The sequence below is a fragment of the Pseudomonas sp. ES3-33 genome (assembly GCF_000952175.1).
In the GTDB taxonomy this organism is placed as follows: Bacteria; Pseudomonadota; Gammaproteobacteria; order Pseudomonadales; family Pseudomonadaceae; genus Aquipseudomonas; species Aquipseudomonas gregormendelii.
In genome coordinates this window covers 1-56138 of the sequence record NZ_JZRI01000040.1, presented here as the reverse complement: position 1 = coordinate 56138, position 56138 = coordinate 1, and the positions used below count along the sequence as shown (strand labels likewise).

Sequence of the window (56138 nt, the reverse complement as noted above, 5' to 3'; positions counted from 1 at the left end):
AAGGCCAGGTCGATGGAGAAAGCCAGTACACGCACCACCAACCCGGCCGGACGCAGTGGCAGGTCGATGCCCTCTGGCGTCTCGACCTGATGCCGCGTGTCCAGTGGCGGTGACAGCGTCGCTTTCCTTGGCAGTGCCGGGGTCTCGAGCATGGGCAACCTTGATGTAGCCTGTTCGGGATTCGATCGACTGGATGCTAACAGCCTCCCGGGGGGAAACGACATCACAATGTAATACCCCGTATGCAACTCGCGCTGCCCGAATCACATCAGCACTGGCCGCAGCCTTGCTTGAACGCCTAGACTTTGCCGATCTTCAGTTCAGGAACAGCCCGTGACTTCCATCTTCTGGTACGACTATGAAACCACCGGCATCAATCCGCGCTGCGATCGCCCGCTGCAAGTTGCCGGCATCCGCACCGACTTCGCGCTGAATGAAATTGACGAGCCGGTCAACCTGTACTGCCAGCCCAGCGAGGATATCCTGCCGCATCCTGCCGCCTGTGCGATCACCGGCATCACGCCCGGGTGCCTGGCCGAGCGAGGTCTGAGCGAAGCAGATTTCATGACCCGGGTGCACGCGCAACTCGCCGCACCGGGAACCTGCGGCGCCGGCTACAACACGTTGCGTTTCGACGATGAAATGACCCGTTACAGCCTGTACCGGAATTTCTTCGACCCTTATGCCCGCGAGTGGCAGGGCGGTAACAGCCGCTGGGACCTGATCGACGTGGTGCGCGCCGCCTACGCCCTGCGCCCCGATGGCCTGGCGTGGCCGACGGACGAACAGGGAAGGGTGACACTCAAGCTCGAACGCCTGACGGCAGCCAACGGCATCGACCACGGCAACGCCCACGAAGCGCTGTCGGACGTGCGCGCCACTATCGCCCTGGCGCGGCTGATCCGGCAAAAGCAGCCAAAACTTTACGACTGGCTCTTTCAGTTGCGCGGCAAGCAGAAGGTGCTGGATCAGATCCGTCTGCTGCAACCCATGGTGCACATCTCCGGGCGCTTCTCGGCGGCGCGCAACTATGTCGGGGTGGTCTTGCCACTGGCGTGGCACCCGAAAAACAAGAACGCCCTGATCGTCTGCGACTTGCACCTCGATCCCCAATGCTTGCTCGATCTGGATGCCGAAGCGCTTCGCGAGCGCCTGTATACCCGCAGCGATGATCTGGCCGAGGGCGAGTTGCCGGTGCCGTTGAAGCTTATTCACATCAACAAGTGCCCGGTCGTAGCGCCCTTGTCGGTACTGCGTGAGCAGGATCAGCACCGCCTTGGGCTGGACATGACGCTTTATCAGGCGCGTGCGCTGCGGCTAAGTGACGCACAGCAAGTTTGGAAAGATAAAGTTCAGGCGATCTATGCCCGCGAAGGTTTTCCTGCCAGTGATGACCCGGAACAACAGTTATACGATGGTTTTATCGGCGATCGGGATCGGCGTTTGTGTGAACAAGTCCGGGCGGCAGATCCCGCCCAACTGGCACAACAGAAGTGGCCGTTCGATGATGAGCGCCTGCCTGAATTATTGTTTCGATATCGCGCGCGCAACTTCCCTGACACCCTGAGTTTCGAAGAACAGGAACGCTGGCAGATATTCTGTCGGCAGCGTTTGTCCGCACCTGAGTGGGGCGCGCCCAATACCCTCAACTCTTTTGCAGAGGCCGCAGCTCAACTGATGCTTACTGCCACGCCGGAGCAATGTGCAGTGCTGGATGAGTGGCAAAAATATGTCCAGGTATTACGGGTTCGTTTGAACCTTTGAAAACGAACATGCCCGGTGTTGAATGCCGGGCATAAAAAAACGCCAGCATTTAGCTGGCGTTTTTTTTGGCGCGGATCAGTCTGCGCCACGCTCTGTGGCTTAGCCCAGCAGAGTCGCCCAGCCTTCAACCACGTCACCGCCCCACTTGGCTTTCCACTCTTTCAGAGTCTTGTGGTTGCCACCTTTGGTTTCGATGACTTCACCGTTGTGCGGGTTTTTGTATTGTTTAACTTTGCGAGCACGCTTGGTGCCAGTAGTTTTTACTGCGCCACCGCGTGGAGCCTTGGTTTTGGATTCCGGGTCCAACAGCGCAATGATGTCGCGCAGGGACTTGGAGTACTCGCCCATCAAGGTGCGCAGTTTGCCTTCGAATTCCAGCTCGGTTTGCAGTTTGTCGTCTTGGGACAGATTCTTCAAACGGGCTTGCAGCTCTTTGATAGCTTCTTCGGTGGCGCGATATTCGTTGATCAAGGACATGATGACTACCTTATGATGGACGCTGGATAGCAGGTGACAGTGCGCCAATAATAGTCAGGGTGTTTCATCAAGTAAACATTTAACCGAAGTTTATTTAATTCACTTACGATGAGTAGGCATTAAATTGTGCGGGCAATTAAATACTCTGAACCTGTCTTCGCCCATCTTCACAATTGCCGCTTGAATATCGCCTGTCAGACCACCATCGCGCGCAGCGGAACGGTTGCCGGAGCTGTTTCCCCGGGCCAGGCGCAACACCCGCCATCATCAGTACTGCAGTTTTGCTGCGTAATCGCTAGAATGGCGGCCTTTGCGAAGTTCTGGAGTTTCCCCCTCATGCGCACTTTTCGGCTGGTGATTGCTTGCCCGGACCGCGTCGGTATCGTTGCTAAAGTCAGTAACTTTCTGGCGTCACATAATGGCTGGATCACTGAAGCGAGCCATCACTCGGACAACCTCAGTGGCTGGTTCTTCATGCGTCACGAAATCCGTGCCGACTCGCTGCCTTTTGGTATTGAAGCTTTTCGCGAGGCCTTCGCGCCTATTGCCGAAGAGTTCTCGATGAATTGGCGCATTACCGATACCGCGCAGAAGAAGCGTGTTGTATTGATGGCCAGCCGTGAATCCCACTGCCTGGCTGACCTGCTGCACCGCTGGCACAGCGATGAGCTCGATTGCGAAATCTCCTGCGTGATTTCCAACCACGATGACTTGCGCAGCATGGTTGAATGGCATGGTATTCCTTACTACCACGTTCCGGTGAACCCGCAGGACAAGGAACCGGCATTCAAGGAAGTCTCGCGTCTGGTCAAACAGCACGATGCCGAGGTGGTGGTACTTGCCCGATACATGCAGATCCTGCCGCCGGAGTTGTGCAGCGAGTACGCGCACAAGGTGATCAACATTCACCACAGCTTCCTGCCTTCGTTCGTTGGCGCCAAGCCGTATCACCAGGCTTCGCTGCGTGGCGTGAAGTTGATCGGTGCCACTTGTCACTACGTGACCGAAGAGCTGGACGCCGGTCCGATCATCGAACAGGACGTGGTGCGTGTCAGCCATAGCGACAGCATTGAAGACATGGTGCGATTTGGCCGGGATGTCGAGAAGATGGTGTTGGCCCGTGGCCTGCGTTATCACCTCGAAGATCGGGTGTTGGTCCACGGCAACAAGACTGTGGTGTTCTGATAGCCGCACAACCTTGTTGAATTTCGAAGGGCCTGGGCGTTCAATCGCTGCAGGCCCTTTGTTGTTTTTGCAGTGAGGATTTGTTAATGGCTGATCCAATCGACAAGGCGACTTCCACGCCTCCCGCGACGTTGGGGGAGGGCTGTTTGAGTCGTTACGATCCCGATGACTTGAGTGCCGAGGATGGCACGGAGTTTCCAGGTGCGCGGGAGTTGTGGGAGACGTTGCATCCAGAGGACGAGGATTTGGGCCCCGTGGAAACTTCGGGGCAAACCACCCCTAAGCCTGCTTGAGCCTCATCAATTTCCTCAGCAGCGGTCGCCCCAGCAGCAAAAAGAACACCGGTCCTCCCACCACCAGGTAGAAGTAATAAGTCACGGCCCGCCAGATCAGGATGGCCGCGGCCGCCGTCGACTTGCCCACCATCGGCGCCAGCAACGCGGCCGAAGTCAGTTCTGTCGCTCCGGCGCCGCCGGGCAACAGGCTGAACTGCCCGGCGCTGAGAGACAGCATCTGGATCAGGAACGTCCAGGCCCACTGCAGGTCCGCCCCCAGGCCGCGCACGGCCAGGTACAACACGCTGTAACGCAAACCCCAATGCAGGCAGGTCAGTGCAAATACCTTGATCAGCGTCTGACGGGGAAGTTTCAGGGTGTCGGTGAATGCGGCGAGAAAGTGCAGGAGTTTGCGTGCCCAACGCAGGCGCGTTGAGGCTTTGACATTGAGACGCGCCAGCAGGCGGCCGCTCAGGCGGATCAGCAATCGGTGGTAGCGCGCCACCGCGATGCAACTGACCAGGCCGCCAAACATTGAAATGGCGCTGACCATCAATAGCCATTCCATTCGCTGGCTCAGGTGCTGGAACAGTGCGTAGACCAGGATCCCGCTCAGCGCGCACAGGAAGAACACCAGGTCACTGAGCTGATCCATCGCAAACACCGCGCTGCCCCTGGCCGGGCGAACGCCCTGGCGCGAGAGCAGGGCCATGATCGTCAGAGGTCCGCCGCTGCCTCCAGGCGTGGCGCAATAGGCAAACTCGGCGGCCATCACCACCCCAAGACTTTTCAGGCGGCCGACCTTGTGACACTGATCGCCCAATAACAGTCGCAGGCGCAGGGTGTTCAGGACCCAGCACAACAGAATCATGCCGAACATGATCAGCAGCCAGTGCAGGGGGAAATGCCGCAACCGATACCAGGTTTCATTCCCGCCCAGCAGGGACGGGATCAGCACCGCAACCAGCAGCGCGACGAGAAGAAGAATGACGCGGCTCATGCGCGGCGACCGACAGCAGCGTCTGGCAGTCGCAACCAGTCGGCCTTGGTCAGCGGCATACGCCCCTGATCCAGCAGACGCTTGACGGTTTGCAGCCAGTAATCCCGGGAGAACCGGTGGCGCATGTCCACCGGATGCAGGCCGAGGCGAATCACCGGCGCTTGCTGCCAGCGTTGCTCCCGGCGGTCGCTGAGCCACTTCGACAGGCCGCGACGCCAGGCACTGCGGGCGCTCCACACCAGTCCCGGCGCGTCCACAACGCTGAAGTCCGGCAGGCGGTAAAGGTGCTGTGGATCACTGGTGTAGCTCAGCGGCAACTGGCGCAGGGCTTGCCGTGTTCCGGCACTCATCAACCAGGCCGGCGCGACGAACCCTTCCAGGGGCCAGTCGTAGCGACGGAACATCTCGATGCCAGCCTGCAGGCGGGACAGCGCTTGCTGCTCGGTCAGGTGATAGAACTCACCTTCGTGGGTGTAGATACGGCGCATGAACCAGTCTCGTGGGGTGCTCGGCGGTGAACCTTCGTCGCAATGAAAATAGCCGTGCAGCGCCAGTTCGTCACCCCGGGCCAGACGATGGGACAGCAGTCGGCGAAAGTCCGGGTGCGCTTGCAGGTCATTGTGTTTGTGGAAGTCAGGTACCACCAGCCAGGTCATCGGCACCGCGCCCAGGGCATCGACAGCTTCGACGAAAGGCTGATAGTCGGGCCAGGTCTGCGGTGCGACATCGTGCAGCACCAGCAGCAGGCAGGGGGGATTCGCGGATTCAACCATTGGCGATCAGCGGCCATTGCGTGCCCAGCACAGCATGATAATGCCCCAGCAGGCTGTCGACCACCGTATCCCAGGCGTAATGCTGTTCCACATGACGGCGAGCCTGTTGACCCAGGGCCGTACTGCCCGAACTGAATAGCGCGTGGACGGCGCTGGCCATTGCCGCCGGACTGTTGGGTGCGCAGAGCAGGCCGCACTGGTCGGTGACCACTTCCTGAAAGGCCCCGGCCGCTACCGCGATTACCGGGATACCGCTGGCCATGGCTTCGAGGATCACCAGGCCGAAGGTTTCCTGATCGCCAGCATGCAGCAGTGCATCGGAGCTGGCCATCAGGCGAGCCACGTGCGGCGCCGGGCAGAACTCATCGATCACCGTGACGTTATCCGGCACGAGTGTTGGCATCGATGAACCCACCAGCAGCAGGTGAAAGCGCGGGCCCAGTCGCTTCATGCAATCGAGCAGCACGGGCAGGTTTTTTTCCTTGGAACCGCGACCGGCAAAGATCAGCAGGCGGCTGTCTTCGGCAATACCCAGTTCCGCCCGCAGCCCCGTGTCGCGAGCGCCAGGGTGGAAGGTTTGCAGGTCGACGCCCAAAGGCTGCACATAGACATTTTGTACCCCCAGGCCAATCAGCTTGTCGGCCATGACCTGGCTGGGCGCGAGTACCCGATCGAAGTTGCCATACAGCTTCCTGACATAGGCTTCGACATTGGGTGTTACCCAGTTGCCCATGCGATTGCTGCACAGCAGCGGCAAATCCGAGTGATAAAAGCCAATCACCGGAACATCCAGCTGACGTCGCGCGTCCAGGGCTGCCCAGGCCGTGAGGTAAGGGTCGCCGACTTCAATCAGATCGGGCTGCAGATCCTGCAGGACATTTCGCCAGGGGGCGAGGCGAACGGGAAAACGATAGCCTTTGCCGAAGGGCAGGGCGGGGGCGGGAACAGTGTATACGCCGTCCTGTTCGCCCAGGTGGGCGCCGGGAATCAGCAGGCTGTGGCGAATGCCGGGCTTGATGCCCAGGCGTCGGTGTTTGGCATCCAGATACGTGCGCACGCCACCGCTGGCAGGGGCGTAGAACATGGTTATGTCAGCGATATGCACGATGAGCATCCCTCCGGTCCGTTGTTCTCCCTCGGTTGACCTTTTTGAAGGATAGATGTTCGGTTGAGGTTTGCCGGGTGGCTGGGCAGTTGGCGTTGTGTTTGATTTGAGAGCGCCATCGCGAGCAGGCTCACTCCCACAAGTCTGGACGTTAACCTGTGGGAGCGAGCCTGCCCGCGATGGCGTCGGTTCTGATGTTAGATACGGAAACTACCCACCAGCTGCTTCAGCCGCGCCGCCTGCTGCTCCAGGTCTGAACACGCCCGCAACGTCGACTGCAGGTTCTCCACCCCTTCCTGGTTCAGCGTGTTGATCTCGGTAATGTCGACGTTGATCGATTCCACCACCGCCGTCTGCTCCTCGGTCGCCGTGGCTACCGATTGGTTCATCCCGTCGATCTCGCCGATGCGCAGGGTCACGCTGTTCAGGCGTTCGCCAGCGAGGTTGGCGATGTCCACGCTGTCCTGGCTGTGACGCTGGCTGTCGCTCATGTTGCTCACCGATTCCCGTGCACCGACCTGCAGTTCCTCGATCATGGTCTGCACCTGCTGTGCCGATTCCTGGGTGCGATGCGCCAGGTTGCGCACTTCATCGGCGACCACCGCAAAGCCACGACCCGCTTCGCCGGCGCGTGCCGCCTCGATCGCCGCGTTGAGTGCCAGCAAGTTGGTTTGCTGGGAAATGCTGGTGATGACTTCGAGGATCTGCCCGATATTCACGGTCTTGCTGTTAAGCGATTCGATATTGGTGCTCGAGGCGCTGAGCATGCTCGACAGTTGATTCATCGCGGCAATGCTGCGATCCACCACTTGCTGACCGTCTTCGGCCAGATTGCGCGCGTCGCTGGCCTGGCTTGATGCCTGGGCGGCGTTGCGGGCGATTTCCTGGGCTGCGGCGCCCAGTTGATTGATCGCGGCGGCCACGCTGCTAGTGCGCGAGGCTTGCTGATCGGAATTGAACATCGACGAATTGGACGCGGCGACGACGCGCAACGCCACTTCATTGACCTGGCCGGTGGCCGACGCCACTTCGCGGATCGAGCCGTGGATGCGCTCGACGAAGCGGTTGAACGCCGTGCCCAGGATGCCGAATTCATCGTTGTTCTGGATGGTCAGGCGCTTGGTCAGGTCTCCCTCACCGTCGGCGATGTCTTCCATGGCCCGGGTCATCACGTGCAATGGCTGGATAAGCAGGCGGATCAGCATGCCCAGCAGGGCGATGATGATTGCCACGGCGATCAGCGTCGCCACAACCGCCGATGCACGGAACTCGCTGAGCATCGAGAAGGCTTTGTCTTTGTCGACCGACAGGCCGATGTACCAGTTGACCGAAGGCAGGCCTTTGACCGGGGTGAAGTTAACGATGCGGGTCTTGCCATCGACTTCCACTTCGCTGAAGTCACTGCTCAAACGCGGCGCCCCCTGGGGAAAGGCCTCGCTCAGCGTCTTCATGACCAGCGTTTTGTCCGGGTGAACCAGGATCTTGCCATCGGCACTGACCAGGAACGCGTAACCCATGCCGTCAAAATCCCGGGCGCTGAGGGTATCGATCAGGGTTTGCAGGCTCAGGTCGCCGCCCACTACGCCGACGCTCTGGCCGGCTTTTTTCGAGGCAGTGGCAATGGAAATGATGGTCTGCCCGGTGGCCGCATCGATGTAAGGTTCGGTCAGGGTGGCGGTGCTGCTACTTTCGGCACCTTTATACCAGGGGCGCACTCGCGGATCGAAGCCGGCAGGCATTTTGGCGTCCGGGCGAATGGTGAAACTGCCGGTCGCGTCGCCCAGGTAGGAGGCCATGAAGGTCGACGTCAACGCTTTCTGCTCAAGCAGGCTGGCCACAGTGCCCGGCTCGGGGTTGATGGCGATGTTCTGGGCAAGGTTGTCGATCAGCAGGATGCGCCCGCTCAACCAGGTCTGGATATTGCTGGCGGTAACGTCGCCCATCTCGTTGAGGTAGTTGTCCAGGTCTTCGCGGATGGCGTTACGTTGCAGGTAGTCGTTGTACAGCGTAAACGAGGCGAAGGCGGCAATGACGATTAGCGCGGCGGCAAGCAGGATTTTATGGCTGAAACGCAGGTTTTTGTTCATGGCTTGAGGTTCCGCTAAGGTCTTAATGGCCAGGGCGTGCTTTTATAAGAGAACGCGAAAGTGGGTGGTGACGAGCACAAGCGCACAGCTCCGTTTTTTCTGTAGGAAATTACCGACGCTCTTCAATCCCCTGTATCGGCCATCAGGAATCAAAGATTAACCATGGGTGACGAAATGCCTGACTCCTCGCAACTTGTTATTGGTGCTGATCTCGCTGGTAGCCCTATCGCCCAGGCGATGCGCCTGGCCAATCGTCATGGCCTGGTCGCCGGGGCGACCGGGACCGGCAAGACGGTCACCTTGCAACGCCTGGCCGAAGCCTTCAGCGACGCCGGGGTGGCGGTGTTCGCCGCCGATATCAAGGGCGACCTGTGCGGGCTCGGGGCTGCCGGTAATCCCCAGGGCAAGATCGCCGAGCGCATCGCCGGCATGCCCTGGCTGAATCACCAGCCCCAGGCGTATCCGGTGACCTTGTGGGATATCCACGGCAAGTCCGGTCATCCTTTGCGCACCACCCTCAGTGAAATGGGCCCGTTGCTGCTGGGCAGCCTGCTGGAACTGACCGACAGCCAGCAGTCGGCGCTGTATGCCGCGTTCAAGGTCGCGGATCGGGAAGGCCTGCTACTGCTGGACCTCAAAGACCTGAAGGCGCTGCTCAATCACCTGCGCGATCATCCGCAGTTGCTGGGAGACGACGCCGCGCTGATGACCACCGGTTCCAGCCAGGCGTTGTTGCGCCGCCTGGCAACGCTTGAACAGCAGGGCGCCGAAGCGCTGTTCGGTGAGCCCGCGTTGCAGCTCGAAGACATCCTGCAACCGACCGCCGAGGGTCGCGGGCGCATTCACCTGCTCGACGCCAGCCGCCTGGTACATGAAGCGCCGAAGGTCTACGCCACGTTCCTGTTGTGGTTGCTGGCTGAACTGTTCGAGCAATTGCCCGAGCGCGGGGATGCAGACAAACCGCTGCTGGCGCTGTTTTTTGATGAGGCGCACCTGCTGTTCGCCGGTACTCCCCAGGCCCTGCGTGATCGCCTGGAGCAAGTGGTGCGGTTGATCCGCTCCAAAGGCGTGGGGGTGTATTTTGTGACCCAGTCGCCGGGTGACCTGCCGGATGACGTGCTGGCCCAGTTGGGCTTGCGTGTGCAACATGGGCTTCGCGCGTTCACCGCCAAGGAGCAGAAATCCCTGCGTGCGGTCGCCGAGGGCTTTCGTCCCAACCCGGCGTTTGATGCCTTGTCGGTGCTGACCGAATTGGGGATCGGCGAGGCGCTGGTGGGCACCTTGCAGGACAAAGGCACCCCCGCGATGGTGCAACGGGTGCTGGTAGCGCCGCCGCAGTCGCGGATCGGACCGCTGACCGAGACCGAGCGCACGATGCTGATCGCCGGCTCGCCGTTCAAAGGCCGTTACGACAAGCCGATCGATCGCGAGTCAGCCTACGAAGTGCTGATGGGACGCAAGGGCTTGGCGCCGGAGCCTGAAGCCACGCCGGGCAAGGCAGGCGCTGAAGAGCCAAGCTTCACCGACAAGGCCGGGGAATTCCTTGGCACGGCGGCGGGTCAGGCGCTCAAGTCGGCGATGCGTCAGGCGGCCAATCAACTGGGGCGGCAGTTGGTGCGGGGGTTGATGGGGTCGCTGCTGGGAGGCAACAAACGCCGCTAAAAGCAAAAGATCGCAGCCTTCGGCAGCTCCTACGTAGGAGCTGCCGAAGGCTGCGATCTTTTGATCTTGCCGTTAAACCTTTGGTTTGGCGTGAGCCGCCAGCCGTTCCAGCGCTGCCCGGAGATTCGGATCGCTGATTCCGTCGGCCGTGGCCTGAATGGTTGCGCCTGCATCGGTCGATAAACTGATGGTATGCCCCGCAGCACCTTGCTGAACGGTGGGCGGCTGTACCTTGAACAGAATCCGCGTCAGGCTGGCAAATTCGTCAAACATTTGTAACTGACGCTGCAAACGCTTCTGCTGATAGCGCAGCCGGGTCGCCCAATGCCCATCGGTCACGATCAGCAGCAGACTGCCTTCGCGCCAGGAGGCCACATGGCAGTGTTCCCGGGCGGCAGGCTGCAGCTGGCTTTCCAGCAGGCGCTGCAGATGACCCAGGCGTTGAGCGTGACCAAAGATGGCTTTAAGCGGTTTGGCTTCGCGAAGCAGAACGGCGGGTGCTCTGGCCGTGAGAGGGCGAAATGCCATGATCAGACACCTGAAGTAACAGAGCAGCCATCTTAGCAGAAAGGCCTGGCCGTACCTCATCCATCGTTCTGGCGACGCTTTATCCATTAAATCAATGATTAACTTCGTACTTATCCGGGTTGAAACTGGCAGAAAAGGCCTTATTGTAAGTGAGCCCCGTCACAGCGCTGTGCCAGCATCGTGGAATAACGCCACTTTCCTCTCCATCGTTTCCGGGTAGAATGCTCGTTCGCATGCGGCCATGAGGGCTGCTCGGGCGACTCACGGGGCCGCCCTCCATCCCTTTAGTGTGGAAGATCCTGCCGATATGTTTGCGCCTTTGTTAAAGAAACTTTTTGGAAGCAAGAACGAGCGTGAAGTCAAACGCATGCTCAAGACGGTGCAATTCGTCAATGCCTTCGAAGAGCAAATGGTGGCCCTTTCGGACGATCAATTGCGTGCCAAGACAGACGAGTTCAAGGCCCGCATCGCCAAAGGGGAAACCCTCGACAAGCTGCTGCCTGAAGCCTTTGCGGTCGCCCGCGAAGCCGGCAAGCGCGTCATGGGTATGCGCCACTTCGATGTCCAGCTGATCGGCGGCATGACCTTGCATGAAGGCATGATCGCGGAAATGCGTACCGGTGAAGGCAAGACCCTGGTGGCAACACTGGGCGTTTACCTGAACGCGCTGTCCGGCAAGGGCGTGCACGTTGTGACCGTGAACGACTACCTGGCCCGTCGTGATGCCAACTGGATGCGTCCGCTCTACGAATTCCTCGGCCTGACGGTCGGCGTTGTCACGCCGTTCCAGCCGCCGGAAGAGAAGCGCCTGGCTTACGCCGCCGACATCACCTACGGCACCAACAACGAATTCGGTTTCGACTACCTGCGCGACAACATGGCGTTCAGCATGGAAGAAAAATTCCAGCGCGAACTCAATTTTGCCGTGATCGACGAAGTCGACTCCATCCTCATCGACGAAGCCCGTACCCCGCTGATCATTTCCGGTCAGGCCGAGGACAGCTCCAAGATGTACGTCGAGATCAACCGACTGATCCCGCAACTGGAGTTGCACGTCGAGGAAGTAGAAGGCGAAGTCACCAAAGCTGGCCACTACACCGTCGACGAGAAGACGCGTCAGGTCGAGCTCAACGAAGCCGGTCACCAGTTCATTGAAGACATGCTCACCCGCGTCGGTCTGCTGGCCGAAGGCGAAAGCCTGTATTCGGCACATAACCTGGGCCTGCTGACCCACGTCTATGCCGGTCTGCGTGCGCACAAGCTGTTCCATCGCAACATCGAATACATCGTGCAGGACGGGCAGGTTGTGCTGGTCGACGAACACACCGGTCGTACCATGCCGGGTCGTCGTCTGTCCGAAGGCTTGCACCAGGCCATCGAAGCCAAGGAAGAGCTGAACATCCAGGCCGAAAGCCAGACCCTGGCATCGACCACCTTCCAGAACTACTTCCGCCTGTACAACAAGCTGTCCGGCATGACCGGTACGGCAGACACCGAAGCGTTCGAGTTCCACCAGATCTACGGCCTGTCGGTCATGGTGATTCCGCCAAACCGTCCGCTGGCACGTAAGGACTACAACGACCTGGTGTTCCTGACCGCCGACGAAAAATACGCGGCGATCATCAACGACATCAAGGAATGCATGACCCAGGGCCGTCCGGTGCTGGTGGGTACTGCAACCATCGAAACTTCCGAGCACATGTCCAATCTGCTCAACAAGGAAGGCATCGAGCATAAGGTCCTGAACGCCAAGTTCCACGAGAAGGAAGCCGAGATCATCGCCCAGGCCGGTCGCCCAGGCGCACTGACCATCGCCACCAACATGGCCGGTCGTGGTACCGACATCCTGTTGGGCGGCAACTGGGAAGTGGAAGTGGCTTCGCTGGAGAATCCGACCCCTGAGCAGATCGCCCAGATCAAGGCCGACTGGCAAAAACGCCACCAGCAAGTGCTGGAGTCCGGTGGCCTGCAGGTCATCGCTTCCGAGCGTCACGAATCGCGCCGTATCGACAACCAGTTGCGCGGTCGTGCCGGCCGTCAGGGTGATGCCGGTTCGAGCCGCTTCTACCTGTCGCTGGAAGACAGCCTGATGCGTATCTTCGCCTCTGATCGGGTGAAGAACTTCATGAAAGCCCTGGGCATGCAGCCTGGCGAAGCGATTGAGCACCGTATGGTGACCAACGCCATCGAAAAGGCCCAGCGCAAGGTAGAAGGCCGCAACTTCGATATTCGTAAGCAACTGCTCGAGTTCGACGACGTCAACAACGAACAGCGTAAAGTGATCTATCACATGCGTAACACGTTGCTGGCCGCTGACAACATCGGCGAGACCATCGCTGACTTCCGTCAGGACGTGCTCAACGCCACCGTCAGCGCGCACATTCCGCCACAGTCGCTGCCAGAGCAGTGGGACGTGGCCGGTCTTGAGGCTGCATTGCAAAGTGATTTCGGTGTTGCCTTGCCGATCCAGCAGTGGCTCGACGAAGACGATCACCTGTACGAAGAGACCCTGCGCGAGAAGCTGATGAACGAGCTGATCGCCGCGTACCACGAGAAAGAAGACCAGGCTGGCGCCGAAGCGCTGCGTACCTTCGAGAAGCAGATTGTGCTCCGCGTACTGGATGACCTGTGGAAAGACCACCTGTCGACCATGGATCACCTGCGTCATGGTATCCACCTGCGTGGCTACGCCCAGAAGAACCCGAAGCAAGAGTACAAGCGCGAGTCGTTCACGCTGTTCTCCGAGCTGCTGGATTCGATCAAGCGCGACTCGATTCGTGTGCTGTCTCACGTACAGGTTCGTCGCGAAGATCCGGTCGAAGAAGAGCAACGCCTGCGCCAGGAAGCCGAAGCTCTGGCCGCACGCATGCAATTCCAGCACGACGAGCCGCCAGGTCTGGAGCAGCCGGAACTGCTGGGTGAAGAGGTCGATGTTGCCCTCGCCACCGCGCCGGTGCGTAACGAACAGAAGCTGGGCCGTAACGAACTGTGCTACTGCGGTTCGGGCAAGAAATTCAAGCATTGCCACGGGCAGATCCAGTAAAACCCGTTCAGCACGCTGAAATACCCGCGCCGCGACCGGCATCAGCCGTCGCGGCGTTTTGCCATTTGATACCGCCGATCATCTGCGTCGGCGATGACTATTTTTAAGGAGCGCATTCATGGCTGTTGGTCTTGGTCCTTTGCCAACGTTGCACCCGGTTGCCGGTTTTGAACTCGGTATTGCTTCGGCCGGCATCAAGCGCCCGGGGCGCAAGGATGTCGTGGTCATGCGCTGTGCCGAAGGCTCGACGGTCGCTGGCGTGTTCACCCTGAACGCCTTTTGCGCCGCACCGGTGATTCTTGCCAAGCAGCGAGTGCAAGGCCCGGTGCGTTACCTGCTGACCAACACCGGCAACGCCAACGCCGGCACCGGCGAGCCTGGCCTGGCCGCCGCCGAGCGCACCTGCGCGAAGCTGGCAGAGCTGACCGGCGTCGATGCCCGCCTGGTGCTGCCGTACTCCACCGGGGTGATCGGCGAACCGCTGCCGGTCGAGAAGATCGAAGGCGCCTTGCAGGCTGCGCTCGACGACCTGTCGGTCAACAACTGGGAAGCTGCCGCCACCGGCATCATGACCACCGACACCTTGCCCAAGGGGGCGAGCCGCCAGTTCGACCATGACGGCGTGACCATCACCGTCACCGGCATCAGCAAAGGTGCTGGCATGATTCGGCCGAACATGGCGACCATGCTGGGCTACATCGCCACTGACGCCAAAGTGTCCCGTGAAGTGCTGCAAAACCTGCTGCTGGACGGCGCCAACAAGTCGTTCAACCGCATCACCATCGACGGCGACACCTCGACCAACGACTGCTGCATGCTGATCGCCACCGGACAGGCGGCGCTGCCGGAAATCACCCGCGCCGAAGGCGAGCTGTTTGCCAAGCTGAAACAGGCCGTGTTCGAAGTGTGCATGGACGTCGCCCAGGCGATCGTTCGTGATGGCGAGGGCGCGACCAAGTTCGTCACCGTCCAGGTTAATGGCGGCGGCAACCACCAGGAGTGCCTGGACGTCGGTTACACCGTGGCTCACTCGCCCCTGATCAAGACTGCACTGTTTGCTTCCGATCCGAACTGGGGCCGTATCCTGGCCGCCGTTGGCCGCGCGGGTGTGCCCGATCTGGATGTGAGCAAGATCGACGTGTTCCTCGGGGAAGTGTGCATCGCCAGCCACGGCGCCCGTGCGGCCAGTTACACCGAAGCCCAGGGTGCGGCGGTGATGCAGCAGGAAGAAATCACTATCCGGATCGAACTGGGTCGCGGCGCGTGCAGCGAGACGATCTGGACCACAGATCTGTCTCATGAGTATGTAAAGATCAACGCTGAGTACCGTACTTAAGCCAGACCGGGTCGGTCGAACGCGACCCCGGCCCATCGCGGGCAAGCCCCGCTCCCACAGGATTGCGCTGACCCTGTGGGAGCGGGCTTGCCCGCGATGACGGTCAACCAGAAGCTGAAAAATCTGGCCCATACCTCTTATCCAAGGGTCCCGAACATGAGCCTCCACCTGATCATCGGCGACAAATTGTATTCCTCCTGGTCCTTGCGCGGCGCGCTGGCGCTTGATCTGGCCAAAGCCCCCTACAGCGAAGAACTGATCAAGCTGAACCAGCCGGACACCCGTGAACGCCTGCTCAAACACTCGCCGACCGGCAAAGTCCCGCTGCTGAAAACCAGACATGGCACCATCGCCGATTCCATGGCGATTGCCGAGTACCTGGCCGAACAGTTCCCGGATGCTGGGCTCTGGCCCAGCGATGTAGCGGCCCGGGCCCAGGCCCGCTCGGCCTGCGCGCAAATGCACGCCGGGTTCTTCGCCCTGCGGGCCAACATGCCGTTTGACCTCAGCCGCGACGCGCCACTGGTGTCGGCTCCGACTGAAGTCCAGGAGGACATCGAACGAGTGCTGGCGTTATGGGCGCAGTGCCGGGCCGCTGCGTCCGACGCCGGTCCGTTCCTGTTTGGCAAGGTTAGCCTGGCCGATGCTTTCTTCGCCCCGATTGCTGTGCGCCTGCGCACCTATCAGGTGAAAGTACCGGCCGAGGATGAGGCCTACATCGATACGATCTACCAATGGCCAGCGTTCAAGGCCTGGCAGAAAGCAGGTCTGAAGGAGGTTGGGCAGTGAAACGCGTACATGTAGCGGCTGCGGTTATTCGTGACAGCAGTGGCAAGATCCTGATCGCCCGGCGCGCCGATACCCAGCACCAGGGCGGTCTTTGGGAGTTCCCGGGTGGCAAGGTCGAGGCTGACGAGTCCGTCGAAACCGCCTTGGCTCGCGAGCTTCATGAAGAGCTGGGAATTGTGGTCGGCGCAGCGCGCCCGCTGATCAAGGTCCGCCACGATTATCCTGACAAGCAAGTATTGCTGGATGTCTGGGAAGTCTCGGCGTTTACCGGTGAGCCGCATGGGGCCGAAGGCCAGCCGCTGGCCTGGGTGGCTCCGCGGGACCTGCTGGACTACGAATTTCCGGCGGCCAACCAGCCGATCGTCGCGGCTGCGCGTTTGCCGGCCGAATACCTGATCACCCCTGAAGATCTGGAGACCCCGGCACTATTGCGCGGTATCCAGAAAGCCATCGCAGGCGGCATCAAGCTTATCCAGCTGCGCGCACCAAACGGCTACGATCCCAAATACCGGGATCTGGCGGTGGATGCGGCGGGACTGTGTGCGGGCAAGGCGCAGTTGATGATCAAGGGGCCGTTCGAGTGGCTGGGTGATTTCCCCTCGGCCGGCTGGCATATCACGGCCGCCCAACTGCGCAAATACGCGGCAGCGGGTCGACCGCTGCCGGCGTCGCGCTGGCTGGCGGCGTCCTGTCATAACGCAGAGGAGCTGGCGTTGGCCGAGCAGATGGGCGTGGACTTTGTCACCCTGTCGCCGGTACAGCCGACCCAGACCCACCCGGATGCCCAGCCGCTGGGTTGGCAGCAGGCGGCGAGCTTGATCGAAGGGTTCAGCAAACCGGTGTTCCTGCTGGGTGGCGTGGGCCCGGCTGAGCGGCAGCAGGCTTGGGAAGCTGGGGCGCAGGGTGTGGCGGGGATCCGCGCGTTCTGGCCTGAGGCTTGATTGTGTATTGAGGCTGCTGGCCTCATCGCTCGCAAGCCAGCTCCCACAGGGTTTGGTGTCGTTCACACATGTTGTGCACACGACAAAACTTGTGGGAGCTGGCTTGCCAGCGATGGCGCCCGAACAGGCGCTACGCTTCTGTGGGCTTCACCGCCGGCTGCCACAAGATTTCCGCAACCCCCTGGCGCCTGGCAATGACCCTTGCCATCACAAACAGCAAATCCGACAACCGATTGATGTAAGCCAACCCGACCCCGGCCAGCGGCTCAGTCGCATTCAAATGCTGACAGCGCCGTTCCGCACTGCGCGCCAGGCTGCGGCACACGTGCGCCTGGGCAATCAGCGCCGAACCGCCGGGCAAAATAAAATTCTCCAACGGCCCCAGTTCTTCGTTCCATACATCGATCGCCGCCTCCAGGCGCTCGATCTCTGTCATGTTCAGAGCCTGATACTCAGGCATTGCCAGTTCGCCGCCGAGGTCGAACAAGCGGTGCTGGCAAGGCGCTAACACCTCGACCACTTCATTAAGCCCAGGATACGCAGCAGTTTCCTGCGCCAATCCCGCCAGCAGCACACCAACCTGACTGTTTAGCGTGTCAACCTCACCAATTGCTTCAATTCGTGGATGGTCCTTGGGCACTCGGCGACCATCGCCGAGGCCTGTTTCGCCTTTGTCGCCAGTGCGGGTGTAGATTTTCGACAAGCGAAAGCCCATGGGTTACCTCTATAGCTGATTGAGTTCCTGAGAGACGAGCGCAGTGCTCGCCAAGGGCAGGCGCAGGGTGAAGCAGGTGCCCTGGCCGAGGGTCGATTGCACTTCCATCTGGCCCTTGTGGTTGTTGGTGATGATGAAGTACGACACCGATAAACCGAGCCCGGTCCCCTGGCCGATTTCCTTGGTGGTGAAGAACGGTTCGAAAGTACGCTTGCGCACGCTCTCGCTCATGCCGATGCCGTTGTCCTCGACCTGGATCTCCGCCCAGGGCGGGTTCAGGCGGGTGCGCAAGATGATCCGCCCCGGTTCACGGTCGTCCTCGCGCTGATGAATGGCCTGGGCGGCATTTTTCAGCAGGTTGAGCAGCACCTGCTCCAGCTCGTTGGCGGTGCCGGGGACCGGGCCGAGCTGCGGGTCGAACTGACGAATGATCGCCTGCCCCTTGAAGTCGAAACCGATCGCCAGGTCGAAGTCGTTGCCAGCGATTTCCACTGCCTGATCAATCAGCGCCGGCAGGTCGCAGGGCGCCATTTGCCGGGTGCTGCGCCGGCTGAAACTGAGCATGTGCGTCACGATTTTCGCCGCGCGGGCGCCAGCCTGCTGGATACCGTCGAGCAGTTGCGGCACTTCACGAGCCACCAGATACTGGTTCACGGTTTCCAGTTCGATGCCGATGTGCTCGGCCTGTTCAAGGTTCTTCGGCAACTCCGGGGACAGGCGCCGGCGGATGTTTTGCACGTTGTGCAGGATGGCGCCCAAGGGGTTGTTGATCTCATGCGCCATACCCGCCGCCAGGCCGCCGACTGAGAGCATTTTCTCTGACTGCACCATCATTTCTTCCAGCGAGAGACGCTGGGTGATGTCGTCGATACGGATGACCACGCCACGACCCGCGCCGCCCATCAGTGGATAAAACGTCAGGGCGTAATGCCTGGCTTCATCATCCTTGACCCAGGTCACCCGCTCGATCTTGGCCACCGTGTGCTGTTCGACCGTTTGCTTGAGCTGCGGCAAATACGGCTTTAGCGGTTCGAAGGCGAGGAAGATCGGCTGGTTCAGGGCCTCGTCCAGGCGAGTCCCGGACAGCGCGCTGGCCTCCTGATTCCATTGGGTGACGTAAAGCTGTTCATCCAGGGCAATCAACGCCGAGGGCATCGAGTCGATGATGCTGTTGAGGTAATTCTGGAAACCCGTGAGCTTTTTCTCGATCTTGCTGCGAACCTGCACTTCCAGTTCCAGTTTGCGATTGGTATGGCGGGTTTCTTCCGCCAGCCCCTGAGCCTGGTCGTAGGCGGCCTGGGAGTCGTCACGGGCGCGTTTGAGCTGCTGCTCCCGCGCTTCGATCCGCGACAGCATGGTATTGAACGCCTCGGCAAGGCTGCCGATTTCGTCATGGTTGCCGCGAGAGGCGCGCAGGGCGTAGTTCTCTTCCCTTGTGACTTGCCGGGACAACTCTTCCAGCTGATGGATCGGCCGGGTAATCAGGCGCTTGATCTGCCGGGCGATCACCAGCCACAACAGGATGCTGAAGATCAGGATCCCCAGGCTTGCCGTCAGCGTACCGGTGTAGAACGCCATCGGCAGTTCGCTGCTGGCAACCAGCAGCAAGTGACCAGGCGCTGTGCCGGGGCGGGGCAGGGTGATCACCTGGTTGCTGCGAAATTCGGTGGCTTGCCAGGACTCGATGTGCCGGTAGTGCTCTGGCAACTTGAGCTTTTCCCCCTGTTGCAACTGCGCCAGGCGCTGGCCTTTGCCATCGTAGAGGGCGGCTGCCCGCAGAGGCGAATAGCTATTGAGCTCGTTGAGCAGGCGTTCGGCGCTTTGTGGTGACTGCAAGGCGTCGGAGATCAGGCTGGGGTTGGACACCAGGCGGCCGATGGTCTGCAAGGCCTGGGGCGCCATGCTTTCCTGGGAAATATAATAAGCGGCGCTGATAAAGGTCAGGTTGGCGACCAGCAGAACAGTGGTCAACAGCACCAACAGGGCGGCCAGCAATTTCTGACCGACCGGTAGGTTTTCAAGGCGCTGGCGCAATGGCATCAGGTTCGTCGCTGCAAAGGAACAAGTGGCCAGCGTAGCCGCTGCTTAGTCGCTGGGCAATCCAAGGCTTTGCAGATGGGCGATCAGGCGCGACTCGAGCTGCTCCAGGTGTGGCAGGTGCAGCGAGTGCCGGCGCGCGGCTTTACAGGCGTAACCCAGCAGGTAGCTGATCTCGGTGCGCCGCTGGCTGTCGACATCCTGGTACATGGACGAGTAATTCGCCGCAGTGGCGTGGATCACGCGCTCTACTTCCTGCTGCAAATCCTCGGCGGCAGCCGGCTGGCCGCAGCGTTGGAGCAGCTCGCTCAGTTCACCGCAGAGTGTGGCGACTTCGCAATGATGCGCTTCAAGCCCGCCATTGCGGCACTGGTGCAGGACGGTGAGCGGATTGATCGCACAGTTGAGCGCCAGTTTGCGCCACAGCCGGGTCAGGATGTCGGTGCTCCATTCATGGGGAATGCCGGCGGCTGTCAGATCATCCAGCCAGATCGGCGGCACCGGGTGGCTGGCGTCCCCCAGCCAGGTATAGCCGTGGCCGGCAAAGACCACTCGCCAGTCGCCGTCGCGAAACGCCCCTTCGGTGCTTGAAGCGTATAGGCAGCGAGCGTGGGGAACCCGGGCGGCAACGGCGTCCTGGCTGCCCAACCCATTTTGCAGCAGGATCAACTCGGCGTCGGGTGCCAGGCGCGGCGCCAGTTGGGCCACGGCGCTCTCGGCGTCATAGGCCTTGCAGGCGACCAGCAGGCGCCTGATTGGCTCGGCGCTGTCCGGTGTCTGCGCCGGGATCGGGTAGCTGCGCGCCTCGCCATGTTCGACCAGGGTCAGCGCGCCTTGCGCCTCGTAGGCCTGCAGTCGCGCCTGATCTCGCACAATCAGCGTGACCGGCACCCCGGCCCGAGCCAGACGAGTGGCCCATAGGGTGCCGAGGCTGCCCGCACCGAGGATGTGCCAGGTGGTCGACATCAGCTTTTTGCTCTGTTTATGACGCGCATCGGAGGCTCGCAGTGAATGATCGGAAAGACCCGTTATAATCAGCGCGGATTTTAACCGCAAGCCAGGCGTGCTCCATGGGCACCCCTTTTACTGGAGAGATTACATGCCGTCGTTCGACGTGGTATCCGAACTGGACAAACACGAAGTCACCAACGCGGTCGAAAACGCCGTCAAGGAACTCGATCGCCGCTATGACCTGAAAGGCAAGGGCACCTTCGAATTCAAGGAAAAAGACCTGACCGTCAACCTGACCGCAGAAGCCGATTTTCAGCTTGAAGCCATGATTGAGATCCTCAAGCTGGCACTGGTCAAGCGCAAAATCGATGTGCAGTGCCTTGAGGTCAAGGACGCCTATGCATCGGGCAAGCTGATGAAGCAGGAAGCCGTACTGAAGGAAGGCATCGACAAGGAGCTGGCGAAGAAGATCGTCGCCCACGTCAAGGATGCCAAGCTCAAGGTGCAGGCCGCCATTCAGGGCGAGCAAGTACGCATTACCGGGAAAAAGCGTGACGATCTGCAGGAGGCTATCGCCGCACTGCGCGCCAAAACCTTCGACATGCCGCTGCAGTTCAACAACTTCCGCGATTGATTTCGAAGGAGAGCAACAATGGATTTGAATGCTGAAGTGGACAACCTGGTCAAGGCGTCCCAAGCCTGGATTCCAATGATCATGGAATACGGCAGCCGCGTGCTGCTCGCCATCATTACCCTGGCCATCGGCTGGTGGCTGATCAACAAGGTCACGCAGAAACTCGGCGGCCTGCTGGCACTGCGTAACGCCGACCTGGCGTTGCAGGGCTTCATCAGCAGCCTGGCGAACATCATCCTGAAAGTGTTGCTGATCGTCAGCGTCGCGTCGATGATTGGCGTGGAAACCACCTCCTTTGTCGCGGCGATCGGTGCGGCAGGCCTGGCCATCGGCCTGGCATTGCAGGGCAGCCTGGCGAACTTTGCCGGCGGGGTGTTGATTTTGCTGTTCCGTCCGTTCCGGATCGGTGACTGGATTGAAGCGCAGGGTGTTTCGGGTACCGTGGACAGTATCCAGATTTTCCATACTGTGCTGCGTACCGGTGATAACAAGACCATCATCGTGCCCAATGGCAACTTGTCCAACGGCATCATTACCAACACCAACCGTCAGCCAACCCGCAAAGTCGTGTTCGATGTGGGCGTGGATTACGAAGCGGACTTGCAAAAGGCCCGTGAAGTGTTGCTCGACCTGGCGAAGGACGAACGCGTATTGGCTGAGCCGGCGCCACAAGCGGTCATCTCCACCCTGGGCGACAGTTCGATTACTGTTTCCCTGCGCGTTTGGGTCAAGACTGCTGATTACTGGGACGTGATGTTCATGTTCAACGAGCAATCCCGGGATCGTCTTAAAACCGCTGGTATCGATATTCCGTTTCCGCAACGGGTGATTCGAGTGGTTCAGGAAGGGGCCGTGCAGTAACAGGCATAAGCTGCAAACAATAAAAAAGGCCCATCCGAAGATGGGCCTTTTTTTATCTAGAGCTAACTAACAGCTTTCGATTACAAGATCGACAGCGGGTAGTCAACGATCAGGCGGAACTCGTCGATGCTGCCTTCGCCTTGGTCAGCGTTGGCGCGGTGCCATGCTTGACGAATGCGGAACGACAGGTCTTTAGCCGGGCCGTTTTGTACTACGTACTTGGCTTCAACGTTGGTTTCGTGGTGTTTGCCATCTTCGCCGTACAGGCCAGCGTAAGCGCCATTCACCGGAGCGTTGGAGCCGTCGATGTCCCAACCTTTCACGTAACGGGTCATGAAGCTCAGACCAGGAACGCCGTACTCGGCCATTTTCAGGTCGTAGCGTACTTGGGCCGACTTCTCGCCAGGACCGTTGAAGTCAGAGTACTGGATGGAGTTGGCGAGGAAGATCGAGTCGCCGCCACGGTTGTTTTTACCCACGCCGACGTAGTCGAACGGGGTGTCGCCGTTGATTTTCTGGAAGCCAACGGTCAGGGTGTGCGCTTTCAGGAACGAGAAAGCAGCTGCCAGGGAGAACGCGGTGTTGCTGATGTCGCCTGCTTCAGCACTACCGGAATCGTCTGTGCGGTAGATGTTACCGTCCAGGTTCACCGACTGATCGCCACCCATAGGGATGGTGTAGTTGGCGTTGGCGTAGTACTGGTTCCAGATGTCTTCGAGCTGAGCGCCGTACAGCGATACGCTGAAGTTTTCGTTGATGCCGTATTTGGCACCACCGTAGTTGATGGTGTCAGCTTCGACGCCAGCGTAGTTGGCCCACAGACCGCCGTCACGGCCGTTTTTGTCCTGGCTGGTCGCCGAGTAGAAGTGACCGGCTTCGAGGTCAAGATCTTTGATCTCGCTGCTTTGCAGTTGGAAACCGCTGGCAGTTTGCGGAAGGATACGGGAACCGCCAACAGCAAATACTGGTGCGGTGCTAGGCTGCATGTCGCCCGCTTTCAGTTCGGTCTTGGAGATGCGAACTTTAAGTGCAGCGCCTGCTTTACCCTGGCTGTCATTGTTTTCGCCAGCAGCGTTGGTGCTCAGGTTACCCGAACCCGAGTACTTGTCGGAACCGTCCAGTTTGATGGCGAGGTAACCGAAAGCGTCAATACCAACACCCACGGTGCCCTGGGTGTAGCCAGAGTTGAACACACCGTGGAAACCCTGGGTCCAGTCTTTGTCATCGACTGCGCCGTCTTTCTTGTTACGGTTGAAGTAGTAGTTGCGGAGCAGCACGTTGAAAGTGCTGTCTTCAACAAAACCTTTGGCTTCGGCCTGGTCGCCTACGAAAGGTGCGGCCGTAGCCATTTGAGTGCTGGCTGCTGCTGCAACTGCCAGTGCGATCATGCTCCACTTCATCACGCGCATCGTGATTTGCTCCTTTGGTTTTAGAAGAGTACTGCCGTCCCACCTGTTTTATTATCTGGGCGGCTCTTTCTTTTTGTGTCGGCGCAAACTTATATCACGCCGACCATGTTGGCGATACTTGCGCATCTAACCTTTCAGCATCTTTACGACCCTGTCGCAAACAGCTGGGTAGATGTCGCAAATTTACAGCCCCAATGCAAGAGGACTGACAACTTGTTTGTTGTTTTCCAGGGCCTGAGCATCGGTAAAAAGAGTCCCTGGTGAAACGAGTGAATCTCCATCGGGCTACCTTGCCACTGTTTTTATATGCCTGGCGGCTTCCACTTCCAGCGGAGGCGCAAAAGGCGATGTGGGTGTGAATGCAACAAGCGTGCTCAAATCGGAAATCTGTCTGTTTTTTTTCTGAAATATCGCCAAAAGCCGTAAAGGCCTCATAAAACCGGGGGGTTCGTGCCCCGAGGTTCGAGCTTGACGCCGGGATTGGCATCGTGTTTCACCGTTCTGGCTACCAGCGCGACAAGTCAAAATGTTACCGGTTCACCCCGCAAGTGAGTAAAAGGTGGATCCCCGACCCATCAGCGTAGACGCAATGTGCGGTTTTGGTGCAAAAAATTTGCAGCACTGTGCGCAATTCACTCAGCGCGGCCATGATGTGGTTTGGAACGTCGCCTTGATAATCAGTCACTTCAGCGCTTTCGCCTTCCTGGTTCGTGCTGAAATGGTGCGTCTTGCACAGAAAAGGCCCATGTCGGAGCGTGCTGCCTGCCGTCGTCGATGGTCGTGATGCGAGCGACGTTCGCAGGTATGCTGCTCAACTGTCGCCTGGTCAAGCGTCGTTGAAGATGTGGCCAGGTTGTAAATGATCATCTGCCGGAGTGCGCACAGTGTTTGCCTTGGATTCACGACTTCAACAAGACACCTTACCGATAGGGGATTTCCCGCTCTGTCGGCTGCTCTTGTCCAACGATTCGAATTACCCCTGGTTCATCCTGGTGCCACGCCGCGAGGATATCAGCGAGATATTTCAGTTGGATGTCGCTGATCAGCTGCAGCTGTGGCAGGAGACTACAGCGTTGGCGCAGACGCTGAAGGACTCGTTCGACGCTGACAAGCTGAACATTGCAGCGCTGGGTAATGTAGTCAGCCAGTTGCACATGCATGTCATCGTGCGCAAGCGCGAAGACGCTGCCTGGCCGGCCCCGGTCTGGGGCAAACATCCGGCCGTGCCGTACAGTGCCGAGCAGGTGGCAGCTATCCGCGAACGGCTGCAGCGGGTGTTAACTGAAGATTTCACGTTTCTGGAGGGTTGAATCATGAGTCTTGAGGAGCGCATCAATGACCTGGAAAGCCGCCTGGCATTTCAGGATGACACCATTAACACCCTCAACGATGTACTGGTGGCGCAGCAGGTCGTCGTCGAGCGGCTGCAGCTGCAGATGGCGGCCCTGATTCGACGTCAGGAGGAAATGGTCGGGCAGTTCGAGTCTTCCGAAGAAGAAGCCCCGCCGCCCCATTACTAAAGGGTAGGCATAAAAAAACCGCGAACAGCCGGGCTGTTCGCGGTTTTTTTCAGCCGGGAATCAGCGGCGCGGCAGAGCCGCGATCACGTCTTCGGCTTGCAGGCCCTTGTCGCGATTCATCACGGAGAACTCCACGCGCTGGCCTTCGACCAGGACGCGGTGACCTTCGCCACGAATGGCCCGGAAATGCACAAAGATATCATCGCCGGAGTCACGGGAAATAAAGCCAAAACCCTTGGAAGTGTTGAACCACTTGACGGTGCCGGTATCGCGGTTGGTCATGTCGTAGCTGGGCGAAGCGGCGGCCGGTGAAGATTTGTAGAAGCTGATCGCCAGGTGCAGGAGGACGGCAATGACGGCAGCAGCCAGGCTGAACAGCACGTTGGGTTGACCGGAGACAAATACAATCTCCGCAAGAAGCGTCAGTGTCTGCAATACGACAGCCAGGACCAGCAAGGCGCTGACCAGGTTCTGCAGTTGATGACGCGGGCCTTTGTTCCAGTAGGGAATGACAGGCGCGAGGGTAAGGTTGAGCAGGCCGAAAAAGGCCAGGTACAGTGCATCGGGTTGTTGCAGGTAAGGAACAGCTTCGGATCGCAGGCTAGGGATGAAGGACAGCAGCAAGGCTGCTGCGCCCATTAGCAGGTGGACGATTTTCAACATTTTGATTAACTCACGTTAAGACGGATCACAAGGAAGAGCTGACGGAGCACGGTTCGCTTCAGAACAATAAGAGGCGTTGGGCACGTACCCGAAGTCAGCCTATGCGCAGCGTCCGGAAAAATAGACGCTGGCGACACACTGCCTATTTAACAGCAAAGCTTGTGGCTACTCAAATCAGGCAGTCCAGCGGCGTCATGCGGGCAATTTGTCGCACGGGGACTGGCCATCCGGTGCTGCGGTGTGGCGACAGCCTTGCTAGAGTGGTCCCTGCACCTGTTGGATGGAATCAATCACCTTTAGGGGAACCGCATGGCAATTGATATTGGTATCAGTGAAGAAGACCGCAAGTCCATCGTCGACGGACTGTCGCGCCTGCTGTCGGACACTTATGTGCTTTATCTGAAAACCCACAACTTCCATTGGAACGTCACGGGGCCGATGTTTCGGACCCTGCACCTGATGTTCGAAGAGCAATACAACGAGTTGGCCCTGGCCGTGGATTCGATCGCCGAGCGCATTCGCGCCCTCGGGTTTCCGGCACCGGGTGCCTATTCCATCTATGCGCGCCTGTCTTCCATAAAGGAAGAAGAGGGTGTGCCGAATGCCGAGGACATGATCCGGCAGCTGGTTGCCGGTCAGGAAGCCGTCACCCGCACCGCGCGGGGTATTTTCCCACTGCTCGACAAGGTCAGTGACGAACCGACTGCCGACCTGCTGACCCAGCGCATGCAGGTTCACGAAAAAACCGCGTGGATGCTGCGTTCCTTGCTGGATCAATAAGGCGCGTGCGCACGGCTGGCATCCTGGGGTGTCACCCGTGCGTAGTCCGACACCCTTCATCTCGAACGATTTTGCACCGGGTGTTGCAGGAAACTGTACGGAGCAGGACCGTCATCCATGATCTCCCTGCAGTTGCAGTAAAATCCTGCGAGGGTGGTTAAAAAGTCATCTGGATATCCCATTTTTCCTGCGCTTGCACAGGCGCGGGCTTGCTCGTCGAGCGCCCCATTGACCGGGGCGGCAGGGTGAAAGTTGCAGAGTGTCGGTCTGTGCAGTCTTACGGCTGCACTGGCTGCATTTAATGGATATAATCCCGCTCTTTGCCGCAAAACCCCGAGTCTGCGGTAGCAATCTGATCGCCGAGACAACCCCCATGCCGATGTACGACTATCAATGTGCTTCCTGTGGTCATCAGTTGGAAGCCATTCAAAAGATCAGCGCTCCGGCGCTGGTCGACTGCCCTGCGTGCCAGGCACCAGAGCTGAAGAAGATGCTGTCCATGCCGGGCTTCCGCCTCAGCGGCACCGGCTGGTACGAAACCGATTTCAAGACCGGCTCCAAGAAGAACCTGGCCGGCGGCGACAAAGCTGACTAGATTCCAGGGTCCGAGTTGAACGACACGTGCGAGCTCCTGCATCATCCAGCTCCTGAGATGGGCAAGACCTCCTACCGAATTTCGAATTACGAGAAGTGAAACCATTACCATGATGCGCAGCCATTATTGCGGCCAACTGAACGAAAGCCTGGACGGCCAGGAAATTACCCTTTGCGGATGGGTTCACCGTCGCCGTGACCACGGTGGGGTGATTTTCCTCGATATCCGTGATCGTGACGGTCTGGCCCAGGTGGTGTTCGACCCGGACCGCGCTGAAACCTTCGCCGTCGCCGACCGCGTGCGCAGCGAATATGTGGTCAAGGTCACCGGCAAGGTGCGCCTGCGTCCGGCCGGTGCCACCAACGCCAACATGGCGTCGGGCATGATCGAAGTGCTGGGCTACGAACTTGAAGTGCTGAACGAGTCGGAAACTCCGCCGTTCCCGCTGAACGAGTTCTCCGACGTTGGCGAAGAAACCCGCCTGCGCTATCGCTTCCTCGACCTGCGTCGCCCGGAAATGCTCGAGAAGCTGCGTCTGCGTTCGCGCATGACCACCAGCATCCGTCGCTTCCTGGACGAGAACGGCTTCCTCGACGTCGAGACACCGATCCTGACCCGCGCCACGCCTGAAGGCGCGCGTGACTACCTGGTGCCGAGCCGCACGCACGCCGGTTCGTTCTTCGCCTTGCCGCAATCGCCACAGCTGTTCAAGCAATTGCTGATGGTTGCCGGCTTCGACCGTTACTACCAGATCGCCAAATGCTTCCGTGACGAAGACCTGCGGGCTGACCGCCAGCCGGAATTCACCCAGATCGACATCGAGACCAGCTTCCTCGATGAAACAGAGATCATGGGCATCACCGAACAGATGATCCGCAACCTGTTCAAGGAAGTGCTGGATCTGGAATTCGGCGACTTCCCGCACATGACCTTCGAAGAGGCCATGCGTCGTTACGGTTCCGACAAGCCGGACCTGCGTAACCCGCTGGAACTGGTTGACGTTGCCGACCAGCTCAAGGAAGTCGACTTCAAGGTGTTCAGCGGCCCGGCCAATGACCCGAAAAGCCGTATCGCAGCTTTGCGCGTACCGGGCGGGGCGAGCATGCCGCGCAGCAAGATCGACGACTACACCAAGTTCGTCGGCATCTACGGTGCCAAGGGCCTGGCGTACATCAAGGTCAACGAGCGCGCCAAAGGCGTCGAAGGCCTGCAGTCGCCTATCGTCAAGAACATCCCTGAAGCCAACCTCAATGTGATCCTTGATCGCGTTGGCGCGGTCGACGGCGACATCGTGTTCTTCGGTGCCGACAAAGCCAAGATCGTCAGCGAAGCCCTGGGCGCGCTGCGGATCAAGGTCGGCAACGACCTGAACCTGCTGACCTGCGAGTGGGCGCCGATGTGGGTCGTCGACTTCCCGATGTTCGAAGAGAACGACGACGGCAGCTTCAGTGCCTTGCATCACCCGTTCACCGCGCCGAAGTGCACGCCACAAGAGCTCGAAGCCAGCCCGGCGACCGCTCTGTCCCGTGCCTACGATATGGTGCTCAACGGCACCGAGCTGGGTGGCGGTTCGATCCGTATCCACCGCAAGGAAATGCAGCAGACGGTGTTCCGCCTGCTCGGCATCGACGAAGCGGAACAGGAAGAGAAATTCGGCTTCCTGCTTGACGCCCTGAAGTACGGTGCACCGCCCCACGGTGGCCTGGCCTTCGGCCTGGACCGCCTGGTCATGCTGATGACCGGCGCCCAGTCGATCCGTGAAGTGATTGCGTTCCCGAAAACCCAGAGCGCGGCTGATGTCATGACTCAGGCTCCGGGTGCAGTCGATGCCAAGGCATTGCGCGAATTGCACATTCGTCTGCGCGAAACGCCGAAAGCCGAGTAAAGCGGGTCGTCAAGGCGCATCCTTATGGGGTGCGCCTTTTCTTTAGGTCGAGATTTTTGGTTGCTGGCTGGCGCAGTTCGCGTGGCGGGCAACGTTTCAAAGTGAATTCGGAGCGAGTTATGGCGGGTCATTCCAAGTGGGCGAACATCAAGCACCGCAAAGAACGTCAGGATGCCAAGAAAGGCAAGATCTTCACCAAGTGGATCCGCGAGCTGACGGTTGCTGCCCGCCAGGGCGGCGCTGACCCGGGTTCCAACCCGCGCTTGCGCCTGGCGCTGGACAAGGCCCTGGGTGCGAACATGAGTCGCGACATCATCGATCGCGCCGTAGCGCGCGGCGCGGGTGCTGCCGATACCGACGACATGGTTGAACTGACCTACGAAGGTTATGGCCCAGGTGGCGTGGCAGTGATGGTCGAGTGCATGACCGACAACCGCAATCGCACCGCCGCCGCAGTTCGCCATGCGTTCAGCAAGTGCGGGGGCAACCTGGGCACCGATGGCTCGGTGGCCTACCTGTTCGAGCGCAAGGGCCAGATTTCCTTTGCGCCGGGCGTCGATGAAGACGCGTTGATCGAAGCGGCGATGGAAGCCGACGCTGATGACGTGGTCACCAACGAAGACGGTTCCATTGACGTATTCACCTCGTTCGCAGGGTTCTACTCCGTACGCAACGCGCTGGAAGCGGCCGGTTTCAAAGGTGATGACGCAGAAATCGTGATGTTGCCAACCACCAGTGCCGAGCTGGACCTTGAGGGTGCCGAGAAGGTGCTCAAGCTGCTCGACATGCTCGAAGACCTGGATGACGTGCAGAACGTCTATTCCAACGCGGACATCCCGGAATCGGTTGCCGCACAGCTGGGTTGATGTCCATATAAAAGATCGCTGTCTTTGCAAGGCCCTACGCTAAACCTGTAGGAGCTGCCGAAGGCTGCGATCTTTTGACTTTAAGATCCAAAATCAAAAGATCGCAGCCTTCGGCAGCTCCCACGGGGATATCCTGAGGTACCGCGATCTCCTTGCGCAGGCGTTATGACTCTAATTCTTGGTATCGACCCCGGTTCGCGCATTACCGGGTATGGCGTGGTATCTGATACCGGGCGCGGCTGTGTCTACGTGGCCTCGGGCTGCATTCGCACCGGCTCCGGTGAATTGCACGAGCGCCTGCAAATCGTCTATCGCGGCGTGCGCGAAGTCATCCAGACGTACGGCCCGATCACCATGGGCATCGAAAAGGTGTTCATGGCACGTAACGCCGACTCGGCCTTGAAACTGGGTCAGGCCCGCGGTGCAGCGATCGTTGCCGGTGCCGAGGAAAACCTGGAAATTGCCGAATACACAGCGACTCAGGTCAAGCAGGCCGTCACCGGTACCGGCGCGGCAAACAAGGAGCAGGTGCAGATGATGGTGATGCACATGCTCAAACTGACCAGCAAGCCGCAAATCGATGCTTCGGATGCCCTGGCCATTGCGATTTGCCATGCTCACACCCGCTCCAGCCTGCTGCCCCATGGTCTGGGAACGGCACGCAGTCGTGGCGGGCGCCTGCGTCTCTGATAGCATCAGCACATCTTTTCCAGGACCAGGGGTCCTGCGCCTGTGTTGTCGGCGTGAAGCCCTTGGCCTGTCAGTCGCCAGCCCTGTACTGGCCAACGCTCAAGGATCTGAAACGTGATTGGACGCTTGCGCGGCACATTGGCTGAAAAACAGCCGCCGCACCTGATTCTGGATGTAAATGGACTGGGGTATGAGCTGGAAGTACCCATGACCACGTTGTATCGCCTGCCGTCGGTCGGCGAACCGCTGACGCTGCACACCCATTTGGTCGTACGTGAAGACGCGCAGTTACTCTATGGCTTTGCCAGCAAGCGCGAGCGAGACTTTTTTCGTGAGTTGATCCGTCTCAATGGTGTGGGGCCAAAACTGGCGCTGGCCTTGATGTCGAGCCTGGAAGTCGACGAACTGGTGCGCTGCGTGCAGTCCCAGGACACCTCGGCGTTGACCAAGGTGCCGGGCGTGGGCAAGAAGACTGCCGAGCGCCTGCTGGTTGAGCTCAAGGATCGCTTCAAGGCTTGGGAAACGGTGCCGGCGATGTTTGCCCTGGTACCGAACCAGCCCGGTGGCCCGGATGTGGCTGCGGTGGCCAGTGCCGAAACTGACGCGGTGAGCGCGCTGATTTCACTGGGCTATAAGCCCCAGGAGGCCAGCAAGGCGATTTCCGCTATCAAGGAGAAAGGTTTGAGCAGTGAAGACCTGATACGTCGTGCCCTGAAGGGAATGATCTAAGTGATTGAAGCGGATCGTCTGATTACAGCTGCACCCGGCCCACGGGACCGTGAAGAGGTCCAGGACCGGGCTATCCGTCCGGTCAGCCTGGCCGAATACATCGGCCAGCCGACCGTCCGCGAGCAGATGGAACTGTTCATCCAGGCCGCACGCGGACGCAACGAGTCCCTGGACCACACGTTGATTTTTGGTCCTCCGGGTCTGGGTAAAACCACCCTGGCCAACATCATCGCCCAGGAAATGGGGGTCTCGATCAAGAGCACGTCGGGCCCCGTGCTCGAGCGTCCGGGCGACCTGGCCGCACTGTTGACCAATCTTGAGCCTCACGATGTGCTGTTCATCGACGAAATCCATCGGCTGTCGCCGATTGTCGAAGAAGTGCTGTACCCCGCCATGGAAGATTTCCAGCTGGACATCATGATTGGCGAAGGCCCGGCCGCGCGCTCGATCAAGCTCGACCTGCCGCCATTTACCCTGGTGGGCGCCACGACGCGAGCCGGCATGCTGACCAATCCGTTGCGGGATCGCTTCGGTATCGTGCAGCGCCTGGAGTTCTACAACACGGCGGACCTGGCAACGATTGTCGGTCGTTCGGCGAACATCCTTGGCCTGCCGCTCGACCCGGAAGGTGCCTTCGAAATCGCCCGCCGTGCCCGGGGTACACCGCGTATCGCCAACCGCCTGTTGCGGCGGGTGCGGGATTTCGCCGAAGTTCGCGCCAAGGGGCACATCACCAAGCCGATCGCCGACCTGGCCTTGAACCTGCTGGATGTCGACGAGCGCGGCTTCGACCATCAGGACCGGCGCCTGCTGCTGACCATGATCGAGAAGTTCGACGGTGGCCCAGTGGGTGTCGACAGCCTGGCCGCAGCCATCAGCGAAGAGCGGCATACCATCGAGGATGTCCTGGAACCGTACCTGATCCAGCAGGGCTACATCATGCGCACCCCCCGGGGGCGGGTGGTGACCCGGCATGCGTACCTGCACTTCGGTTTAAACATCCCGTCACGATTGGGTGAGATGCCCGTGGTAGACGAATCCCTCGATGCAGTTGACGATTAATCACGTTGCGGGCTGATCAATTCGGGGTTTGTGCTGTCTGAGGACCGTGCTTTCGCGATAAAGCCGCAGAACAATGAAAAACAGTTGCCTGGCCGGATTGGCAACCTGAGGAGTAAGCACTAGAGTATGCGCGCGCAAAACGGGCTTGGGCCTTTCGCACATCGTTGTCGCGTTTATTACGAAGACACCGATGCGGGTGGCATCGTGTATTACGTTAATTACCTCAAGTTTATGGAACGGGCTCGAACCGAGCGGCTCCGGGAGCTGGGCTTTGCCCAATCCCAGCTGGCAGGGGAGGACCTGTTATTCGTCGTGCATTCCAGCGAAGCGCGTTACCACGCGCCGGCGCGACTGGATGACGAACTGCTGGTAAGCGCTGAAGTAAGCGAATTGAACCGTGCCAGCCTGCGTTTCAAGCAGCAGGTCAGGCGGGCAACGGATAATGTGCTGCTCTGCGAAGGGCAGTTTCTGGTGGCCTGTGTGCGCACTGAAAGTTTAAAACCCCGGGCCATTCCCGAAGCTCTACGTGCGGCCTTTGCCGACGTGAGCGGCGCGGGTACACACTCAAAGCAGGAGATAAAGCGTGGAAGCTAACGTCGTCGACCATTCCTCCATGTGGAGCCTGGTCAGCAATGCCAGTATCGTGGTGCAACTGGTAATGCTGATCCTGGTAGCCGCATCGGTCACCTCATGGATCATGATCTTTCAGCGCAGCAATTTGCTGCGCGCCGGTCGACGGGCCCTGGAGAGCTTCGAGGAGCGCTTCTGGTCGGGTATCGACCTGTCCAAACTCTATCGTCAGGCCGGCAGCAACCCTGATCCGGATTCGGGCGTCGAGCAGATCTTCCGTGCCGGCTTCAAGGAGTTCTCCCGTCTGCGCCAGCAGCCAGGGGTTGATCCTGAAGCGGTCATGGAAGGCGTGGCCCGGGCCATGCGCGTCGCTATTTCCCGCGAAGAAGAAAAGCTCGAGCAGAGCCTGCCGTTCCTCGCGACAGTAGGTTCCGTGAGCCCGTATATCGGCCTGTTCGGTACGGTCTGGGGCATCATGAACTCCTTCCGTGGCCTGGCCACTGCGCAGCAGGCAACCCTGGCCACCGTGGCTCCGGGTATCGCCGAAGCCCTGATCGCCACCGCGATCGGCCTGTTCGCCGCGATTCCAGCTGTCATCGCCTACAACCGGTTTGCTGCCCGCAGCGAAACGCTGATCAGCCGCTACTACACCTTCGCCGATGAATTCCAGGCGATCCTGCACCGCAAAGTGCACACCAGCGAAGAATAAGCAGGTAATTTCCAATGGCTTTAATCGCTCGAGCTCGCAAAAAGCGCAAGCCGGTCGCCGAGATGAACGTAGTGCCCTACATCGACGTGATGCTGGTGCTGCTGGTCATCTTCATGGTGACCGCGCCGATGCTTAATCAGGGCGTGAAAGTTGATCTGCCCAAGGTTTCCAGCGAAGCCTTGCCGCAGGACAACAATACTCAGGTCCTGACCATTTCGATCAAGGCTGACAAGACCTACTACTGGAACCTTGGCAGCGAAGTCGATACCCAGAAACAGCAGGACAAGGCCATGACCTTGCCGCAGATGACCGACGCGGTGACCAAGATCATTCGCGCCGGCACCGAAGGCGGCAAGCAGACCCAGGTCTTCATTCGAGGCGACAAGACCGTCGATTATGGATCGGTCATGGGTGCCATGGGCGGTCTCCAGAAAGCCGGGGTCGGTAATGTTGGCTTGATTACCGAGGCGCCCTGATGCGGCAACAACGAGAGCCGACAGCCTCGGAAAGCTACTTCTGGCCTAGCGTCTGGGCGATTGGCTTGCACGTGCTGGTGTTCGGCATGTTGTTTGTCAGTTTTGCCATGACCCCGGAGCTGCCGCCGGCCAGGCCGATCGTCCAGGCGACCCTGTACCAGCTGAAATCGAAAAGTCAGGCGACCACCCAGACCAATCAGAAGATTGCGGGTGAGGCGAAGAAATCCGCCGCGCGCCAGACCGAAGTCGAGCAGATGGAGCAGAAGAAGATCGAGCAGGAAGCCATCAAGGCTGCGGAACAAAAGAAGGAAGATACGGCTCAAAAAGCCGAAGAATCCAAGAAGGCCGACGAGACCAAGAAAGCGGAAGAGGCGAAAAAGGCTGATGAAGCCAAGAAAGCCGACGAAGCCAAAAAGACCGCCGAGGCCAAAAAGGCTGAAGAGAAACAATTGGCTGATATAGCCAAGAAGAAATCTGAAGAAGAAGCCAAGAAGGCAGCTGAAGAAGAGGCCAAGAAAGCGGCCGCTGAAGAAGCCAAGAAAAAGATCGTCGAAGACGCGAAGAAGAAAGCCGCAGAAGACGCCAAGAAGAAATCTGACGCTGAAGAGGCGAAAAAGAAAGTCGCCGAAGACGCGAAGAAGAAAGCTGCTGCCGATGCTGCGAAGAAGAAATCGCAGGAAGCGGCTCGTAAATCCGCCGAAGACAAAAAGGCCCAGGCCTTGGCAGATCTGCTTTCCGACACGCCGCAACGTCAGCAGGCCCTGGCGGACGAGCAGGGTGACGAAGTCGCTGGCAGTTTCGATGACCTGATTCGTGCACGTGCAGCAGAAGGCTGGGCTCGTCCCCCTTCGGCACGCAAAGGCATGACGGTCGTGCTGCAAATCGGCATGTTGCCGGATGGAACAGTGACCTCGGTTACCGTCGGCAGATCAAGCGGAGATGGTCCGTTCGATGCTTCGGCAGTGGCGGCGGTCAAGAATATTGGACGTTTGACAGAAATGCAGGGAATGAAGCCGAGCGATTTTGCTCCGTATCGTTCATTCAAGATGACATTCACACCTGAGGATCTAGCCTTGTGAGAAACCTTCTTCGAGGAATGCTTGTCGCCATCTGCTGCCTGGCAGGGATGGCGGTAGCCGATGAGAAAAACATTCTGGTAACCAGCGGCAGCGATCGGGCTACCCCGATTGCCGTCGTTCCGTTCGCCAACCAGGGCGGCAGCGTGCTGCCGGACGATATGGCCGAGATCATCGGTAACGACCTGCGCAACTCGGGTTACTACTCGCCGATCCCGAAACAGAACATGATCAGCCAGCCAAGCCAGGCCAGCGAAATCATCTACCGTGACTTCAAGGCGCTGGGTGCCCAGTACGTCATGGTCGGCAGCATCGCTCCGGCGGGCGGTCGCCTGCAGGTGCAATACGCCTTGTTCAACGTCGCCACCGAGCAGCAAGTGCTGACCGGCAGCGTGTCGGGCAGCGTTGACCAGTTGCGTGACATGTCGCACTACATTGCTGACCAGTCGTTTGAAAAACTCACCGGTATCAAAGGTGCTTTCTCGACTCGCCTGCTCTACGTGACTGCCGAGCGCTTCTCCGAGAAAAACACTCGCTACACCCTGCAACGTTCGGACTACGACGGTGCGCGTGCCGTTACCCTGCTGCAATCGCGCGAGCCGATCCTGTCGCCGCGTTTCGCACCGGATGGCAAGCGCATCGCTTATGTCTCGTTCGAGCAGAAGCGTCCGCGCATCTTCATGCAGAACATCGACACCGGTCGCCGTGAGCAAATCACCAACTTCGAAGGCCTCAATGGTGCACCAGCCTGGTCGCCGGACGGCAATCGCCTGGCGTTCGTGCTGTCCAAGGACGGCAACCCGGACATCTATGTGATGAACCTGGGCTCGCGCCAGATCACCCGCGTCACCAATGGCCCCGGCATCAACACCGAACCGTTCTGGGGTAAAGATGGTTCGACCATCTACTTCACCTCCGACCGTGGCGGCAAGCCGCAGATCTACAAAACCAGCGCAGGCGGCGGTGGTGCAGAGCGTGTGACCTTCATCGGTAACTACAACGCCAACCCTAAGCTGTCGGCTGACGAAAAGACCCTGGTCATGATTCATCGTCAGGAAGGCTTCACCAATTTCAAGGTGGCGGCCCAGGATTTGCAACGCGGTAGTGTAAAGATCCTCACTGATAGCACTCTGGACGAGTCGCCTACTGTTGCGCCCAACGGCACCATGGTAATCTACGCCACCCGCCAGCAGGGCCGGGGAGTCTTGATGCTCGTGTCCATTAATGGACGCGTAAGGCTCCCGCTTCCTACCGCACAAGGCGAAGTCAGAGAACCTTCCTGGTCCCCTTACCTGAACTGACGCGGCGCTTTACGTTTTACTTAACACACTGGGGTTCATTAGGAGTTTCACGATGGAAATGCTGAAGTTTGGTAAATTTGCTGCGCTGGCTCTGGCCATGGCTGTAGCTGTAGGTTGCTCGTCCAAAGGCGGCGACAATGCCGGTGAAGGCGCTGCTGTTGATCCAAACGCTGGTTACGGCGCTAACACTGGTGCAGTTGACGGCTCCCTGAGCGAAGAAGCTGCTCTGCGCGCGATCACCACTTTCTACTTCGAATACGACAGTTCGGACCTGAAGCCAGAAGCCATGCGCGCTCTGGACGTTCACGCCAAGGACCTGAAAGCTAACGGCGCTCGCGTTGTTCTGGAAGGTAACACCGACGAACGTGGTACTCGTGAGTACAACATGGCACTGGGCGAGCGTCGTGCGAAAGCCGTTCAGCGCTACCTGGTACTGCAAGGCGTTTCCCCAGCTCAGCTGGAACTGGTTTCCTACGGCGAAGAGCGTCCAGTTGCTACCGGCAACGACGAGCAGTCCTGGGCTCAAAACCGTCGCGTCGAACTGCGTAAGTAATTCGTCATGCGAACGTGCCGTCGTGCTGTAACTATTCTGGCTCTCAGCCTCGCACCGCTTGCGGTGTGGGCTGCGGTTCCTGTGGTCGATAACAACAACTCCGGCAATAGTGGAAGTAGTTATCCGCCCGCGGGTTACGGTACGAACGGCGCCTATGCCGGGGGAGGGGTTTCGACCCCTGTCTCGGCACAGGGCGAGCTGTTCAACCAACTGCAATCCATGCAGGAGCAGATCTCGCGCCAACAAGGCATCATCGAAGTTCTGCAAAATGATGTAGCGCGCATGAAGCAGGAAAGCCTGGAGCGATACCAGGATCTTGATCGGCGCATTGGAACCGGCGTTGCACCAGCCGCAACTCCTGAGAATTCTTCCACCGGTGGCGATTTGAGCGCCCCCGGTGCAGCAGCGGGTGCTGGAGCGGCTGCCGCTCAGGCACCGGCCGCGGGTACCGAGCCGGCTGACCCGGCGAAGGAAAAACTGTATTACGATGCAGCCTTCGACCTGATCAAAGCCAAGGATTTCGACAAGGCCAGCCAGGCTTTTGCCGCTTTCCTGCGCAAGTACCCCAACAGCCAGTACGCGGGCAATGCCCAATACTGGTTGGGCGAAGTGAACCTGGCCAAAGGCGACCTGCAAGGGGCCGGTCAGGCGTTTGCCAAGGTGTCCCAGCTGTACCCCAAGCACAACAAAGTGCCTGACTCGCTGTACAAGCTGGCTGATGTAGAGCGCCGCCTTGGTCATCCCGACAAGGTCAAAGGCATTCTGCAGCAGGTGGTGTCCCAATATCCGGGCACGTCCGCCGCGCAGTTGGCCCAGCGCGACTTGCAGAAAATGTAAGCTTGCCTGAACCGTTTTGAAGAAACCCGCACTTGCTGCGGGTTTTTTCGTTAGAATTCACGCCCTTTTTCTGAAACACCGCTTTTTGGGATTCGCGCGATGGCGGGGTTCCTAAAAGTGCCTGACGGAGGCGGACAGCCTGTTTAGCTGTTACGCCCGTGGCGACTATGCAAGACACATTGAGAATCACTGAAGTATTTTACTCGTTGCAGGGTGAAACGCGGACGGCCGGGCTGCCCACTGTTTTTGTGCGCCTGACCGGTTGTCCATTGCGTTGCCAGTACTGCGACAGCGCCTACGCCTTCACAGGCGGCACGGTTCGCCCGCTGGATGACATCATCGAACAAGTGGCCGGCTTTCGTCCGCGTTATGTGTGTGTCACCGGCGGCGAGCCCCTCGCCCAGCCCAACGCCATCCCATTGCTCAAGCGCCTGTGTGATGCCGGTTACGAAGTGTCACTGGAAACCAGTGGAGCTCTGGATATCTCGGCAGTCGATTCGCGGGTAAGTCGCGTCGTCGACCTGAAAACTCCGGGTTCGAAGGAAGCGCATCGCAATCGCTACGAAAACATCGAGCTGCTGACGCCCAACGATCAGGTGAAGTTTGTCATCTGTTCCCGGGAAGACTACGACTGGGCCGTGTCCAAGCTGATTCAGTACGGTCTGGATCGCCGCGCCGGTGAGGTTCTGTTTTCTCCCAGCCACCATGACCTGAATGCTCGGGACCTGGCGGATTGGGTCGTGGCGGACAACCTGCCAGTGCGCCTGCAACTGCAGCTGCATAAATATCTATGGAATGACGAGCCGGGGCGCTGAAATGACTGAACAACTGAACGCTGCAGAAAAACGTGCGGTCATCCTCCTGTCTGGTGGCCTGGACTCGGCCACTGTCGTGGCCATGGCACGAGCCGATGGCTACAGCTGCTACACCATGAGCTTCGACTACGGCCAGCGCTCCCATGCCGAACTGCACGCTGCCGCACGCGTCGCCCGTGATCTTGGCGTGGTTGAGCATAAAGTCATCGGGTTGAACCTGGACGGCATGGGTGGCTCGGCATTGACCGACAGCAGTATCGATATTCCGGAGGAGGCCGGTGAAGGCATTCCGGTCACCTACGTTCCTGCACGCAATACCGTATTCCTGTCCCTCGCGTTGGGCTGGGCCGAAGTCCTCGGAGCGCGTGACATCTTCATTGGCGTCAATGCCGTCGATTACTCCGGTTACCCGGATTGCCGTCCCGAGTTCATCGAATCCTTCGAGCGCATGGCCAACCTCGCCACCAAGGCAGGGGTGGAAGGTAACGGCTTCCGCATTCAGGCGCCCCTGCAGAACCTGAGCAAGGCGCAGATCGTCCAGGCTGGCGTCAAGCTGGGTGTCGATTACGGCCTGACGGTTTCCTGCTACCAGGCCGACGATAACGGTCGGGCGTGCGGCAAATGCGACAGCTGCCGACTGCGTGCAGAAGGCTTCGCGGCGGCCGGAATAAGTGACCCAACGCCTTATTTTTGATTTATTTCAAATTAGGTGTTGAATAGTCCTTAAAAATCAGTATTATACGCGCCACCACACAGCGGGTCGTTAGCTCAGTTGGTAGAGCAGTTGGCTTTTAACCAATTGGTCGTAGGTTCGAATCCCACACGACCCACCATTTTTATAGCAGTTTAGAAAATCCGGAAGGCCCACGAAAGTGAGGATTTCCGGGTTTTTTTTTGTCTGAAATTTGGTCATTGCACCGCTTGGCACGGCACGAGGCGGGCAACTTCCTCAGCGTCTGTCAGCTGCCGAAGGTGAGATCGAATCCATCTGCGCATTCTCTCAGCCTCATTCGCAGGTGGCGGTTCGGTGGATTCGACGATGCGCTTGGCGGCAGCCAGCACGTTGTTGTCGCGGATGGATGGTGTGTATGCCGTCAGGCATCTTGTCCAATAAGGTCGCACCCTTTTTCATGTGCATGAACGCCGGCCCGCACGGAGCCGGCCGACCGGAACGCTTTGAAGTTGAGCATCGGCTTGTTACCAGCTTGATGGCGCGATGGTCCTGTTCGATGATGTTGTTGAGGTGCTTGACTTGGCGCACCACGATCGAATCGATGACGTTCATCGTATCGTGATAGCGCCGGTTACCTGAGCAGGGGGGCGAGATAGCCGCCGTCGACGTCGAGCAGGTCAGCGAGCAGGCGGCACGGTCGCCAGTCCTCGACACTCCCAGCAGCCGTCCAGATGTCAAGGTCACGGAGCTGGTCGAGAATCGCGGCGCCATGGATAAGCGCGCGACCATGAATCGGATCCATATGTCGAACGGCGATCTCAACCGCAGCGTTGCCTGCCTCCGAATCAATACGATGGCCTTCTTCGGATACGCGGGCCTCGCATACCAACCGGCACAGGTCGATCTCGACCGGACCGAGCACGGCGAACTCAAAGTCCAGCAGGGCGACGACCTCTCCATCCCATAAAGCATTCATCAGCGCGAGGTCGCCATGGTTGACGGTCTGTGCAACCAAGGGTGCAGCCCGGAAGTAACCCTCGATGATTCCATGGAGCCGCGACTGCTGTGCGCTGGACAGTCCCAGCTTGACTTTAGCGCGGTTAGCCGCCGCGGTGGCAGCTTCGAGCGAAGCCGGTACGAACCCCCCGTGAGATGCGACAAGCGTCCTCAGAGACGGGCTCGCGTCGTGCACGATCTGGGCCCGAGCCCAAAGCTGGCGGACCGCTGCTTCCTGCTCCGCAGGCGTCAGCGTCGGCCACGCCTCCTGGAGGTTCTGGCCGCGAATCTCCGCGCTCACGATCCAGCCGTGGCCCTCGGTAGTGCCCTCTCCAAGGATCTCCGGGTGCCCGACCTCTCGCGGAAGAGCCTGAACGAGCGCAACCTCGCGTGCCATGTCGACGGGTGTATGCGCGATACGCACGGCGATGCCGTTACCGACCCACGTCGCGTTCGAGTACCCATTGGCTCGCTGCATTCGCGCGAGATCGCCACCATGGTGAGCCGCCACCTTAGCGGCCAAGCTCCAAACAAGGGCTGTGCTGATCGGGTCACGATCCTGGTCGAGCGGATGAATACTTGTACTGGGGTCTTTCATTTTTTCCATCTTAGCCACGCCTCAGCAAATATATTGAGTTGAATTGAATGATTGCTCCTACCCTTTTTCGCTCATCTTAGATCGGGTCTATGCCATTGCGCCTCGCCATTTCCAGCATTACAGAGCGAGCACCCTGGAAGTCGATCGGTACCCGATCGAAGTGACCCTGGACTGTTTTCAACAGTTGAGAAATCCGCAAGGCTCAAGAGCGTGAGGACTTGCGGATTTTTTTCTTCGATTTGAGCGGGCTCACGTTCGGAGCTGCACCGCGTGACGCAGGTCAGATTCATCTTTTGCATCGTCGGGATATTCTGTAGCCTTGCGCAGCTTCAATGCTGTGCCTGATGACTACTCACTTTCCCGGCGGTACCCTCTAAAGGGTCCGGAGCCGGGTGTATACTCGACTTTCGCGCAAATGCGCCTGCAGGTCTTGCGAACATGACGCAGATTTCCGAACGCCTTCTGGTTCAAGCCCATCTCGACGCCAAGCAGCCCAAGCCGCTGACGGTCGAGGAAGAGGCTTATTACCGCGCTGCCATCGCTGACGAGCTCAAGGCTCAGGACGCAGTGCTGGTTGCTCACTTCTATTGTGATCCGGTCATTCAAGCGCTCGCCGAAGAGACCGGAGGCTGCGTCTCCGACTCGCTGGAGATGGCGCGCTTTGGCAATGCTCACTCGGCCAAGACCGTGGTGGTCGCCGGCGTGAAGTTCATGGGCGAAACCGCGAAGATCCTCAATCCGGAAAAACGCATCCTGATGCCGACCCTGGAGGCGACCTGCTCGCTGGACCTGGGTTGCCCCGTGGACGAGTTCTCGGCGTTCTGTGACCAGCACCCTGAGCGTACGGTGGTGGTGTATGCCAATACCTCGGCGGCAGTCAAAGCCCGGGCTGACTGGGTGGTGACTTCAAGCTGCGCGCTGGAAATCGTCGAGAGCCTGATGGACAACGGCGAAACCATCATCTGGGGGCCGGACAAGCACCTGGGTACCTATATCCAGCGCAAGACCGGCGCCGATATGCTGCTGTGGGACGGTGCCTGCATCGTTCACGAAGAGTTCAAGTCCAAGCAGCTCGAGGACATGAAGGCCCTGTACCCGGATGCCGCCATTCTGGTGCACCCCGAGTCGCCGACTTCGGTTATCGAACTGGCGGACGCCGTAGGCTCCACCAGCCAGCTGATTGCTGCAGCGCAGAGCCTGCCGAACAAGACCCTGATCGTGGCCACCGACCGCGGCATCTTCTACAAGATGCAGCAGTTGTGCCCGGACAAGGTGTTCATCGAAGCCCCTACGGCGGGTAACGGCGCGGCGTGCCGCAGTTGCGCGCATTGTCCGTGGATGGCGATGAATACGCTTGAGCGCACGCTCAAGAGCCTTAAAGAAGGGACGAATGAGATCTTTGTGGATCCGGCGTTGATTCCGCAGGCGATTCGGCCGTTGAAGCGGATGCTCGACTTTACCCAGGCTGCGCGGATGAAGTTGGCTGGTAACGCTTAAAGCAAGATCAACAGATCGCAGCCTTCGGCAGCTCAGGTGCTCACAAACCTTGTAGGAGCTGTCGACGGCTGCGATCTTTTTTATGCGCTTACCTCTGTTTCTTCGGAATGCGCACCAGCTGCGTCTCGGAATACATGTCATGCCAGCTGCGTTTCTGCTTGTCGAACAGCGACCAGATGAAACCCAGGCCCACGCACAGCAGCGAGGCGATGGAGACCACAAAGCGCAGCAACGCCTGCCACAGGCTGATGGATGAGCCGTCGGCGTTCTGCACCCGAATGCCCCACACCTGCATGCCCAGGGTCTGACCCGACCAGGTCCAGAACTTGGCAAAAAAACCGAATAGCACGAACAGCAGCAGGGTAGAAAGCAGCGGATCACCGTCCAGTGCTCCCGCTTCAGTCAGCGTGCGCATCCGCTCCTCGCCGATGATTGCCATCTGGATCATCTTGTAGATCCCGCTGGTGACAATTAGCAAAGCGGTGCACAGCAGGAAGTCATAGAACATCGCTGCCAGACGACGACCCAGGCCAGCGGCGGGAAAATCGCCCTGGGGCTTCAGCAGGTGTTTCGACATGGCACGGGTCTCGGCGGGAAAAAGAACTCATTTTACGGATTTGCGCGCACAAAAAAGCCCCTGATGTCAGCATCAGGGGCTTTTTCGTTACAGAAGATTAAGCTTCGGCCTGAACTTCGTCAGCCTGCATGCCTTTCTGGCCCTGCACAGCAACGAAGGTCACTTTCTGGCCTTCTTTCAGGCTCTTGAAGCCGTTGCCCTGAATAGCGCGGAAATGCACGAACAGATCCGGACCGCTTTCTGGCGTGATAAAACCAAAACCTTTCTCGTCGTTAAACCATTTGACGGTACCGCTCTGACGTTGGGACATTTCTTATTTCCTTTGACGCAAAAATTAATGACAGCCTCTTTCTCATGAAAGAGTACTGGGGCTGGTTGCAGGAGAGTAAGAAGACGTCGAACGGGATGTAGCTAACTTGTAGGCTACTGCCCAGGTCACGATTCCAAGCGACCCATGCAAACACAGTGAACAAACTCTACGCCAACTAGCCAATAAAAAACAAGCCCCTGTGAGGGGCCCGGTTTGCTTGGCTGTGAGGCTGTTAGTGGAGGCGTTGGTGCAGGCTTATTCGATAGCGCTGTTCAAATGTTTTCGACTGTTATAAGTACTGTTCATTATCGAACGGTTGCACTGTTTTATGGCGGCTGCGTTACAGATTAGTGCAGTGTTAACGCAGTCGCGTTACTTATAGAAACAGTCAATCAACCGCGATAGTAGCGTTGTGGAACAAATGGCATTTTGCTTACAAGCAAAGGCACCTTTTTCCCACGGACGATCGCCCAGACGGGGGTGTCGAGCGAAACGTACGCCGAGTCGAGGTAACCCATGGCCAGAGGGCCGCCCAGGGTGGGGCCGAAACCACCGCTGCAGACGCTGCCGATGATCTCGCCCGCTTCGTTGACGATTTCCGCGCCTTCGCGCACCGGCGTGCGCTCTTGCGGCAGCAGGCCTACGCGTTTGCGGCTGACGCCGCCCTGTTGTTGCGCGAAGATGTTTTCGGCGCCCGGGAAACCGCCGGCCCGTGCGCCATCGGCACGACGCGGCTTGGAGATGGCCCACAGCAGGCTCGCCTCGATTGGGGTGGTCTCGGTGTTCATGTCGTGGCCATAGAGGCACAGGCCGGCTTCCAGGCGCAGGGAGTCGCGAGCGCCCAGACCGATCGCGGCCACTTCCGGCTCGGCCAACAGGGCGCGGGCCAAGGCTTCGGCATTCGCGGCCGGCACGGAGATCTCGAAACCGTCTTCGCCGGTGTAGCCCGAGCGGCTGACGAAACATTCCACGCCCAGCAGCTGGACGCGCGTGAACTGCATGAAGGTCATCTTCGCCACTTCAGGCGCCAGGCGCGCGAGCACGGTCACGGCGGCCGGGCCTTGCAAGGCCAGCAGCGCACGCTCTTCGAACAGCGGCTCGATGGTGCACTGCTCGCCGATGTGCTTGCGCAGGTGCGCCAGGTCCTGGTCCTTGCAGGCGGCGTTGACCACCAGGAACAGTTCGTCGTTGCCCAGGTTGGCGACCATCAGGTCGTCGAGAATGCCACCGGCCTCGTTGGTGAACATCGCGTAGCGCTGCATGCCCACCGGCAAGTCGATGATGTCTACCGGTACCAGGGTTTCCAGGGCCTCGGCAGCCTTGGCGCCGGTCAGGCGAATCTGGCCCATGTGCGAGACATCGAACAACCCGGCCTGGTCGCGGGTGTGCTGGTGTTCTTTCATCACGCCCAGCGGGTATTGCACCGGCATGTCGTAGCCGGCGAACGGCACCATGCGCGCGCCGAGTTCGATGTGCAGGGCGTGCAGCGGGGTAGTCAGCAATTGTTCGGTGGACATGTTGTGCTCCTGAAAAAATGTGCAGAGGCCAATGCGCGCGCATCAGCATTCGATAATGTTGACCGCCAGACCGCCGCGGGCGGTCTCCTTGTATTTGCTTTTCATGTCGGCGCCGGTCTGGCGCATGGTGCGGATGACTTTGTCGAGGGAGACGAAGTGCTGCCCGTCACCGCGCAGGGCCATGCGGACCGCATTGATGGCCTTGACCGAGCCCATCGCATTGCGCTCGATGCAAGGCACTTGCACCAGGCCGCCGATGGGGTCGCAGGTCAGGCCGAGGTTGTGTTCCATGCCGATTTCCGCGGCGTTTTCCACTTGCTGCACGCTGCCGCCGAGGACTTCGCACAAGGCACCCGCCGCCATGGAACAGGCCACTCCTACTTCGCCCTGGCAGCCGACTTCGGCACCGGAGATCGAGGCGTTTTCCTTGTACAGAATGCCAATGGCCGCTGCGGTGAGCAGGAAGCGCACCACGCCGTCATCGTTCGCGCCGGGAATGAAGCGCATGTAGTAATGCAGCACCGCCGGGATAATACCGGCCGCGCCGTTGGTGGGCGCCGTCACGACTCGTCCGCCGTTGGCGTTTTCTTCGTTGACCGCCAGGGCATACAGATTGACCCAGTCCAGTACCGAGAGCGGATCGCGCAAGGACGATTCGGGGTTCTTGCACAATTGCCGATGCAGCGCCGCAGCGCGACGCTTGACCTTCAAACCACCGGGCAGGATGCCTTCGTTGTGACAACCGGCGGCCACGCAATCCTGCATCACTTGCCAGATATTCAGCAGGCCGGCGCGGGTTTCGGCTTCAGGTCGCCAGGCACTTTCATTGGTGAGCATTACCTGGCTGATCGACAGGCCGTAGGTCGCGCAATGCCCCAGCAGGTCCTTGGCGCTCTTGAACGGGAACGTCAGTTTGGTGGCATCTTCGACAATGCGGTCGGCACCGGCTGCATCCTCATCGACCACAAACCCGCCGCCTACCGAGTAGTACTCGCGGCTGCGGGTTTGCAAACCGGCAGCATCGAACGCACGAAAAATCATGCCGTTGGGGTGATAAGGCAGCGGTTTGCGAATCATCGCCAGGTGTTCTTTCTCGTTGAACGCGATGCTGTGCTCACCCAGCAGGTTCAAGCGACCGTTGCCGCGAATCTCTTGCAGGCGAGCAGCGACGGTTTCGGTGTTCACGGTGTCCGGGTGTTCGCCTTCCAGCCCGAGCAACACGGCCTTGTCGCTGCCGTGGCCTTTGCCGGTGGCGCCGAGTGAGCCGTAGAGCTCGACCTTGACGCAGGCGGTTGCAGCCAGCAGCCCTTCACGGCGCAAGCCTTCGGCGAAACGCGCGGCAGCGCGCATTGGGCCGACGGTGTGGGAACTGGAGGGGCCGATGCCAATCTTGAACAGGTCGAACACGCTTAAAGCCATGGTTGTTCTCCGGTTTCTTGTTATGGGAATTGGCGGAATTTTTAACTGGACACGGTCCTGTGGGAGCTGGCTTGCCTGCGATGGCGTTGGTTCAGTCGCCATCGACGCTGTCTGACAGGCCGCCATTGCAGGCAAGCCAGCTCCCACAGGTTTTGTGGTGTTCTTGAGAAAGAGGGGCAGGCGCACCCGCCCCTCATTGGTTTAAGCGTAGCTTTCGATCGACGGGCAGGCGCACACCAGGTTGCGATCACCGAACACGTTGTCGACGCGACCGACCGGTGGCCAGTACTTGCCTTCGATCAGCGATGCTACAGGGTAGACCGCCTGCTCACGGCTGTACGGGTGAGTCCACTCGCCGACCAGTTCCGCCGCAGTGTGCGGAGCGTTCTTCAGCGGGTTGTCGTCCTTGTCCAGCGTGCCGTTTTCCACTGCGCGGATTTCTTCGCGGATGCGGATCATGGCGTCGCAGAAGCGGTCCAGTTCTTCCCTGGATTCGCTTTCGGTCGGCTCGATCATCAGGGTGCCAGCGACCGGGAACGACATGGTCGGTGCATGGAAACCGAAATCGATCAGGCGCTTGGCCACGTCATCGACGCTGATGCCGCTGCTGTCTTTGAGTGGACGCAGGTCCAGGATGCACTCGTGGGCTACCAGGCCATTGCTGCCGGTGTAGAGCACTGGATAGTGCTCTTCGAGGCGACGGGAAATGTAGTTCGCGTTCAGGATCGCCAGCTGCGAAGCACGCTTGAGGCCCGCGCCGCCCATCATCCGAATGTACATCCAGGTGATCGGCAAAATGCTCGCGCTGCCGAACGGTGCTGCGCAGACCGCGCCTTCTTTACGCTCCATGGTGCCGTGACCCGGCAGGAACGGAGTCAGGTGCGATTTGACGCCGATCGGGCCAACGCCCGGGCCGCCACCACCGTGAGGGATGCAGAACGTCTTGTGCAGGTTCAGGTGCGAGACGTCGCCGCCGAACTTGCCCGGTGCGCAGAGGCCGACCATTGCGTTCATGTTGGCGCCGTCGATGTACACCTGGCCGCCGTTGTCATGAATGATCCCGCAGATTTCGCGGATGCCTTCTTCGAAAACGCCGTGGGTCGACGGGTAGGTGATCATCAGCGCCGCAAGGTGTTCGCGATGCTCGATGGCCTTGGCGCGCAGGTCTTCGATGTCGACGTTGCCGCGGGCATCGCAGGCGGTCACGACCACGCGCATGCCGGCCATGTTGGCCGTCGCCGGGTTGGTGCCGTGGGCAGACGACGGGATCAGGCAGATGTCGCGACGGTCTTCGCCACGGCTCTGGTGGTAAGCGCGAATAGCCAGCAGTCCGGCATATTCACCTTGCGAACCGGCGTTCGGCTGCAAGGAGATGGAGTCGTAGCCGGTCGCGGCGCAGAGCATCGCTTCAAGTTCGTCGGTCAGTTGCTGGTAGCCGGCACTTTGCTCGGCCGGGGCGAACGGGTGCAGGGCGCCGAATTCAGCCCAGGTCACCGGGATCATTTCGCTGGCAGCGTTGAGTTTCATGGTGCACGAACCCAGCGGGATCATGGTGCGATCCAGGGCCAGGTCCTTGTCGGCGAGCTTGCGCAGATAGCGCATCAGCTCGGTTTCCGAGTGATAACGGTTGAATACCGGGTGGCTGAGGATCGGCGATTGACGAACCAGCGCAGCCGGGATGGTGCTGACCACTGCAGCAGCGAGGGCGGAGAAGTCCGGCAGCGCCTGGCCGTCGGCGAACAGGGCCCACAGTGTTTCGACATCAGCTTGCGACGTGGTTTCGTCAAGGGACAGGCCCAGACGTCCGCCATCGACGACGCGCAGGTTGATCTGCTGCGCATGCGCCTGGTCGTGCAGCTTGGCGGTGTGGGCGCCAGTGTTGAGGGTCAGGGTGTCGAAGAAGTTTTCTTGCTCGACGTTCAGCCCCAGTGCGCTCAAGCCTTTGGCGAGGATCGCCGTCAGGTGATGAATGCGCTTGGCGATCTGCGTCAGGCCTTTTGGACCGTGATACACGGCGTACATGCTGGCAATGTTGGCCAACAGAACCTGCGCGGTGCAGATGTTCGAGGTGGCCTTCTCGCGGCGGATGTGTTGCTCGCGAGTCTGCATCGCCAGGCGCAGGGCCGGCTTGCCGAAACGGTCGACGGAAACGCCCACCAGGCGGCCCGGCATGTCACGCTTGAATGCATCTTTGGTAGAGAAGTACGCTGCGTGCGGGCCACCGAAGCCCAGCGGCACGCCGAAACGCTGTGCGCTGCCGATGGCCACGTCGGCGCCGAATTCGCCTGGCGGGGTCAGCACCGTCAGGGCCAGCAGGTCAGCGGCAACCGCCACCAGAGCGTTGGCGGCATGGAAGCGTTCGGTCAGCGCGCGGTAGTCAAAGACATCACCGTTGCTTGCCGGGTACTGCAGCAGTGCGCCGAAGAACGGCGTCACGTCAGTCAGCTCAAGCTCGTCGCCGACGACCACGTCGATGCCCAGAGGCTCGGCACGGGTGCGCAGCACGTCGAGGGTCTGCGGGTGGCAGTGAACCGATGCAAAGAACGCGTGGCTGCCTTTGTTCTTGCTCAGGCGCTTGCAGAAAGTCATGGCTTCGGCTGCAGCGGTGGCTTCATCGAGCAGCGAAGCGTTGGCGATCGGCAGGCCGGTCAGGTCGCTGATCAGCGTCTGGAAGTTGAGCAATGCTTCGAGGCGACCCTGGGAGATCTCTGGCTGATACGGGGTGTAGGCGGTGTACCAGGCCGGGTTTTCCAGCAGGTTGCGCAGGATAGGCGACGGCGTGTGGGTGCCGTAGTAGCCCTGGCCGATGAAGGTCTTGAACAGCTGGTTCTTGCCGGCGATGCTTTTGATCATGGCCAGGGCGTCGGCTTCACTCAGGCCGTCGTCCATGCCGAGCACGCTGGTGCCCTTGATGCTTTCCGGGATCACGCTGGCGCTCAAGGCTTCCAGGGAGTCGAAACCGAGGCTATTGAGCATGGCTTGCTCATCGCCGGCGCGCGGGCCGATGTGGCGCGCGATGAATTCGTTGGCGGTGCTTGTGGTTACAACGGCAGGGTTTACTTGAGTCATGTCGGCGCTCCTCAGGCTTCGGCGTTGGCTTTGATCAGACGGTCGTAAGCGTCCTGATCCAGCAGTTTGGCGACGGCAGAGGCGTCGGTTGGCTGAAAGCGGAAGAACCAGCCGTCACCCATTGGATCTTCGTTGACCAGTTCCGGGCTGCTGTCGAGCGCCGGGTTGACTTGCAGCACTTCACCGTCCAGGGGCATGTACACGCCGCTGGCCGCTTTTACCGACTCCACGGTGGCCGCTTCCGCGCCCTTTTCGTAGGACTGCAGCTCTGGCAGTTGTACGAAAACCACGTCGCCCAGGGCGTTCTGCGCGAAGGCGGTGATGCCGACTGTGACGCTACCGTCAGCTTCGGTGCGCAGCCATTCGTGATCTTCAGTAAAACGCAACTCGCTCATGGAAACTCCTAAGGGGGCCAGACTCGTCTGGTGGACGCGATTGAATGCTTGGGGCGTTAGCCCTGATTTATGCAGGGGTAATAAGCAAAATCGCGGCCAATGTTTTAAAAGCCATATAAAACAATGAGTTGTGTGATTTTAGGACAGAGGGGAATGATTTTTGTGTAGCGAAATCGCTACAGCTTGGGGCGTGGAAAAAAGCCTATCTGGATCAAAGCCTTGCACACTGGTCGCTGGGGAGGGGTGTAGCGATATCGTTCCGCTGTAGCGCTTTCAGTACGGCTGGAGGTCGTTTCCAAGCAGGTTAGAAGCCTTCCGATTGGAATTCGTCCCGCAGGAGCGGCCGAAGGCTGCGATCTTGTCGCAGGCAACACAGTATCAACGTCAAGAGATCGCAGCCTTCGGCAGCTCCTACGGGATGCGGCCAGGCGTGAGCATTCTGTGACCGCTACTGCCTGGTGGGAATGCCGTACTTGCGCAGCCGATGCGCGATCGCCGTGTGGGAGGTCTGCAGGCGGCTGGCGAGCTGCCGGGTCGAGGGATAACTGACGTAGAGTTTTTCCAGCAGGGTTTTCTCGAACTCGTCCATGGCCTGCTCCAGGCTGTCGACTTCGGTGTCGCTCTGGCGCGCCACCGAGGTGCCGGCGATGTCGAGGTCGCCGATGTCCACCAGGCTGCTTTCGCAAATGGCAGCGGCGCGGAAAATCACGTTCTGCAACTGCCGTACGTTGCCTGGCCAGCGGTTGCCCAGCAGCGCCGGATAAGTCCCGGGCGCCAGGCGACACACCGGGCGCTGGATCTGTGCACAGGCCTGCTGCATGAAGTAACGGGCCAGCAGGAGGATGTCCTGGCCCCGCTCACGCAGCGGCGGGACTTCGACATTCAGGACATTCAGGCGGTAGAAGAGGTCTTCGCGGAACGAGCCTTCGCTGACCATTTTTTCCAGGTCGCGGTGGGTTGCGCTGAGGATTCGCACGTTGACCTTCACTTCGCGGTCGCCACCGACTCGCCGAAAGCTGCCGTCATTCAAAAATCGCAACAGTTTCGCCTGCAGGTAGGGAGACATCTCGCCGATCTCGTCGAGAAACACCGTACCCTGGTTGGCCAGTTCCATCAGTCCCGGTTTACCGCCTCGTTGCGCTCCGGTGAATGCCCCGGGGGCGTAGCCGAACAGTTCGCTTTCGGCGAGGTTCTCCGGCAATGCCGCGCAGTTCAGCGCCAGGAAAGGTGAACTGTACCGGGCGCTGATGGCGTGGCAGGCGCGCGCTACCAGTTCCTTGCCGGTGCCCGTTTCGCCCTGGATCAGCAGGGGCGCATCCAGGGCCGCCACGCGCTGGGCACGGGCCTTGAGGGTGCGGATGGCGGGAGATTCGCCAAGCAGCGCATCAAAGCCTTCGGCATGGTCGTGGTGCAGCGCTGACAGGCGCTCGCCGATGCGGTTGGGTTGATACAGGGTCAGCAACGCACCGGCGTCGGTAATGGGGGTGGCGTCGAGCAGCAGGGTCTGGCCGTTGACGGTGATCTCGCGCAGCGGCAGGCGAAAGCCGTGCTCCAGCAACGCGTCGAGCAGCGCCGGGTCGGCAAACAGCTCCGCCACGCTTTCCCCGGCCGGTTCGCGACCATACAGGGCAATCAGTGCCGGGTTGGCCAGCAATACATTGCCCGCACTGTCGAGGGCCAGCACCGGGTCGGTCATGGCTGCCAGCAAGGCATCGAGCTGCAGGTGCCGGCGCTGGCCAGGCAGGATGTCCACCACCGTCACGGCCTGCACGCCGCGCACGCTGAACAGCGCATCGCGCAGCTCTTCGAGTACTTCCGGGCTCAAGGTCGGAGCGTCGATGTAGACGTTGGGCGGCACCATTTCCACCGCATCCAGGTTGAGATTGCGCCCACCGAGCAACGCCAGAACTTCCTGGGTGATGCCGACTCGGTCGATGAAGCTGACGTGAATGCGCATGGGGCGATGGGGTTCTGGCGTGCGGAGGGTGGCAAGTATGCCTTGGGCAGGGCTGCAGGTGAAATCCTGGACTGATATCGCGGCCCTTCAGAAGCAAAGGTTGCCTGGTGTGCCATGGTCTGTGGGAGCAAAGCTTGCTCCCGCAGGACTCCCTTACAGCTTTACACCTACAGGGCTGTGCCGGTTACTCGAGGTGTTCGGGTTTGACCGGGTCGCCGGATTTGACGTCGAGCTGTGCCCGGACGTCTTCAAACATCAGGTCGTACGCCTTGTGCACCGTGCCGATGCCGGCGTCCTTGGGCAGGCCATGCTTCTGCGCCAGGCGAGTGGCATGGCGGGCGAAATCGAATGCCTGGTCCTTGGGCAGGAAAAACTCCTCCTGCAGTTCCTTGCCCTGCACCGAGCCATGCATCTTGAACAGCATGCCTTCGCCTTCCTTGGGGTCCTGGGTCACTTCATAGTCGATGCTCAGCGCGTAGCTGTAGTCATCCTTGTTCAGCGCCGTGCGCTCGATATGCAGGTGACCGGGCTCGAACGTAGCCATTGGCATCTCTCCGTATCAGTTGGTAATGCCAGGTGTCGCCGCGCAGACGGGAGCGCCGGCAGGGCCCTGGATAATCGTTTCGCTGTCCGAGATTGGACCGAACAGCTCGATATTTCCAGTAAAGCGACCTCGTTCGAGTATTTCCAGGCTCACGCCCACAGGGGCCTGTCAGACGCGGAACTGATCCATCAGCTTCATCTGATGGGTCGTCAGCGAATTGAGGTGGCTGCTGATCTGTGCCGATTCGGTCGCTTGCCCGGTCAGGGTCTCGGTGACGGTGCGGATGGCCGAGACGTTGCGGTTGACCTCTTCGGCCACGGCGCTTTGCTGCTCGGCGGCGCTGGCGATTTGCAGGTTCATGTCGCTGATCACGGTGACCGCATCGCTGATCTTGCTCAAGGCCTGGACCGCTTGCTGGATCTGGCCAGCGTTGCTGTGGGCCTGGGTCTGGCTCGAGTGCATGGTGGCAACCACGCCGCGGGTGCCTGTCTGAATACGTTCGATCACGCTGCGAATTTCTTCCACCGAGTCCTGGGTACGTTTGGCCAGGTTGCGCACTTCATCCGCCACCACCGCAAAACCACGGCCACTCTCGCCGGCGCGTGCGGCTTCGATGGCGGCGTTGAGGGCCAGCAGGTTGGTTTGTTCGGCGATGCTGCGGATCACTTCCAGCACTGAACCGATCTGCTCGCTGTTGACCGCCAACGCTTCGACTTCGGTGACCGCCTTGCTGACTTCATCGGCCAGTTGATTGATGTCGCGGGTGCTGCGCTCAATGATCTGCATGCCATCGCGGGCCGATTGGTCGGCGCCTTTGGCAGCGTTGGCCGCATTGGAGGCACTGTTGGCGACGTCATGGGCGGTGGCGCTCATTTCATTGGACGCAGTGGCAACCTGATCGATCTCGCGGAACTGCACCTGCATGCCTTCGCTGGTCTGGCGGGCAATTTCCGAGGACTGGTCGGCCGTGCCGCGCGCATCGGTAATGCTCTGTTTGATCTGCGCGATGGTCGGCTGCAGCTTGTCGAGGAAGCGGTTGAACCAGCTGACCAATTCGCCCAGCTCGTCTTTCTTGCTGTACTGCAGACGCTGGGTGAGGTCGCCGTCGCCGCTGGCAATCGCCTTGAGCATCTGGGCAACGCTGTTGATCGGCCGGGTCACGCCCGAGGCGGTGAGCCACATCAGCAACAGGCCGACCAGGCCAGCCGCCACCGCCACCAGCACGGCTTTGATGGTGCCGCTTTGCTGGGCCTCATCGAGTACCGCTTGCAGCTTCACCGAATCGGCCAGCAAGACGTTTTTCGGCAGGTCGATCACCACGCCCCAGGCCTTGGAATCAGTAATCGGGCTGACCGGATACACGGCGCGAATCAGCTCGCCCTGCTCGAGGATTTTCGGCGTGCCAGCGCTGAGCAGCTGCAGCACTTCCTTGCCATCGCTGCCCAAGGTGTCGGCGATGCTTTTGCCGACCTTGCTGGCGTCAACGCTGTAACCTGCGAGCACGCCACTGCCGGAGACGATCAGCATGTGCCCGGCGCTGTTGAACAGGTCACGCTGGGATTCGACAGCGGCCGCTTGCAGGGCATCGAGGGCGATATCCACACCGACCACGCCGATGGTTTTGCCATCCACCAGCAGCGGCACGGAAATGGTGGTCATCAGCATTTCCTTGCCGTTGACGGTATCGGCATACGGGTCCAGCAGGCAGGTGCGCTTGCTGTCGCGAGGGCAGGTGTACCAGCTGTTATAGGGCGTGCCGTTGATGTTGAGGGTGGTCTTGGTCATGTCGTCTTCGACCATGATCGTGTTGACCCCGGCACCACCGGCACGGCTCCAGTAACTGGCAAATCGCCCGGCCTCGTTGGACTGGCGCGCCGCGTCGTTGGCGAATTCGCTGTCCTTGCCGTCCAGGCCGTTGGGTTCGAATGCCAGCCAGATCCCCAGCACTTTGCTGTTGCGCTCGAAGGCGGTTCGCAGGCTCTGGTTCAATTCCTCACGCACAGTCCCCGCTTCCAGCGACCGCTTGGCCGCCATGCTGCGCAGGTCCTGGATCTGATCCGCCAAAGCCGTGACCACCGTCAGGCTCTCGCCGAAGGTCTTCTGCACCCGCACGGCTTGCTCTGCGGCTTTGGCTTGCAGCAGATTCTGCACGCTGTCGGTGAGCATTTTGCTGCTGGAGGCGCTGACCAGTTCGTCGTTCTGGTTGGTCTGGTAGATATTCATGCCCACGATCAGGGCAAGCACGCCCAGCAGGCAAAGGCCGGACAGCAGCACGATTTTCAGGCGGATGGAGAGAGAGTCGAACATAAGGCGAACTCGCGAATGGATGAGGTGTTGGCTGTGGGTCGAGACCGACCCGGTTCGCCAAGTCCATTCAGCGCCATGGGAGAGGCATCGGCGTGGGGAAGGTTTGCATGAGTAAAAGCCGATGAACGGTCAGCGCAAGCGTTTGCGAGGGTTCATTGGGTGTCGGGAAGCTCGCTCCCACATTGAACCGGGTCACTGTGGCAAATACCTGTGGGAGCCAGCCGGCTGGCGATGGGCACGACTCGGTCTTTCATGAAGAGTGCGCCAGGGACTCGGGCCTCGACCAGATCCACAGGTTGCCCAGGCTCATCCCGGCGATGGCCAGGTAGATCGGCCAGCCATGATCGAGCATCACCAGCATCAGCCCGGCGCACAGCAACATGCTGGCCGTGGCGCTGACTTTGGCGCGACGGGTGATGATCTTGCCGTTGCGCCAGTTGTGGAGCATCGGGCCGAACAGGCGGTGGTTCTCCAGCCAGGCGCTAAGGCGTGGGGAGCTGCGGGTAGCGGCCCAGGCGGCGAGCAGGATGAACTCGGTGGTTGGCAGGCCAGGCACCACAATAGCGACCAGGCCTATGCCCAGGCTGACGTAGGCCAGCAGGCCGAAAAGAAAACGTATGAGTCTGGAAGATGAGGGCATGGGCTCAAGGTAACGCATGTGGGGCTTGATCGGAGGAGCCGGGGCGCGGTCCTGTGGGAGCAAGGCTTGCCCGCGTTAGCGATGCCGCGGTCCAACCTGTCAATCGCGGCGCCTCAATCGCGGGCAAGCCTTGCTCCCACAGACCAGCAAGCCAGCTCTAACCTGTCAGGCAAATTCCGGGGTATAGGCCTGTTCCAGCAGCACGGTGAAGCGGTTAAAGGCATCGATCGCACCTTTATCCAGTTCAGCTTCTTGCTGTGCACTCAACTGCAGTCCATCCAGGGTCCTCACGAAGCGCTTCCAGCCCTCAGCACGACCACCGGCGGGTTCAGCGAGGTGGCGCGCGCCAAAAGTCTCGCTCAGCCCCAGGCCCACCGCGCGCTTGATCAGGAATGCCGCGCCCAGCTTCGAGCCTTCGGACACAAACAGCCAGCCCAGGGCCTCGGCCTGGGTTGGAGCGTTCACCGCGCCTGCCACGGGTGCCGGTACCTCGGTGTCGAGGTCTGCCAGGTCAGCCCTGGCCGCTTCCGCCCGGCAGCGCGCCGGCAGGTCGGGGACGATGGCGGTCAGTTCGGCGTCGTTGTACAGCGCCACCAGTTCCGACTGGAACAGGTACTGCGCGACGACGAAGCGGGCGAAGTTGGCCTGGGTTTCGAAAGGCGCGTGGGCTTTGACCAGTGCATCGAGTTTGGTGTGTGGTTCGTGGGTGATCTGGTTCAAGCGTTGTGAACGCAGAGCGGGGCGTTGAGCAGTGTCCTGGGTGGTCATGACAAATCCTTGAGAGAAAATGGTGCTTGGTAACGAGACGAACGAACAGGCACCGGACAGTAAAAAAACCTCGTTGCGCGGGGGGGGGGGGGGCGGTGGGCCGGCGCCGAAACCAGCCCAGAGGGGTCCGTGGAGCCAACGCCTGCGACGCAGAAACGTGCACCGAGGATGT

At 59.8% G+C, this 56138-nt stretch carries 54 protein-coding genes, 1 tRNA gene and 3 pseudogenes (1 of these 58 running past the window's edge); 30 read left to right on the top strand and 28 right to left on the bottom strand.

Annotation, left to right across the window (positions count from 1 at the left end):
- Window positions 1–152, bottom strand: partial view of an RDD family protein gene (locus UB23_RS05180; RefSeq protein WP_045058254.1) — the beginning only. The gene continues 574 nt to the left of window position 1, outside the view; only the first 152 of its 726 coding nucleotides appear in the window; it begins with the start codon at window positions 150–152; the stop codon falls past the left edge of the window.
- Between the two features lie 181 nt (window positions 153–333).
- Between UB23_RS05180 and sbcB the strand changes: the two genes are divergently transcribed.
- A complete protein-coding gene (gene sbcB / locus UB23_RS05175; RefSeq protein ID WP_045058253.1) occupies window positions 334–1764 on the top strand; it encodes an exodeoxyribonuclease I in 1431 nt (476 codons plus the stop codon).
- 99 nt (window positions 1765–1863) lie between these two features.
- On the opposite strand, the gene mvaT is transcribed toward sbcB, so the two are convergent.
- Entirely contained in the window at window positions 1864–2241 is a 378-nt protein-coding gene (gene mvaT, locus UB23_RS05170; RefSeq protein WP_007933316.1) for a histone-like nucleoid-structuring protein MvaT, read from the bottom strand.
- A gap of 336 nt (window positions 2242–2577) precedes the next feature.
- Here mvaT and purU point away from each other — a divergent pair, with 336 nt between their 5' ends.
- Window positions 2578–3426, top strand: coding sequence for a formyltetrahydrofolate deformylase (gene purU / locus UB23_RS05165; RefSeq protein WP_045058252.1), 849 nt, complete (start codon window positions 2578–2580; stop codon window positions 3424–3426).
- A gap of 86 nt (window positions 3427–3512) precedes the next feature.
- Window positions 3513–3719: a hypothetical protein gene (locus UB23_RS05160; RefSeq protein ID WP_045058251.1), complete on the top strand. Its 207-nt coding sequence runs from the start codon at window positions 3513–3515 to the stop codon at window positions 3717–3719.
- Here the strand turns inward: UB23_RS05160 and UB23_RS05155 are convergent.
- The 5 genes and pseudogenes from UB23_RS05155 to UB23_RS30660 all read right to left on the bottom strand — a co-directional run.
- Complete coding sequence (locus tag UB23_RS05155; protein WP_045058250.1) at window positions 3706–4701, bottom strand: lysylphosphatidylglycerol synthase transmembrane domain-containing protein; 996 nt, start codon at window positions 4699–4701, stop codon at window positions 3706–3708. The genes UB23_RS05160 and UB23_RS05155 overlap by 14 nt on opposite strands.
- On the bottom strand, window positions 4698–5474 hold the full coding sequence (locus UB23_RS05150; protein WP_045058249.1) for a DUF2334 domain-containing protein: 777 nt from the start codon (window positions 5472–5474) through the stop codon (window positions 4698–4700). The genes UB23_RS05155 and UB23_RS05150 overlap by 4 nt, the downstream gene beginning before the upstream one ends.
- A complete protein-coding gene (locus tag UB23_RS05145) occupies window positions 5467–6588 on the bottom strand; it encodes a glycosyltransferase family 4 protein (RefSeq protein WP_045058248.1) in 1122 nt (373 codons plus the stop codon). The genes UB23_RS05150 and UB23_RS05145 overlap by 8 nt, the downstream gene beginning before the upstream one ends.
- A gap of 188 nt (window positions 6589–6776) precedes the next feature.
- Entirely contained in the window at window positions 6777–7541 is a 765-nt protein-coding gene (locus UB23_RS30665) for a methyl-accepting chemotaxis protein (protein WP_442963620.1), read from the bottom strand.
- A 93-nt stretch (window positions 7542–7634) separates the two neighbouring features.
- Window positions 7635–8666, bottom strand: a pseudogene (locus UB23_RS30660) (HAMP domain-containing protein); the annotation flags it as partial.
- A 174-nt stretch (window positions 8667–8840) separates the two neighbouring features.
- On the opposite strand from UB23_RS30660, the gene UB23_RS05135 reads away from it, so the two are divergent.
- Window positions 8841–10328, top strand: a complete 1488-nt coding sequence (locus tag UB23_RS05135; RefSeq protein WP_045058284.1) for a helicase HerA-like domain-containing protein — start codon at window positions 8841–8843, stop codon at window positions 10326–10328.
- Window positions 10329–10400: 72 nt separating this feature from the next.
- Here UB23_RS05135 and UB23_RS05130 read toward each other — a convergent pair whose 3' ends face one another.
- Window positions 10401–10856, bottom strand: a complete 456-nt coding sequence (locus UB23_RS05130) for a DUF721 domain-containing protein (protein WP_007945864.1) — start codon at window positions 10854–10856, stop codon at window positions 10401–10403.
- Between the two features lie 307 nt (window positions 10857–11163).
- Here UB23_RS05130 and secA point away from each other — a divergent pair, with 307 nt between their 5' ends.
- From secA to UB23_RS05110, 4 genes are all read left to right on the top strand, one after another.
- A complete protein-coding gene (secA, locus tag UB23_RS05125; RefSeq protein WP_045058246.1) occupies window positions 11164–13899 on the top strand; it encodes a preprotein translocase subunit SecA in 2736 nt (911 codons plus the stop codon).
- A 118-nt stretch (window positions 13900–14017) separates the two neighbouring features.
- On the top strand, window positions 14018–15235 hold the full coding sequence (argJ, locus tag UB23_RS05120) for a bifunctional glutamate N-acetyltransferase/amino-acid acetyltransferase ArgJ (RefSeq protein ID WP_045058245.1): 1218 nt from the start codon (window positions 14018–14020) through the stop codon (window positions 15233–15235).
- 156 nt (window positions 15236–15391) lie between these two features.
- Entirely contained in the window at window positions 15392–16024 is a 633-nt protein-coding gene (locus UB23_RS05115) for a glutathione S-transferase family protein (protein WP_045058283.1), read from the top strand.
- Window positions 16021–16965: a Nudix family hydrolase gene (locus UB23_RS05110; protein WP_045058244.1), complete on the top strand. Its 945-nt coding sequence runs from the start codon at window positions 16021–16023 to the stop codon at window positions 16963–16965. Before UB23_RS05115 ends, UB23_RS05110 begins: the two co-directional genes overlap by 4 nt.
- Before the next feature lie 130 nt (window positions 16966–17095).
- On the opposite strand, the gene UB23_RS05105 is transcribed toward UB23_RS05110, so the two are convergent.
- The 3 genes from UB23_RS05105 to UB23_RS05095 are packed head-to-tail and all read right to left on the bottom strand — an operon-like array spanning window position 17096 to window position 20683.
- Window positions 17096–17680, bottom strand: coding sequence for a cob(I)yrinic acid a,c-diamide adenosyltransferase (locus UB23_RS05105; protein ID WP_045058243.1), 585 nt, complete (start codon window positions 17678–17680; stop codon window positions 17096–17098).
- Window positions 17681–17689: 9 nt separating this feature from the next.
- Window positions 17690–19720, bottom strand: coding sequence for a sensor histidine kinase (locus UB23_RS05100; protein WP_045058242.1), 2031 nt, complete (start codon window positions 19718–19720; stop codon window positions 17690–17692).
- Window positions 19721–19765: 45 nt separating this feature from the next.
- Window positions 19766–20683 carry a putative 2-dehydropantoate 2-reductase gene (locus tag UB23_RS05095; protein ID WP_045058241.1) on the bottom strand — a complete coding sequence of 306 codons (918 nt, stop codon included), beginning with the start codon at window positions 20681–20683 and terminating at the stop codon, window positions 19766–19768.
- Window positions 20684–20816: 133 nt separating this feature from the next.
- Between UB23_RS05095 and UB23_RS05090 the strand changes: the two genes are divergently transcribed.
- The gene (locus UB23_RS05090) at window positions 20817–21302 is read left to right on the top strand and encodes a YajQ family cyclic di-GMP-binding protein (protein WP_007906601.1); all 486 of its coding nucleotides are present in this window, start codon (window positions 20817–20819) and stop codon (window positions 21300–21302) included.
- Window positions 21303–21320: 18 nt separating this feature from the next.
- Window positions 21321–22163 carry a mechanosensitive ion channel family protein gene (locus UB23_RS05085; RefSeq protein WP_045058240.1) on the top strand — a complete coding sequence of 281 codons (843 nt, stop codon included), beginning with the start codon at window positions 21321–21323 and terminating at the stop codon, window positions 22161–22163.
- 80 nt (window positions 22164–22243) lie between these two features.
- Here the strand turns inward: UB23_RS05085 and UB23_RS05080 are convergent, their stop codons facing one another.
- Window positions 22244–23572, bottom strand: coding sequence for an OprD family porin (locus tag UB23_RS05080; protein ID WP_045058239.1), 1329 nt, complete (start codon window positions 23570–23572; stop codon window positions 22244–22246).
- Window positions 23573–24456: 884 nt separating this feature from the next.
- Here UB23_RS05080 and UB23_RS05075 point away from each other — a divergent pair.
- Together UB23_RS05075 and UB23_RS05070 are read left to right on the top strand one after the other, a co-directional pair.
- Window positions 24457–24882, top strand: a complete 426-nt coding sequence (locus tag UB23_RS05075) for an HIT domain-containing protein (RefSeq protein WP_045058238.1) — start codon at window positions 24457–24459, stop codon at window positions 24880–24882.
- Window positions 24883–24885: 3 nt separating this feature from the next.
- Window positions 24886–25092: a SlyX family protein gene (locus tag UB23_RS05070; RefSeq protein ID WP_045058237.1), complete on the top strand. Its 207-nt coding sequence runs from the start codon at window positions 24886–24888 to the stop codon at window positions 25090–25092.
- A gap of 60 nt (window positions 25093–25152) precedes the next feature.
- On the opposite strand, the gene UB23_RS30560 is transcribed toward UB23_RS05070, so the two are convergent.
- Complete coding sequence (locus UB23_RS30560; protein WP_045058236.1) at window positions 25153–25755, bottom strand: cold-shock protein; 603 nt, start codon at window positions 25753–25755, stop codon at window positions 25153–25155.
- Between the two features lie 309 nt (window positions 25756–26064).
- Here UB23_RS30560 and UB23_RS05060 point away from each other — a divergent pair, with 309 nt between their 5' ends.
- The 17 genes from UB23_RS05060 (at window position 26065) to UB23_RS04980 (ending at window position 39532) form a co-directional block, all read left to right on the top strand.
- Window positions 26065–26535, top strand: coding sequence for a Dps family protein (locus tag UB23_RS05060; protein WP_045058235.1), 471 nt, complete (start codon window positions 26065–26067; stop codon window positions 26533–26535).
- A 373-nt stretch (window positions 26536–26908) separates the two neighbouring features.
- A complete protein-coding gene (locus UB23_RS05055) occupies window positions 26909–27130 on the top strand; it encodes an FmdB family zinc ribbon protein (protein WP_045058234.1) in 222 nt (73 codons plus the stop codon).
- Window positions 27131–27239: 109 nt separating this feature from the next.
- On the top strand, window positions 27240–29015 hold the full coding sequence (aspS, locus tag UB23_RS05050; protein ID WP_045058233.1) for an aspartate--tRNA ligase: 1776 nt from the start codon (window positions 27240–27242) through the stop codon (window positions 29013–29015).
- 119 nt (window positions 29016–29134) lie between these two features.
- Window positions 29135–29881 carry a YebC/PmpR family DNA-binding transcriptional regulator gene (locus UB23_RS05045; protein WP_045058232.1) on the top strand — a complete coding sequence of 249 codons (747 nt, stop codon included), beginning with the start codon at window positions 29135–29137 and terminating at the stop codon, window positions 29879–29881.
- 165 nt (window positions 29882–30046) lie between these two features.
- Complete coding sequence (ruvC, locus tag UB23_RS05040; protein ID WP_045058231.1) at window positions 30047–30571, top strand: crossover junction endodeoxyribonuclease RuvC; 525 nt, start codon at window positions 30047–30049, stop codon at window positions 30569–30571.
- A 114-nt stretch (window positions 30572–30685) separates the two neighbouring features.
- A complete protein-coding gene (gene ruvA, locus UB23_RS05035; RefSeq protein WP_045058230.1) occupies window positions 30686–31300 on the top strand; it encodes a Holliday junction branch migration protein RuvA in 615 nt (204 codons plus the stop codon).
- Window positions 31301–32362: a Holliday junction branch migration DNA helicase RuvB gene (gene ruvB / locus UB23_RS05030; RefSeq protein ID WP_045058229.1), complete on the top strand. Its 1062-nt coding sequence runs from the start codon at window positions 31301–31303 to the stop codon at window positions 32360–32362.
- 126 nt (window positions 32363–32488) lie between these two features.
- Window positions 32489–32956, top strand: a complete 468-nt coding sequence (ybgC, locus tag UB23_RS05025) for a tol-pal system-associated acyl-CoA thioesterase (protein ID WP_045058228.1) — start codon at window positions 32489–32491, stop codon at window positions 32954–32956.
- Window positions 32946–33641 (top strand): protein TolQ, encoded by a 696-nt coding sequence (gene tolQ, locus UB23_RS05020; protein WP_017340467.1) that lies wholly within the window; start codon window positions 32946–32948, stop codon window positions 33639–33641. The genes ybgC and tolQ overlap by 11 nt, the downstream gene beginning before the upstream one ends.
- Window positions 33642–33664: 23 nt before the next feature.
- On the top strand, window positions 33665–34117 hold the full coding sequence (gene tolR / locus UB23_RS05015) for a protein TolR (protein WP_163019479.1): 453 nt from the start codon (window positions 33665–33667) through the stop codon (window positions 34115–34117).
- Complete coding sequence (gene tolA, locus UB23_RS05010) at window positions 34117–35196, top strand: cell envelope integrity protein TolA (RefSeq protein WP_045058226.1); 1080 nt, start codon at window positions 34117–34119, stop codon at window positions 35194–35196. Before tolR ends, tolA begins: the two co-directional genes overlap by 1 nt.
- 17 nt (window positions 35197–35213) lie before the next feature.
- Entirely contained in the window at window positions 35214–36494 is a 1281-nt protein-coding gene (gene tolB, locus UB23_RS05005) for a Tol-Pal system beta propeller repeat protein TolB (RefSeq protein WP_209012670.1), read from the top strand.
- A gap of 52 nt (window positions 36495–36546) precedes the next feature.
- Entirely contained in the window at window positions 36547–37047 is a 501-nt protein-coding gene (gene pal / locus UB23_RS05000) for a peptidoglycan-associated lipoprotein Pal (protein ID WP_045058224.1), read from the top strand.
- Between the two features lie 6 nt (window positions 37048–37053).
- On the top strand, window positions 37054–37884 hold the full coding sequence (ybgF, locus tag UB23_RS04995) for a tol-pal system protein YbgF (RefSeq protein WP_045058223.1): 831 nt from the start codon (window positions 37054–37056) through the stop codon (window positions 37882–37884).
- Between the two features lie 167 nt (window positions 37885–38051).
- A complete protein-coding gene (gene queE / locus UB23_RS04990; protein ID WP_045058222.1) occupies window positions 38052–38699 on the top strand; it encodes a 7-carboxy-7-deazaguanine synthase QueE in 648 nt (215 codons plus the stop codon).
- Between the two features lies 1 nt (window position 38700).
- Window positions 38701–39393 (top strand): 7-cyano-7-deazaguanine synthase QueC, encoded by a 693-nt coding sequence (queC, locus tag UB23_RS04985; protein WP_045058221.1) that lies wholly within the window; start codon window positions 38701–38703, stop codon window positions 39391–39393.
- A 63-nt stretch (window positions 39394–39456) separates the two neighbouring features.
- Window positions 39457–39532 (top strand) — tRNA-Lys (locus UB23_RS04980).
- Between the two features lie 173 nt (window positions 39533–39705).
- On the opposite strand, the gene UB23_RS29990 is transcribed toward UB23_RS04980, so the two are convergent.
- The 3 genes and pseudogenes from UB23_RS29990 to UB23_RS30135 all read right to left on the bottom strand — a co-directional run.
- The gene (locus UB23_RS29990) at window positions 39706–39984 is read right to left on the bottom strand and encodes a hypothetical protein (protein ID WP_045058220.1); all 279 of its coding nucleotides are present in this window, start codon (window positions 39982–39984) and stop codon (window positions 39706–39708) included.
- A 19-nt stretch (window positions 39985–40003) separates the two neighbouring features.
- Window positions 40004–40975 (bottom strand): phosphotransferase family protein, encoded by a 972-nt coding sequence (locus tag UB23_RS04970; RefSeq protein WP_201777865.1) that lies wholly within the window; start codon window positions 40973–40975, stop codon window positions 40004–40006.
- Window positions 40976–41072: 97 nt separating this feature from the next.
- Window positions 41073–41165: pseudogene (locus UB23_RS30135) on the bottom strand (ParA family protein); the annotation flags it as partial.
- 239 nt (window positions 41166–41404) lie between these two features.
- On the opposite strand from UB23_RS30135, the gene nadA reads away from it, so the two are divergent.
- A complete protein-coding gene (nadA, locus tag UB23_RS04965; RefSeq protein ID WP_045058219.1) occupies window positions 41405–42463 on the top strand; it encodes a quinolinate synthase NadA in 1059 nt (352 codons plus the stop codon).
- An 88-nt stretch (window positions 42464–42551) separates the two neighbouring features.
- Here the strand turns inward: nadA and UB23_RS04960 are convergent, their stop codons facing one another.
- The 12 genes and pseudogenes from UB23_RS04960 to UB23_RS04910 form a co-directional block, all read right to left on the bottom strand.
- Window positions 42552–43040, bottom strand: a complete 489-nt coding sequence (locus tag UB23_RS04960) for an RDD family protein (protein ID WP_045058218.1) — start codon at window positions 43038–43040, stop codon at window positions 42552–42554.
- A 97-nt stretch (window positions 43041–43137) separates the two neighbouring features.
- Entirely contained in the window at window positions 43138–43350 is a 213-nt protein-coding gene (locus UB23_RS04955) for a cold-shock protein (protein WP_003175786.1), read from the bottom strand.
- A 392-nt stretch (window positions 43351–43742) separates the two neighbouring features.
- Window positions 43743–44867: a glycine cleavage system aminomethyltransferase GcvT gene (gene gcvT, locus UB23_RS04950; protein ID WP_045058217.1), complete on the bottom strand. Its 1125-nt coding sequence runs from the start codon at window positions 44865–44867 to the stop codon at window positions 43743–43745.
- A gap of 42 nt (window positions 44868–44909) precedes the next feature.
- A complete protein-coding gene (locus UB23_RS04945; RefSeq protein ID WP_045058216.1) occupies window positions 44910–46286 on the bottom strand; it encodes an L-serine ammonia-lyase in 1377 nt (458 codons plus the stop codon).
- Window positions 46287–46487: 201 nt separating this feature from the next.
- Window positions 46488–49355 carry an aminomethyl-transferring glycine dehydrogenase gene (gcvP, locus tag UB23_RS04940; RefSeq protein WP_045058215.1) on the bottom strand — a complete coding sequence of 956 codons (2868 nt, stop codon included), beginning with the start codon at window positions 49353–49355 and terminating at the stop codon, window positions 46488–46490.
- Between the two features lie 11 nt (window positions 49356–49366).
- On the bottom strand, window positions 49367–49750 hold the full coding sequence (gcvH, locus tag UB23_RS04935; RefSeq protein WP_045058214.1) for a glycine cleavage system protein GcvH: 384 nt from the start codon (window positions 49748–49750) through the stop codon (window positions 49367–49369).
- A 448-nt stretch (window positions 49751–50198) separates the two neighbouring features.
- A complete protein-coding gene (locus UB23_RS04930; RefSeq protein WP_045058213.1) occupies window positions 50199–51707 on the bottom strand; it encodes a sigma-54-dependent transcriptional regulator in 1509 nt (502 codons plus the stop codon).
- 184 nt (window positions 51708–51891) lie between these two features.
- Entirely contained in the window at window positions 51892–52251 is a 360-nt protein-coding gene (locus UB23_RS04925) for a DUF5064 family protein (protein ID WP_045058212.1), read from the bottom strand.
- A 168-nt stretch (window positions 52252–52419) separates the two neighbouring features.
- Window positions 52420–53175 carry a methyl-accepting chemotaxis protein gene (locus UB23_RS30655; protein ID WP_442963619.1) on the bottom strand — a complete coding sequence of 252 codons (756 nt, stop codon included), beginning with the start codon at window positions 53173–53175 and terminating at the stop codon, window positions 52420–52422.
- Window positions 53176–53277: 102 nt separating this feature from the next.
- Window positions 53278–54285, bottom strand: a pseudogene (locus tag UB23_RS30650) (PDC sensor domain-containing protein); the annotation flags it as partial.
- 523 nt (window positions 54286–54808) lie between these two features.
- Entirely contained in the window at window positions 54809–55198 is a 390-nt protein-coding gene (locus tag UB23_RS04915) for a YbaN family protein (RefSeq protein ID WP_045058281.1), read from the bottom strand.
- 165 nt (window positions 55199–55363) lie between these two features.
- Entirely contained in the window at window positions 55364–55966 is a 603-nt protein-coding gene (locus UB23_RS04910) for a biliverdin-producing heme oxygenase (protein WP_045058210.1), read from the bottom strand.
- Window positions 55967–56138 lie beyond the last annotated feature (172 nt).

What these genes read in the sequence shown, in the direction of transcription:
- UB23_RS05080 (WP_045058239.1), bottom strand. Translation starts at nt 23,572, where the DNA reads ATGCGCGTGATGAAGTGGAGCATGATCGCACTGGCAGTTGCAGCAGCA.
- tolA (WP_045058226.1), top strand. Translation starts at nt 34,117, where the DNA reads ATGCGGCAACAACGAGAGCCGACAGCCTCGGAAAGCTACTTCTGGCCT.
- UB23_RS05055 (WP_045058234.1), top strand. Translation starts at nt 26,909, where the DNA reads ATGCCGATGTACGACTATCAATGTGCTTCCTGTGGTCATCAGTTGGAA.
- UB23_RS05105 (WP_045058243.1), bottom strand. Translation starts at nt 17,680, where the DNA reads ATGGGCTTTCGCTTGTCGAAAATCTACACCCGCACTGGCGACAAAGGC.
- queC (WP_045058221.1), top strand. Translation starts at nt 38,701, where the DNA reads ATGACTGAACAACTGAACGCTGCAGAAAAACGTGCGGTCATCCTCCTG.
- ybgF (WP_045058223.1), top strand. Translation starts at nt 37,054, where the DNA reads ATGCGAACGTGCCGTCGTGCTGTAACTATTCTGGCTCTCAGCCTCGCA.
- UB23_RS05130 (WP_007945864.1), bottom strand. Translation starts at nt 10,856, where the DNA reads ATGGCATTTCGCCCTCTCACGGCCAGAGCACCCGCCGTTCTGCTTCGC.
- UB23_RS05135 (WP_045058284.1), top strand. Translation starts at nt 8,841, where the DNA reads ATGCCTGACTCCTCGCAACTTGTTATTGGTGCTGATCTCGCTGGTAGC.
- UB23_RS05095 (WP_045058241.1), bottom strand. Translation starts at nt 20,683, where the DNA reads ATGTCGACCACCTGGCACATCCTCGGTGCGGGCAGCCTCGGCACCCTA.
- gcvH (WP_045058214.1), bottom strand. Translation starts at nt 49,750, where the DNA reads ATGAGCGAGTTGCGTTTTACTGAAGATCACGAATGGCTGCGCACCGAA.
- UB23_RS04925 (WP_045058212.1), bottom strand. Translation starts at nt 52,251, where the DNA reads ATGGCTACGTTCGAGCCCGGTCACCTGCATATCGAGCGCACGGCGCTG.
- UB23_RS05160 (WP_045058251.1), top strand. Translation starts at nt 3,513, where the DNA reads ATGGCTGATCCAATCGACAAGGCGACTTCCACGCCTCCCGCGACGTTG.
- UB23_RS05100 (WP_045058242.1), bottom strand. Translation starts at nt 19,720, where the DNA reads ATGCCATTGCGCCAGCGCCTTGAAAACCTACCGGTCGGTCAGAAATTG.
- UB23_RS30560 (WP_045058236.1), bottom strand. Translation starts at nt 25,755, where the DNA reads ATGTTGAAAATCGTCCACCTGCTAATGGGCGCAGCAGCCTTGCTGCTG.
- UB23_RS05085 (WP_045058240.1), top strand. Translation starts at nt 21,321, where the DNA reads ATGGATTTGAATGCTGAAGTGGACAACCTGGTCAAGGCGTCCCAAGCC.
- tolB (WP_209012670.1), top strand. Translation starts at nt 35,214, where the DNA reads ATGCTTGTCGCCATCTGCTGCCTGGCAGGGATGGCGGTAGCCGATGAG.
- UB23_RS05090 (WP_007906601.1), top strand. Translation starts at nt 20,817, where the DNA reads ATGCCGTCGTTCGACGTGGTATCCGAACTGGACAAACACGAAGTCACC.
- gcvT (WP_045058217.1), bottom strand. Translation starts at nt 44,867, where the DNA reads ATGTCCACCGAACAATTGCTGACTACCCCGCTGCACGCCCTGCACATC.
- queE (WP_045058222.1), top strand. Translation starts at nt 38,052, where the DNA reads ATGCAAGACACATTGAGAATCACTGAAGTATTTTACTCGTTGCAGGGT.
- secA (WP_045058246.1), top strand. Translation starts at nt 11,164, where the DNA reads ATGTTTGCGCCTTTGTTAAAGAAACTTTTTGGAAGCAAGAACGAGCGT.
- UB23_RS04915 (WP_045058281.1), bottom strand. Translation starts at nt 55,198, where the DNA reads ATGCCCTCATCTTCCAGACTCATACGTTTTCTTTTCGGCCTGCTGGCC.
- UB23_RS05155 (WP_045058250.1), bottom strand. Translation starts at nt 4,701, where the DNA reads ATGAGCCGCGTCATTCTTCTTCTCGTCGCGCTGCTGGTTGCGGTGCTG.
- UB23_RS05115 (WP_045058283.1), top strand. Translation starts at nt 15,392, where the DNA reads ATGAGCCTCCACCTGATCATCGGCGACAAATTGTATTCCTCCTGGTCC.
- ybgC (WP_045058228.1), top strand. Translation starts at nt 32,489, where the DNA reads ATGCGCGCGCAAAACGGGCTTGGGCCTTTCGCACATCGTTGTCGCGTT.
- UB23_RS05145 (WP_045058248.1), bottom strand. Translation starts at nt 6,588, where the DNA reads ATGCTCATCGTGCATATCGCTGACATAACCATGTTCTACGCCCCTGCC.
- UB23_RS05045 (WP_045058232.1), top strand. Translation starts at nt 29,135, where the DNA reads ATGGCGGGTCATTCCAAGTGGGCGAACATCAAGCACCGCAAAGAACGT.
- UB23_RS04960 (WP_045058218.1), bottom strand. Translation starts at nt 43,040, where the DNA reads ATGTCGAAACACCTGCTGAAGCCCCAGGGCGATTTTCCCGCCGCTGGC.
- UB23_RS05070 (WP_045058237.1), top strand. Translation starts at nt 24,886, where the DNA reads ATGAGTCTTGAGGAGCGCATCAATGACCTGGAAAGCCGCCTGGCATTT.
- UB23_RS04945 (WP_045058216.1), bottom strand. Translation starts at nt 46,286, where the DNA reads ATGGCTTTAAGCGTGTTCGACCTGTTCAAGATTGGCATCGGCCCCTCC.
- mvaT (WP_007933316.1), bottom strand. Translation starts at nt 2,241, where the DNA reads ATGTCCTTGATCAACGAATATCGCGCCACCGAAGAAGCTATCAAAGAG.
- UB23_RS04970 (WP_201777865.1), bottom strand. Translation starts at nt 40,975, where the DNA reads ATGGAAAAAATGAAAGACCCCAGTACAAGTATTCATCCGCTCGACCAG.
- UB23_RS05060 (WP_045058235.1), top strand. Translation starts at nt 26,065, where the DNA reads ATGGCAATTGATATTGGTATCAGTGAAGAAGACCGCAAGTCCATCGTC.
- UB23_RS29990 (WP_045058220.1), bottom strand. Translation starts at nt 39,984, where the DNA reads ATGAACGTCATCGATTCGATCGTGGTGCGCCAAGTCAAGCACCTCAAC.
- ruvC (WP_045058231.1), top strand. Translation starts at nt 30,047, where the DNA reads ATGACTCTAATTCTTGGTATCGACCCCGGTTCGCGCATTACCGGGTAT.
- argJ (WP_045058245.1), top strand. Translation starts at nt 14,018, where the DNA reads ATGGCTGTTGGTCTTGGTCCTTTGCCAACGTTGCACCCGGTTGCCGGT.
- UB23_RS05150 (WP_045058249.1), bottom strand. Translation starts at nt 5,474, where the DNA reads ATGGTTGAATCCGCGAATCCCCCCTGCCTGCTGCTGGTGCTGCACGAT.
- purU (WP_045058252.1), top strand. Translation starts at nt 2,578, where the DNA reads ATGCGCACTTTTCGGCTGGTGATTGCTTGCCCGGACCGCGTCGGTATC.
- gcvP (WP_045058215.1), bottom strand. Translation starts at nt 49,355, where the DNA reads ATGACTCAAGTAAACCCTGCCGTTGTAACCACAAGCACCGCCAACGAA.
- aspS (WP_045058233.1), top strand. Translation starts at nt 27,240, where the DNA reads ATGATGCGCAGCCATTATTGCGGCCAACTGAACGAAAGCCTGGACGGC.
- UB23_RS30665 (WP_442963620.1), bottom strand. Translation starts at nt 7,541, where the DNA reads ATGTTCAATTCCGATCAGCAAGCCTCGCGCACTAGCAGCGTGGCCGCC.
- pal (WP_045058224.1), top strand. Translation starts at nt 36,547, where the DNA reads ATGGAAATGCTGAAGTTTGGTAAATTTGCTGCGCTGGCTCTGGCCATG.
- UB23_RS04910 (WP_045058210.1), bottom strand. Translation starts at nt 55,966, where the DNA reads ATGACCACCCAGGACACTGCTCAACGCCCCGCTCTGCGTTCACAACGC.
- UB23_RS04930 (WP_045058213.1), bottom strand. Translation starts at nt 51,707, where the DNA reads ATGCGCATTCACGTCAGCTTCATCGACCGAGTCGGCATCACCCAGGAA.
- UB23_RS30655 (WP_442963619.1), bottom strand. Translation starts at nt 53,175, where the DNA reads ATGCAGGTGCAGTTCCGCGAGATCGATCAGGTTGCCACTGCGTCCAAT.
- nadA (WP_045058219.1), top strand. Translation starts at nt 41,405, where the DNA reads ATGACGCAGATTTCCGAACGCCTTCTGGTTCAAGCCCATCTCGACGCC.
- UB23_RS04955 (WP_003175786.1), bottom strand. Translation starts at nt 43,350, where the DNA reads ATGTCCCAACGTCAGAGCGGTACCGTCAAATGGTTTAACGACGAGAAA.